This is a genomic window from Clostridium sp. AM28-20LB, from assembly GCF_003480665.1.
In the GTDB taxonomy this organism is placed as follows: domain Bacteria; phylum Bacillota; class Clostridia; order Lachnospirales; family Lachnospiraceae; genus Otoolea; species Otoolea fessa.
Genome location: NZ_QUJN01000006.1, coordinates 115,343 through 168,535, shown reverse-complemented (window position 1 = coordinate 168,535; position 53,193 = coordinate 115,343). Strand labels below are relative to the sequence as shown.

The 53,193-nt window shown below is 49.5% G+C and carries 41 protein-coding genes, 2 tRNA genes, 1 rRNA gene and 1 other RNA gene (2 of these 45 only partly in view); 6 read left to right on the top strand and 39 right to left on the bottom strand.

The annotated features are described in order from the left end of the window. The 9 genes from DW739_RS12265 to ffs all read right to left on the bottom strand — a co-directional run. Positions 1-140: ribosomal RNA gene (locus DW739_RS12265) — 16S ribosomal RNA — on the bottom strand; it reaches 1,438 nt to the left of the window's first position. Between the two features lie 666 nt (positions 141-806). Continuing rightward, positions 807-1,541 (bottom strand): CvpA family protein, encoded by a 735-nt coding sequence (locus DW739_RS12260; protein ID WP_107001682.1) that lies wholly within the window; start codon positions 1,539-1,541, stop codon positions 807-809. Beyond that, entirely contained in the window at positions 1,526-2,350 is an 825-nt protein-coding gene (locus DW739_RS12255; RefSeq protein WP_118473065.1) for a Cof-type HAD-IIB family hydrolase, read from the bottom strand. Before DW739_RS12255 ends, DW739_RS12260 begins: the two co-directional genes overlap by 16 nt. A gap of 120 nt (positions 2,351-2,470) precedes the next feature. After that, positions 2,471-4,717: a hypothetical protein gene (locus DW739_RS12250; protein ID WP_118743127.1), complete on the bottom strand. Its 2,247-nt coding sequence runs from the start codon at positions 4,715-4,717 to the stop codon at positions 2,471-2,473. A 90-nt stretch (positions 4,718-4,807) separates the two neighbouring features. Next, on the bottom strand, positions 4,808-5,407 hold the full coding sequence (gene recR / locus DW739_RS12245; protein ID WP_022359051.1) for a recombination mediator RecR: 600 nt from the start codon (positions 5,405-5,407) through the stop codon (positions 4,808-4,810). Positions 5,408-5,410: 3 nt separating this feature from the next. Then, on the bottom strand, positions 5,411-5,764 hold the full coding sequence (locus DW739_RS12240) for a YbaB/EbfC family nucleoid-associated protein (RefSeq protein ID WP_022359050.1): 354 nt from the start codon (positions 5,762-5,764) through the stop codon (positions 5,411-5,413). Positions 5,765-5,921: 157 nt separating this feature from the next. Beyond that, on the bottom strand, positions 5,922-7,541 hold the full coding sequence (gene dnaX / locus DW739_RS12235; protein WP_118743126.1) for a DNA polymerase III subunit gamma/tau: 1,620 nt from the start codon (positions 7,539-7,541) through the stop codon (positions 5,922-5,924). A gap of 17 nt (positions 7,542-7,558) precedes the next feature. Then, complete coding sequence (locus DW739_RS12230) at positions 7,559-8,638, bottom strand: ATP-dependent 6-phosphofructokinase (protein WP_118473071.1); 1,080 nt, start codon at positions 8,636-8,638, stop codon at positions 7,559-7,561. Between the two features lie 335 nt (positions 8,639-8,973). Beyond that, positions 8,974-9,236, bottom strand: an RNA gene (gene ffs / locus DW739_RS12225) — signal recognition particle sRNA large type. 272 nt (positions 9,237-9,508) lie between these two features. Here ffs and DW739_RS12220 point away from each other — a divergent pair. Further along, the gene (locus tag DW739_RS12220; RefSeq protein ID WP_118293773.1) at positions 9,509-10,534 is read left to right on the top strand and encodes a branched-chain amino acid aminotransferase; all 1,026 of its coding nucleotides are present in this window, start codon (positions 9,509-9,511) and stop codon (positions 10,532-10,534) included. 55 nt (positions 10,535-10,589) lie between these two features. Here the strand turns inward: DW739_RS12220 and tadA are convergent, their stop codons facing one another. The 17 genes from tadA to DW739_RS12135 all read right to left on the bottom strand — a co-directional run bounded on the left by tadA (position 10,590) and on the right by DW739_RS12135 (position 31,838). Next, positions 10,590-11,090 carry a tRNA adenosine(34) deaminase TadA gene (gene tadA, locus DW739_RS12215; RefSeq protein WP_347474755.1) on the bottom strand — a complete coding sequence of 167 codons (501 nt, stop codon included), beginning with the start codon at positions 11,088-11,090 and terminating at the stop codon, positions 10,590-10,592. A gap of 204 nt (positions 11,091-11,294) precedes the next feature. Beyond that, the gene (locus tag DW739_RS12210) at positions 11,295-12,656 is read right to left on the bottom strand and encodes a DUF6128 domain-containing protein (RefSeq protein WP_118743125.1); all 1,362 of its coding nucleotides are present in this window, start codon (positions 12,654-12,656) and stop codon (positions 11,295-11,297) included. 139 nt (positions 12,657-12,795) lie between these two features. Then, a tRNA-Leu gene (locus DW739_RS12205) sits at positions 12,796-12,881 on the bottom strand. Positions 12,882-12,914: 33 nt separating this feature from the next. Beyond that, positions 12,915-12,996: transfer RNA gene (locus DW739_RS12200), tRNA-Tyr, on the bottom strand. A 156-nt stretch (positions 12,997-13,152) separates the two neighbouring features. Next, complete coding sequence (locus tag DW739_RS12195) at positions 13,153-15,318, bottom strand: glycoside hydrolase family 13 protein (RefSeq protein WP_118743124.1); 2,166 nt, start codon at positions 15,316-15,318, stop codon at positions 13,153-13,155. A 589-nt stretch (positions 15,319-15,907) separates the two neighbouring features. Next, entirely contained in the window at positions 15,908-17,716 is a 1,809-nt protein-coding gene (gene ftsH / locus DW739_RS12190) for an ATP-dependent zinc metalloprotease FtsH (RefSeq protein WP_333490970.1), read from the bottom strand. Positions 17,717-17,773: 57 nt separating this feature from the next. Beyond that, positions 17,774-18,298 (bottom strand): hypoxanthine phosphoribosyltransferase, encoded by a 525-nt coding sequence (hpt, locus tag DW739_RS12185; protein WP_022360393.1) that lies wholly within the window; start codon positions 18,296-18,298, stop codon positions 17,774-17,776. Continuing rightward, on the bottom strand, positions 18,291-19,682 hold the full coding sequence (tilS, locus tag DW739_RS12180; RefSeq protein ID WP_243023775.1) for a tRNA lysidine(34) synthetase TilS: 1,392 nt from the start codon (positions 19,680-19,682) through the stop codon (positions 18,291-18,293). The genes hpt and tilS overlap by 8 nt, the downstream gene beginning before the upstream one ends. A 264-nt stretch (positions 19,683-19,946) precedes the next feature. Beyond that, entirely contained in the window at positions 19,947-21,365 is a 1,419-nt protein-coding gene (locus tag DW739_RS12175) for a SpoIIE family protein phosphatase (protein WP_107001691.1), read from the bottom strand. 165 nt (positions 21,366-21,530) lie between these two features. Further along, positions 21,531-21,881 carry a septum formation initiator gene (locus DW739_RS12170; protein ID WP_233430281.1) on the bottom strand — a complete coding sequence of 117 codons (351 nt, stop codon included), beginning with the start codon at positions 21,879-21,881 and terminating at the stop codon, positions 21,531-21,533. A gap of 1 nt (position 21,882) precedes the next feature. Then, positions 21,883-22,281 carry a spore cortex biosynthesis protein YabQ gene (gene yabQ / locus DW739_RS12165; protein ID WP_107001692.1) on the bottom strand — a complete coding sequence of 133 codons (399 nt, stop codon included), beginning with the start codon at positions 22,279-22,281 and terminating at the stop codon, positions 21,883-21,885. A 10-nt stretch (positions 22,282-22,291) separates the two neighbouring features. Continuing rightward, complete coding sequence (yabP, locus tag DW739_RS12160) at positions 22,292-22,576, bottom strand: sporulation protein YabP (protein WP_022360387.1); 285 nt, start codon at positions 22,574-22,576, stop codon at positions 22,292-22,294. 85 nt (positions 22,577-22,661) lie between these two features. Continuing rightward, positions 22,662-30,017 (bottom strand): carboxypeptidase regulatory-like domain-containing protein, encoded by a 7,356-nt coding sequence (locus tag DW739_RS12155; RefSeq protein ID WP_118743122.1) that lies wholly within the window; start codon positions 30,015-30,017, stop codon positions 22,662-22,664. Then, positions 29,987-30,253 (bottom strand): hypothetical protein, encoded by a 267-nt coding sequence (locus DW739_RS12150; RefSeq protein ID WP_118556377.1) that lies wholly within the window; start codon positions 30,251-30,253, stop codon positions 29,987-29,989. The genes DW739_RS12155 and DW739_RS12150 overlap by 31 nt, the downstream gene beginning before the upstream one ends. 231 nt (positions 30,254-30,484) lie before the next feature. Continuing rightward, positions 30,485-31,153 carry a TetR/AcrR family transcriptional regulator gene (locus DW739_RS12145; RefSeq protein ID WP_117796661.1) on the bottom strand — a complete coding sequence of 223 codons (669 nt, stop codon included), beginning with the start codon at positions 31,151-31,153 and terminating at the stop codon, positions 30,485-30,487. 38 nt (positions 31,154-31,191) lie between these two features. Next, on the bottom strand, positions 31,192-31,431 hold the full coding sequence (locus DW739_RS12140) for an RNA-binding S4 domain-containing protein (RefSeq protein WP_022360641.1): 240 nt from the start codon (positions 31,429-31,431) through the stop codon (positions 31,192-31,194). A gap of 131 nt (positions 31,432-31,562) precedes the next feature. Continuing rightward, positions 31,563-31,838 carry an HU family DNA-binding protein gene (locus DW739_RS12135; protein ID WP_022360642.1) on the bottom strand — a complete coding sequence of 92 codons (276 nt, stop codon included), beginning with the start codon at positions 31,836-31,838 and terminating at the stop codon, positions 31,563-31,565. Positions 31,839-32,409: 571 nt separating this feature from the next. On the opposite strand from DW739_RS12135, the gene DW739_RS12130 reads away from it, so the two are divergent. Further along, positions 32,410-33,738, top strand: coding sequence for a Na+/H+ antiporter NhaC family protein (locus DW739_RS12130; RefSeq protein ID WP_117796660.1), 1,329 nt, complete (start codon positions 32,410-32,412; stop codon positions 33,736-33,738). 421 nt (positions 33,739-34,159) lie between these two features. On the opposite strand, the gene spoVT is transcribed toward DW739_RS12130, so the two are convergent. The 4 genes from spoVT to DW739_RS12110 all read right to left on the bottom strand — a co-directional run bounded on the left by spoVT (position 34,160) and on the right by DW739_RS12110 (position 38,292). Beyond that, the gene (spoVT, locus tag DW739_RS12125) at positions 34,160-34,708 is read right to left on the bottom strand and encodes a stage V sporulation protein T (RefSeq protein WP_107001695.1); all 549 of its coding nucleotides are present in this window, start codon (positions 34,706-34,708) and stop codon (positions 34,160-34,162) included. A gap of 125 nt (positions 34,709-34,833) precedes the next feature. Further along, the gene (locus DW739_RS12120) at positions 34,834-36,222 is read right to left on the bottom strand and encodes a uracil-xanthine permease family protein (RefSeq protein ID WP_118523026.1); all 1,389 of its coding nucleotides are present in this window, start codon (positions 36,220-36,222) and stop codon (positions 34,834-34,836) included. A gap of 955 nt (positions 36,223-37,177) precedes the next feature. Continuing rightward, on the bottom strand, positions 37,178-37,753 hold the full coding sequence (locus tag DW739_RS12115; RefSeq protein ID WP_347559615.1) for a chromate transporter: 576 nt from the start codon (positions 37,751-37,753) through the stop codon (positions 37,178-37,180). Beyond that, positions 37,750-38,292, bottom strand: a complete 543-nt coding sequence (locus tag DW739_RS12110) for a chromate transporter (RefSeq protein ID WP_118673249.1) — start codon at positions 38,290-38,292, stop codon at positions 37,750-37,752. The genes DW739_RS12115 and DW739_RS12110 overlap by 4 nt, the downstream gene beginning before the upstream one ends. A gap of 228 nt (positions 38,293-38,520) precedes the next feature. Between DW739_RS12110 and DW739_RS12105 the strand changes: the two genes are divergently transcribed. Beyond that, a complete protein-coding gene (locus DW739_RS12105) occupies positions 38,521-39,513 on the top strand; it encodes a LysR family transcriptional regulator (protein ID WP_107001698.1) in 993 nt (330 codons plus the stop codon). Positions 39,514-39,654: 141 nt separating this feature from the next. Here the strand turns inward: DW739_RS12105 and DW739_RS12100 are convergent, their stop codons facing one another. From DW739_RS12100 to DW739_RS12060, 9 genes are all read right to left on the bottom strand, one after another. Further along, positions 39,655-41,151, bottom strand: a complete 1,497-nt coding sequence (locus DW739_RS12100; protein ID WP_118466986.1) for a Na+/H+ antiporter NhaC family protein — start codon at positions 41,149-41,151, stop codon at positions 39,655-39,657. Between the two features lie 155 nt (positions 41,152-41,306). Beyond that, positions 41,307-41,591, bottom strand: a complete 285-nt coding sequence (gene spoVG / locus DW739_RS12095; RefSeq protein WP_107001781.1) for a septation regulator SpoVG — start codon at positions 41,589-41,591, stop codon at positions 41,307-41,309. A gap of 36 nt (positions 41,592-41,627) precedes the next feature. Further along, positions 41,628-42,749, bottom strand: coding sequence for a glucose-1-phosphate adenylyltransferase subunit GlgD (gene glgD, locus DW739_RS12090; protein ID WP_022359575.1), 1,122 nt, complete (start codon positions 42,747-42,749; stop codon positions 41,628-41,630). Further along, entirely contained in the window at positions 42,746-44,020 is a 1,275-nt protein-coding gene (locus tag DW739_RS12085; RefSeq protein WP_118473001.1) for a glucose-1-phosphate adenylyltransferase, read from the bottom strand. Before DW739_RS12085 ends, glgD begins: the two co-directional genes overlap by 4 nt. A 257-nt stretch (positions 44,021-44,277) precedes the next feature. Beyond that, positions 44,278-45,252: a LysR family transcriptional regulator gene (locus DW739_RS12080; protein WP_118524749.1), complete on the bottom strand. Its 975-nt coding sequence runs from the start codon at positions 45,250-45,252 to the stop codon at positions 44,278-44,280. A gap of 138 nt (positions 45,253-45,390) precedes the next feature. Then, positions 45,391-46,680, bottom strand: a complete 1,290-nt coding sequence (locus DW739_RS12075; protein ID WP_207722853.1) for a TRAP transporter large permease — start codon at positions 46,678-46,680, stop codon at positions 45,391-45,393. Further along, entirely contained in the window at positions 46,677-47,177 is a 501-nt protein-coding gene (locus tag DW739_RS12070) for a TRAP transporter small permease (protein ID WP_118482238.1), read from the bottom strand. Before DW739_RS12070 ends, DW739_RS12075 begins: the two co-directional genes overlap by 4 nt. 23 nt (positions 47,178-47,200) lie before the next feature. After that, positions 47,201-48,280, bottom strand: a complete 1,080-nt coding sequence (locus DW739_RS12065) for a TRAP transporter substrate-binding protein (protein WP_118482237.1) — start codon at positions 48,278-48,280, stop codon at positions 47,201-47,203. Between the two features lie 42 nt (positions 48,281-48,322). Continuing rightward, positions 48,323-49,186 (bottom strand): DUF6282 family protein, encoded by an 864-nt coding sequence (locus DW739_RS12060; RefSeq protein ID WP_107001705.1) that lies wholly within the window; start codon positions 49,184-49,186, stop codon positions 48,323-48,325. Between the two features lie 351 nt (positions 49,187-49,537). Between DW739_RS12060 and asnS the strand changes: the two genes are divergently transcribed. From asnS to DW739_RS12045, 3 genes are all read left to right on the top strand, one after another. Further along, positions 49,538-50,929 carry an asparagine--tRNA ligase gene (asnS, locus tag DW739_RS12055; RefSeq protein WP_107001706.1) on the top strand — a complete coding sequence of 464 codons (1,392 nt, stop codon included), beginning with the start codon at positions 49,538-49,540 and terminating at the stop codon, positions 50,927-50,929. 127 nt (positions 50,930-51,056) lie between these two features. Beyond that, complete coding sequence (locus DW739_RS12050) at positions 51,057-52,127, top strand: DNA repair exonuclease (RefSeq protein WP_118473002.1); 1,071 nt, start codon at positions 51,057-51,059, stop codon at positions 52,125-52,127. Positions 52,128-52,132: 5 nt separating this feature from the next. Next, a protein-coding gene (locus DW739_RS12045) for an AAA family ATPase (RefSeq protein ID WP_118743121.1) crosses the window boundary here: on the top strand, positions 52,133-53,193 show its 5' portion. The gene runs 799 nt beyond the window's last position; only the first 1,061 of its 1,860 coding nucleotides appear in the window; the start codon lies at positions 52,133-52,135; its stop codon lies beyond the right edge, outside the window.

Genomic DNA, 53,193 nt, shown 5'->3' with positions numbered 1-53,193 from the left:
ACCCACGCGTTACTCACCCGTCCGCCACTCAGTCAATCTAGCTTCCATCCGAAAACTTCCGTTAAATTGCTTCGTTCGACTTGCATGTGTTAAGCACGCCGCCAGCGTTCATCCTGAGCCAGGATCAAACTCTCATGTTAAAGTTTTGATTCCAGTCAAAATTCGCTTGGCTAATTTTAACCGTTATTACTGTTGTTTTGGTTTTGTTCTGAATGTTCTCTTGAACTTCAAGGCTTAACCAAAAGCCTTTGTTCTTAGAATTTTCAGGGTTTTACATACTGTTCAGTTTTCAAGGTTCTTTGTTGTTGTCTCATTGACAGCTCATTTATATTACCACAAGCGGTTATCTTTGTCAACAACTTTTTTATTTTATTTTTCGCAACTGAGCTTTCGCTCAACAGCTTGAATATCATATCATAGGCAGTTGTCGTTGTCAACTATTTTTTCTTAATTTTCAAAACATTTTCGCAAATAAGAAAACCTGTGATATTTGATTTTCCCTGCATATGCAGACCAACGTCAAAACACGTTAGAGTTAGAGTTTACCATTTCAGCATTAACTTGTCAAGGGATTTTCACTTGTTTTTTCGCTGACATATTCCATGCAGAATCATTGCGCATCCTCGCGAAGCGTTTATCTCAGCCGAAGACCCAACTCCCACTGAGACAAATTTGCTATTACTCGCCACCTAAAGAGGTGGGTGTCTTCTCGACTGAAATAAAAAATTTGGCACACCTAACTCATCACTAAGTAGCGAGAATGCGGTGTGCCGTTTTTCAATATCACAGTTTTTCTCTATACGCTTTTAAATAATCCGTTTCACAACACCCATCAGGATGCTTCCAAGCATATTGTGGTCATACAGCCAGGTCAGCCAGATATTGCTTTCTATCTGGTTCAGGAAAAGTTCACCAATCGCCGTTGCCGAGAACAGTGTAATAAGCAGTGCTGCAATCCAGACGAAAAAGATCCCTTCCGCGCCCCCCAGCACGGCACCTGCCAGACGGTTCAGCCCCGATATGATCGGCAGCCGGGAGACCACATTGAGCGATACGGACAGAACACGCAGTCCGCCGAACACGGCTGCAAACAGCAGAAAAAAACTTATAATATTGATCAGGCTGTTTGCCAGATAACGGCTGACGTAGTGGGTAAAGCTGCTTACACCCAGCGCCTCGTAAACTTCGCTGTTATTATTCTCCAGAAGCGCATCCTTTAACTGTTCCGGAAGCTCCATTTCTTCAATAATACTGCGCTGTACGGATGGCGGCGCCGCGTCAGCTGCCTCATTTTCCGCCTCATCGTCCTTTTGGATAAATTTCGTCACGCTGTCCTCCACCGCCTGATAGACCACCTCATTGCTGCGAAGCAGATTCGCGACAGACGGCGCACCAAAATGAACCACCCCCAACGACAGCACCAGGGAAACGGCCGAGACTGCCAGGCGGACAAATCCGCGGTAATGCCCGTACAGTACCATGGAAACCAGATAGACTGCCACCACCACGAACAGCCAGTTTTCTTTTATATAAGCACCCATTGTCTGATCGCCTCCGCTACGCCCTCTTCCCGGTTCGAAGCGGCAATCCGGTCTGCGCGTTCCTTTAAAAATGGGGCGCCATTTTCCATCGCCACGCCGATTCCTGCTGCCTCCAGCATGGGCCAGTCGTTTTCGCCGTCTCCAAATGCCATCGTCTCCTCCGCTTCAATTCCCAGATACTGACAGAGATTCCGCAGCCCGCTCCCCTTTGTGATGCCCGCCGCGTTGAGTTCCAGATTCCACGGAAGCGAGGAGGTCACCAGAACCTCCGGCATCGCTTCCAGCTTTGCCCGGACTGCCTGCTTGCTCTCCCGGTCCTTAAAATTTAAATTCATCTTCTGCACCGGGCATTTTTTCTCCCGCAGATACTCCACCATGTCAGTAACTGCCCGGCGCGTCGCCCGGATATAGGCGCATTCACGTTCCGGTATCCCGTATTCTTCCAGCTGTGCCAGCAATCGCGTCTCGCTGACGCCGCCCTCCGATACATACATATCGTAAATAACCGGATGCCGGCGCAGCACCTCAATCACCCGGATCGTCTCTTCCCAGCTCAGGCAGCTTTCCGACACCCAGGTATTTTTCCCGAAATCCCGGACGACCGCCCCATTTGTAAATATGCCATAGTGGACGCCCGGCAGGCTCAAAACCTCCTCTGGCACTGCCGGGAGCGCGCGCCCGGTCGCCGGGACAATCTCAATTCCCCGCTGCGCGCACAGTTCCATCACCTGTCTTGTTTTTTCCGACACGTGCATTTTTTCATTTAACAGTGTCCCATCTAAATCGAGGGCTATTAACCGTGTTCCCATCTTTCTCTCCCGTATCTCTTTTTACTGTCCACTACCAGAAAACGCTGCCGGGAAGCATTCCCCCGCAGCGCTCTCTTTTACTAATTAGTTTTAATTTTAAAATTTCTCGAATTGTTTTAATTAATCAAAGAAATGTTTCTCTTTCAGAATCAGAAGTCCATCCTTATCATATTTCGATGAGAACAGTCCGCTGAAGGATTTCTTCTCCGCCTTATCTGCAGCTTCCTCGATCAAATCTTCGGCACTTGTCTTGGTAAGCGGTTCTCCATCCTCCTCCATCATCTCAGCGCGCTCGTACAGAGCCAGCATGCTCTTTCCCGAAATACTGCAGTCGATCTCCGATGCATATTTGCAGGCATACTGAACAAACTCCTCAACATCCATATCGCCGGACTTTTTGGACGGTTTCTCTTCCGGCTCATCCTCTGGATAATTGGAATACTCGTCGTCTTCGCGTTCGTCTTTATAGCTGTCTTTGTAATCGTCCTTATAATCATCACGATAGCCGCCACGCGCATAATCATCCTCCGGCTCATACTCGTCCTTCTCGTAGTGATCTTCTTCGTCTTCATACTCCGGCTCGTCATCGCGTCTTGCCTCTTCCTGACGGCGCAGTTCTTCTCTCTGCTGCTCTGCCAGACGGCGATCTTCCTCCGCTTTACGCGCTTCTTCTGCCTCTTTGGCTGCCAGTGCCTGTGCTTCTTCCTTGGCGCGCTCTTCTTCCTCACGGCGGGCTGCTGCTTCCTGCTGTCTGCGTTTTTCCTCTGCCTCTTTTTCTGCCTGACGGCGGATCTCCGCTTCACGCTCTGCCTGACGTTTTCTGGCTGCTTCTGCTTCCTGCTGCGCCTGCTGGCGTTTCAGCTCTTCCTCGCGCGCCTGTGCCAGCTTCGCTGCATCGTCTTTCTGGTTTTCACAGCCGATATACTGGAAACGCTCTGCTAATGCCGGATATGCGCGGTGCATCTGCTCCAAACGTGCCTGCGTATCAATCAGAACAACGACCATGCCGGTTTCATCCTGTGTCATCAGTTCTTCCAGCTCTTCCACCGTCAAATCGTCCAGATCAGCTGCATGCTCGACCACCAGATCCTTGCCTGCCAGGCGCTCCGCCACCGATGCGATGCCGCGATGGGAAAGGTTTGCACCGCTGATCTTGGCAACCGGATGCTTGGTTCCCAGCTCGCGGTGAATCTTTTTCAGGGAATCAAGTGCCATCGCAAGACCGGCTGCCGGATCTTCCGCCTCGATCATCAGATGATTTGATTCCTTGATCTCCTCTTCTTCCTCTTCCGGTTCGAAATCCCAGTCTTCCACTATGGTTTCCTCTTCCTCTTCAAATTCATGAATCGGAGCTTCCTCGCCCTTTTCCTCTGCCTCTGCCGGTTCCAGGTCGCGGAGATTCCTGAAAACACGTGTCTCCCCTTCGGATGCGCCCTCTTCCTCATCGTAAGGCTTGATCTTGGACACTTCTTTTGCCAGCGCTTCTTCCGCCTGTGCTTCATGAAGGCTTGCTACTACATCCTCGTCCAGCGCAGTCTTTTCTACTTTCTCGTCCGCCGGTTTTGTCTCGGCTTTCGGTTTTCCAGCCTTCTCTTCTGGCTCTGCCTGCTCTGACTGTCCCTCCGGCTCATTCTCCGGTTCGTCGTCCAGCTCTGCCTCCGGCTCATCCGTATCCAGATACTCTCCTTCCGGCTCCGGCTTGCGGTATGTACCGTTCTTGTACTCTTCTTCCACCGCACGCAGCTTCTCTTCGTACTTCTCGCGGTTTTCCACCAGATCCATCTGATATTTCGTCAGCGGCGCATACTGAAGTTTCAGTTCCATTGCCTTGTCCACATATTTGCCAAGACCGAACATCAGCATGATCTTGTCGCAGATCCGCACACAGTCGTCCGCCTGGTTCGCCTGATGATAAAGCTCTGCCAGGTGGTACAGCCATTTCTCATCCAGCTCTTCCTGACAATATCTCTCCAGAGAATTGATCTGCTGCTCTAACGGCGCATCCTTCGCCTCCAGAATCAGGAAACGAAGCAGGTACTGGCGCGGGTCATCGCCGGACAGCTCACAGAACTCCCGGTAATATGCCTCTGCCTCCTGAATATTATTTTCACGCAGTGCAAGGTCGGTCAGCTTATATAAAAGCCCCTTTCCAAGCGGCGCTCTCTCATATGCCAGCAATAAAATATCCTTGGCATCCTGATACTCTGCATTTTTCTCATAAATCTGGGAAATCATCGTAAGCAGGCTGGTGCTGCGTACACGACGCCAGTCGATGGTATCGGCGATCTTCATCGCCGTCTCGAAATCTCCCTTGTTAACCAGTTTCTTAATCTGCTCTACCTTGATGTTAAACTCGTATTTATCCATCTTATGCATCTCCTAACTTCCTGCCGCGGCAGAAGTTTTATTGTTACTGTTCACGCATACGTGCCCAGTAACGTTTTATTTGCTCACCGGCTACAGCTCTGTACGCCCATCCAGCGCGCGCAGAAGCGTTACCTCATCAATATATTCCAAGTCGCCCCCGACCGGAACGCCGCTGGCGATTCGCGTCACCCGGATCCCTGTCGGCTTAATCAGCTTGCTCAAATACATCGCGGTCGTCTCGCCCTCCAGGCTTGAGTTGGTTGCGATAATGACCTCACGAACCTCCTCTTTCTGCAGGCGAGTCATCAGCTCCTTGAGCCGGATGTCGCCCGGCCCGATCCCCAGCATCGGGGAGATCGCCCCATGCAGCACATGATAGACCCCGTTGTATTTTCCTGTCTTTTCATATGCCGCCAGATCGCGCGTATTTTCCACCACCATGATCGTCTCATGATCTCGCCGGTCGCTGCTGCAGATCGGGCACAGTTCCTTATCAGTCAATGTGCAGCACTCCTTGCAGTAACGCACATTCTGCTTGGCTTCCAGAATCGCGCCGGACAAGTGCCTGACCTGTTCTTCCGGCATATTGATGATATGAAATGCAAGACGCTGCGCCGATTTACTTCCGATTCCGGGAAGTTTTGACAATTCTTCGATTAGCTTGCTAATCTGGCTGCTGTAATAATCCATCACTTAAAACGGGAATCCGCCTCCCAGACCGCCAAGGCCACCGGTCAACTGGGACATCATCTGGCTGCTGTCCTCTTCCGCCTGACGGAATGCCTCGTTGGTCGCCGCCACAATCAGATCCTCTAACATCTCGATATCATCCGGATCCACTACTTCCTCAGACAGTTTCACCGAAAGAACCTCTTTTTTACCAGATACGGTCACGGTTACAGCGCCGCCGCCTGCGGATGCGCTGTACTGCTTCTCCTCCAGCTCTTTCTGCTTCTCTTCCATCTGGCGCTGCATTCTCTGCGCCTGCTTCATTAAATTGTTCATATTGCCCGGCATACCGCCTGGGAAACCGCCACGTTTTGCCATGGTGTCATTCCTCTCTTTCACTTCTTTTTATTTATATTCAGACTGGCTGCCGATTGCAGCCGGTTCTATATATCATATAAACCCACTAATATCATTTATCTGCATTTAATCACAGCTTCTTGCATTACAAAACAAGGCTCATCTTTGGCAAGCTCCACTACACGGAATCATCCTCTTCGACAATCACATCGGTATGGATTGCGTTCTTTAAATCCTCATCACTGACATAAACCGTTCTTTGCGGCACAGCAGATGATTCTAAACGGACTTTAAATTGCAGAGTCTTTTTGTATTTTTCTTGCACTACTTCCTGCAAATTTTTAAGCTCAGGCTCCCGATTGATAATTCCAAACGTATTTTCATCTGTACACACAATGCAAAGGCAGCCTTCGCCCGCCGGTTCTACACTTGTCTTGGGAAGACTGAGTCTAATCGAACCCACAAGCTGGCTCAGGGACGCAATCCGTCCCCATTCTTTCCGCATCAGCATCAGATCTTCGTACTGTGCCGGTGGAAGGGATACCTTCTTCGGCTCAGGCGGCGTTTCCACCACAGCCGTTTTGGAGGATACCGCCTGCCCTGCTGCCGATGCAAGGGACGCCAGTTTCTGTAGATTGTCCGGCATTTCCTGCATTTTCTGCTCTAATAGCGTAATCCGCTGTAAAATGGAATCAAGATTCTGTTCCATCGACGGCGTCGTCAGCTTGATAAAGGCAATCTCCACCAGAATCCGCTTCTGTGACGCGTAGCGCAGCTGCCCGGAAAGTTCCGAGAAAATACGGATGTAACGCATCAGCGTTTCCGTATCAACGCCTGCCGCCTCTTCCTTTAAAACTGCCAGATTTTCCTCCGACATATCGAGCATATCGCCCGGTTCGTCGGTCGTCTTGGCAATCAGGAGATTTCGCATATACCAGACGAAATCGTTGACAAGCTGCGAAAGATCGCGCCCCTGGATGATCATTTCCTCAATCTCACGGATGCACGCCTTCGTATCACTTGCAAGCACCGCCTGAAACAGCTTGCTGAACACGCGGTTATCGACCGCGCCCAACACCTCGAGCACATTGTCATACGTCAGCTTTTCCCCGAAATGGAATGCCACGCACTGATCGAGAAGACTTAACGCATCTCGCATCGAGCCATCCGCCGCACGTGCCACATACCTAAGTGCCCGATCGTCTACATCGATCTGCTCCGCCTGCGTCAGCTCCGCCAGCCGTCCCGCGATGGTATCGATCGAGATCCGCTTAAAATCATATCTCTGGCACCGGGACAGGATCGTGATCGGGATCTTGTGGACCTCCGTCGTCGCCAGGATAAATATAACGTAGGACGGCGGTTCTTCCAGCGTCTTTAAGAGCGCATTGAACGCGCCAATCGAAAGCATATGAACCTCGTCAATGATGTAGACGCGGTAGCGCCCGTCCGTCGGCGGGTACTGCACCTGCTCCCGGATATCGCGGATATTTTCCACACCATTGTTGGATGCCGCATCGATCTCCACCACATTGAGGGAAGCTCCTTCCGCAATCTGGCGGCACATACTGCACTCGCCGCAGGGGCTGCCGTCCACCGGATGTTCACAGTTGACTGCCCGTGCAAAGATCTTGGCAATACTCGTCTTACCGGTTCCGCGCGTCCCGCAGAAGAGGTACGCGTGCCCGATCCGCCCGGAGTTGATCTGATTTTTCAGGGTCTTTACGATATGGTCCTGACCCCGAACCTCTTCAAAGGACGTCGGACGCCATTTTCTGTACAGTGCTGTATATGACATAAACTACTACTTCCTTACTATTCGTCGCCGAAGCTGATGCCTACATCCTTAGCTTCCCGGATAATATCGCTCTTCGGATCGACCATCTTTAATTTACCGGCAATGTCCGCGAGCGGAATTTTTTCAATCTTATTGTTGTTTAAAGCGACCATATAGCCGTATTCTTTGCGGCGGATCATCTCTGCTGCCTCCGCGCCGAGGCGCGTCGCAATCACGCGGTCATACGGACATGGCTCGCCTCCGCGCTGCATATGCCCCGGAACCGTCACACGGATCTCCTGCCCCGTCCGCTCGGAAATCTGGGCGCCCAGCTCGTAAGCGACCGACGGATAAACCGGTCCATTTTTCTTCTTTTCTTTTAATTCTTTCTTGGTCAGGGCTGCATTTTCCTTGGAAATCGCGCCCTCTGCGACCGCCAGAATCGTGAAATTCTTGCCATTTTTAGTACGGCTGCGGATCGCATTTACCACCACATCAATATCATACGGGATCTCCGGCAGGAGAATGATGTCAGCTCCGCCCGCGATGCCTGCATAGAGCGCCAGCCATCCCACCTTGTGGCCCATGATCTCCACGATGAAGACTCTGCCATGAGACGCCGCCGTCGTATGAATACAGTCGATGGCATTGGTCGCTACATCAACCGCACTATGGAATCCAAACGTAAGATCGCTGCCCCAGAGATCGTTGTCTATGGTCTTCGGAAGAGAAACGATATTGAGTCCTTCCTCCCGCAGCAGATTTGCCGTCTTCTGGCTGCCGTTGCCGCCTAAAATGACGAGGCATTCCAGTTTCAGCTTGTAATAGGTGTGTTTCATCGCTTCCACTTTATCCAGACCGTTCTCGTCCGGCATCCGCATCAGCTTGAAAGGCTGTCTGGAAGTTCCCAGAATCGTACCTCCGCGTGTCAGAATCCCGGAAAAATCCGACTGTTTCATAATCCGGTAGTCTGCATACATAAGACCTTTATAGCCGTCTTCAAATCCAACTATCTCTATGTCATCAAACATTTTGTACAGCGATTTTGCCACGCCTCGCATCGTCGCATTTAAGCTCTGGCAGTCGCCGCCGCTGGTTAACATACCGATTCTTCTCATGAGCGCTTTCCCTTTCTTCATAACCGTCCAGTACCTTCACAGTTACCCTTATTCTAAGTTTCCAACAACCCCCATATCAGGATAAACTACACCCATTTTGTAATTATAATACAATCATATCCCGCGGGCAAGAAAAAATTCCTTACAAATATCATAGACATAAAAATACCGGGATACGCGCTTTTAATCTGCCCCGGCACGGTATTCCTACCCCCTGGCAAATCAAATTCCACATATCCCGGCTATATTCACACACCTGCAAAAATGCTTGTTTCTGTATCTATTATTTTCTATTTTTTATTCATAGGAAGCAATTTCCTATGAAATAAAAAAATCCGCACGCCCGGCTTCGAACGTATGCCATGGACGTTACCCTGACAGTTAACTCGGTCCAGGCTGCCTTGCGGCACACAGAAGCTTCTGCTTAGTGCTGCTGCATTCCTGCCCTGACACGGTTCACAGATTTCTGTTGCGCAAGACCCAGACTTCAACGCCACTTTTCAGGGGCAGCCCCACAGTAAAAACGCCCTCGGTCGGACAACACCCCTGCTATAGCGGATTGCAGGTACAGGGCACCGCTAACTCCCCGGCTGTGCGGAAACTTTATGACTTGATCTTATATGACGGAATGACCTGCAGACCGTCAGCCTGTTTAGTATACATGGCAGCCGCCGTTTTGTCAAGCCGGAGCTTGACTAACAAGCATTGTATAAAAATACACAAGAATACATTTTATTGTTTTTTTATCATTTTTTATCCCAGAATCTTGCAACAGAAGAAAGAAATCATTATAATAGGTATAAATCTAGCGACTGCAAAAAGTCAAACAGTTACTAAATCATAAAATTCTGTAAGATTGGAGCAACGATTATGGAGAAGAAAAATATCGACTGGAGCAACATCGGTTTCGGCTATATGCCAACGGATTACCGCTATGTTTCCATGTACCAGAATGGTTCCTGGGACGAAGGCGTCCTTACCTCCGACCCGAATATTACCTTGAATGAATGCGCCTGTGTTCTGCAGTATGCACAGACTTGCTTCGAAGGTCTGAAAGCGTATACGACCGAGGACGGCCATATCGTTACGTTCCGTCCTGACTTAAACGGCGAGCGTATGGAGAATTCCGCAAAAGGTCTTGAAATGCCGCCATTCCCAAAGGAGCGCTTCGTAGACGCCATCACAAAAGTAGTAGAAGCCAACGCAGCATTCGTACCGCCGTATGGTTCCGGTGCAACCCTGTACATCCGCCCGTATATGTTCGGTTATGATTCCATCATCGGCGTTAAACCGGCAAACATCTATCAGTTCCGCGTATTCTGTACACCGGTTGGCCCGTACTTCAAGGGCGGCGCTAAACCGATCACCATCCGCGTCAGCGATTTCGACCGTGCAGCACCTCACGGAACCGGTCACATCAAAGCCGGATTAAACTACGCGATGAGCCTGCATGCGATCGTCGATGCTCATAAGAACGGTTTCGATGAGAACATCTACCTGGATCCGCAGACACGTACCAAGATCGAGGAGACCGGCGGCGCAAACGTTATCTTTATCACCAAAGACGGCAAGCTGGTAACTCCGAAGTCCAACAGCATCCTTCCGTCTATCACACGCCGTTCCATCCTGCAGGTTGCAAGAGATTACCTTGGCATGGAGACCGAAGAGCGTGAAGTATACTTAGACGAAGTAAAAGATTTCGCAGAGTGCGGCCTGTGCGGTACCGCAGCTGTTATCTCTCCGGTTGGCAAGATCGTTGACCACGGCAAGGAAATCTGCTTCCCGGCAGGTATGGAGAAGATGGGTCCGGTTACCCAGAAACTCTACGAGACACTGACCGGCATCCAGATGGGTCACATCAAAGCTCCGGAGGGCTGGATCCACGTAATCAAATAAGGACTGTATTTTTCGGTTTGAATGGGAAATATGGAATGCAAAAAGCTGGTGGAAATCATTCACCAGCTTTTTCTTCTTTCTTCTTTTTTCTCTTTTCACGCAATTCTTTGAAAAATTCTTTCAACATCATCGAACATTCCTCGCCCAAAAGTCCTTCTTCTGTCTCCACCTGATGATTGAATCCTTTTTCATCCAGAAGATTCAGTACCGAACCGGCGCAGCCGGCTTTCGGGTTCATGGAACCGATGTAAACTTTTGGAATCCGCGCCTGCACGATCGCCCCTGCGCACATCGGGCACGGTTCCAGCGTCACGTACAGCTCGCATTCTTCCAGGCGCCAGTCGCCCATGCGCTTGCACGCTTTTTTGATTGCCGCGATCTCCGCATGTGCCAGCGCGCTATGATCGACCATCCGACGGTTGTAACCCCTGCCGATGATTTTGTCCTCATACACGATCACGCAGCCGATCGGCACTTCTCCGAGCGCCCAGGCTTTCTTCGCCTCGCGGATCGCCGCTTTCATATATTTCTCTTCCCGTGTCAATTTTGCTGCCACTGTTTTTTCCTCTTTCTTGTTTTATATATTTCTATCTTTTCCTCCATTCAAATTTATCCGCTTCCAACAACAGACATCCTTATCTCAGTTTCCCGGCAAGTTTGCTCCGCTGCCAACCAAACACCTGAAAGCATTTGACCTATATCCATCCTACTCAGAAAAGCTATCCTCTGTCAAGAGTTCTGTAAAAGGAGCGACCGGCTTTTATGTAAAATTCAAATCCGTATACCAATACCCGAACCGGCTGTCGCGCGGCGGCTGGCGGGTGGAACGGACAAAGCGGTCAAAGCCGAACATCGCCGCCATATATTTTTCATTGTTTCCATAATGTCCCGGCACGCCCAGAATGTAGCGCCCCCGTTCGCCGGGTTTCCCCAGTCTCGCCAGAATCAGATATCGGTAGTTGTAGTAACCGTGCAGAAGAAAGCTGTTATTTCCATACACCCAGTTTTCCCGCGGCAGAAGCCCGATATCCTGCGGTTTGATTACCAGAATCTCGCAGCCGTCGGCGCATTCGAAGGCGGTTACTTTGGGATAGGCAGCACGCAGACGGTTCCAGAGGGACTCGGCGGGATCTTCTTTCGAAAATTCCTTGGATGAATCTGGTTGCGGTTGTTTTTGATTTTGAGAGTCCGACCGAAATGCCTCTTGATGGTCTGGTGGAGAATCTGGAGGCATTTCTTTCCGGACTTCCCAGGTGGATTCTTGAGAATCTTTCCGTCGCGCCTCTGTCTGCGCTTCCTGAAAGGATTCCTGAGAACTTTCCTGCGGTGTCTCCGTTTGCACTTCTTGAGTGGATTCCTGAAAACTTTCTTGCGGTGTTTCCGTTTGCGTTTCCTGAACAACTTCTGCCTCTTGATGATCGGATGTTTCTGAGATATCTGGAACCGCTTCCATGGTTTCCGTGTCCTCGAAAATCTCCAGGTTTGAATCCTCCAGCTTTTCTGGCTGGGGCTGGCTGATTCCGAAGTCCGTTTCGTTTATATTCACAGCTTCTTTCTTCTCTGTCTCCGTGGATGTGTCCTGACTCTCCATTTCTCCCGACCGGGTAAGTTCTGACGCCTCATCCAATTTTTCTTTCCCTACAGACGCGCTGTTCACTTCCCCAGATACATTCTCTGCCAGTTTCCGCGTTGCCTCTTCCTTCTCCGCTTCCTGCTCCCGCACTTTCTCAGCAGTCACATCCGCCAGCTCAACCTCTGCCGCATGCGCGACGGCATCTTCCCAGATCGTCGTATAGGCACGCCATGCGCTGTCCGTCTCATGAAGAGTCAGACCACAGCACTCTTCCATATTGCAGCCGCTTCCTTCAATATTTTCACAATTGACGACGGCACGGAACTCCCCATTTCCGCCACGGACAAACAGGGTGCCGATACGGATCTCCTCCTGCCCTGCCAGAAGGTATACGCCGATCGGGCTGCCGCCCGCAAAGACACGGCGGACGCTGACCTGAATCCGGCAGGAAGTTCCCCGCGTCTCCAATTTCGCAAATCCCGTATTTTTCCCTTTGATTCCGCCCTCGTATGCATAGATATATGATATTAACCGATGATATGCAGACATGTTTTCACTCCTTTGCTTTGTATTATATGCAAAAGAAGCGCCGGTTTATGACAGGATTTCTATATCCCGATATAAACCAACGCTGCAAATACGTCCGTATAACGCAAAATCGGGAACAGTTAAAAACTGTTCCCGATACTGCCGGCGACCGGAATCGAACCGGTACGAAGTTTAACCCTCGCAGGATTTTAAGTCCTGTGCGTCTGCCAGTTCCGCCACGCCGGCATCATGATTACTCATGACTGGCACAAAGCCAAATGGATGGAGGTGGATTCGAACCACCGAAGCGAGACGCAACAGATTTACAGTCTGCCCCCTTTGGCCACTCGGGAACCCATCCAAAATTGCTCTGACAGTTGAAGATTATAACATGGCTGTCTCAAAAAAGCAAGTGTTTTTATATATTTTATTTAATATTTTTATTTCCATTTTTTCCTGCTTTTGATTCTTCTCGCTCAACTGCCAGAAATCATATATCTTGTCGAAGCCACATTTCCTACAATGCCGTATCATTTCCCGTCAAAACGATACTTCCGACCGGTGGGATTTTCACCTCGATATAGCCGTCCTTTATCTCATGTTCAACCTGTCCGGCGTTGTAACCGTCCTCATAGGTCATCATTTCCCGGCGCAGGACCGCCCCGTCGCGCACCCCGATCTGCCAGACCGGAATCTTGAGCGTCAGCCAGTCATCACCTGTATTGACCGCCGTCACGCCGCAGCACGCGCCGCCAGCTCTCTGAGCACTCTGAAAACGTCCATAGGCAATATAGCCATCTCCCGCCGCCAGCGCTTTCAGAGAACCATTTCTAAATGCCGGACAGCGTTTCCGGATGCCGCTCATGTAGCGGTGGAACTCGATCAGCTCCAGGTTTTCCCCGCCCCACGGGTACGTCCGTCGGCTGTCCGGATCGGTCCATCCACAGACGCCCGCTTCGTCACCGTAATAGATCGTCGGCGCGCCCGGCCAGGTCATCTGTATGACAACACCCTGGCGGAAAATGCCATAGCTGATGCCTTCCTCCGCTGCTTTTGCACCTGCCGACGCAAGACGGCCCACCCGGCGGTTTGTCCGCGTCATAAAGCGGGAGTGATCGTGGTTGGACAGCTCGTTCATCGCACACTGCACGGAAGCCGTCGGCATTTCACTCATATGGTAGCGCATCGCCTCAAAAAAGGCACATCCATCCCCAAACAGCGCCGGATTTTCTTCGTCACTGTGCTTCTCCATCCCGGTCAGAAACCATGACAGCGGCTCCATAAACGCATCATAATTCATGACCGTATCCCACTGATCGCCCTTCAGCCAGTCATACGGGCTGCCGTAATGTTCCGCGATCATGACCGCCTCCGGATTTGCCTCCTTGACTGCCGCGCGGAAATCACGCCAGAACTGATGGTTCATCCCGGCACTCCGCCCCAGATCTGCCGCCACATCCAGCCGCCAGCCATCTGCTCCAAACGGCGCCGACACCCATTTTTTCGCAATCCCCAGAATGTACTGGTACAATTCCAGCGATTCCTCGTAATTGAGCTTCGGAAGCGTCGCGTGTCCCCACCAGCCGTCGTAGCTGTCATTAAACGGCCAGGCATTTTCATTGTGGAACTGAAAAAAATAGCGATACGGGCTGTCCTCCGAGACATATGCCCCCTGCGGATAGCCGCCCGCGTGCTGGTACAGAAGTTCCGCATCCAGCCATTTATTGAAAGAACCACAATGGTTGAACACACCGTCCACCAGCACCCGGATTCCCCGCTTGTGTGCTTCCTCAATCAGGCGGGCAAAAAAGGCATCGCTCGCCTCCAGGTTCTGCTCATCCGCCGTCCGCGTCATATATTTATGTGCGCGGTCATTGTCCGTATCTTCCGGGCACACCAGCCCGTCTGCGTCCTCCAGAATCACTCCATAATGCGGATCGATATGGTCGTAGTCCTGACAGTCATACTTATGGTTCGACGGTGATACAAATACCGGATTTAAGTAGATTGCTTCTATCTTGAGACTCTTTAAATAATCAAGTTTATCTAAAACACCCTGCAGATCACCGCCGTAAAACCGTCCCACATCGAGTGTACTGATCGGTTCCTTCCAGTCCGTCACCCGGGTGACCGGCTTTTTCAGATAAATATATTCATTGGTTTCCGTATCGTTTGTAGGATCGCCGTTGCAGAACCGATCCACATAGATCTGATACATCAGCGCGCCCTTGCTCCACTCCGGCACATGAAATCCCGGAATCAGGCGGAACGGGTGCGCCGCCGCATCCTCTGTCAACCCGATCCGGTTGTAAAGACAGACGTTCTCGCCCCAGGTCACCTGAAATACATACGAAAATGTTTTCGTTCCCAGAGTCAGCGCACAGCTGTAATAATCAAAACGGGGGTCTGACTTGTCAGCCATACCGCTACCATCTATGCCTCGATTTGTATCTGCACCGTTCCCAACGCTGCCAGCACAGCACTCCCACGAAAGCCGTTTCATCTGCCACTCCTGCAAAAGCGCCCCGGTCTCCGGGTCATATTCCAGCAGTACAACCGCATCTGCTCCATTTTTCTCTGTTCTGAAATAAAATGTAACGACTTCACCCGCATCTGCCTCCGAAGGACAACGGTAATCCTCTGTCTCGTCGCAAAATAGCGCGTCGCGATTGATCTGCTCCATCTGTTTCCCTTTCCAGCGGTTTCACCGCTTTCACAATCATGTTATTTTCTGCCCATATTTTACAGGATTTCCCCAAATTACACAAGTTATTTTCACACCCCTAATTTTAGGTAATAAAAAAGAATGTGCCTTGGCACATTCGGGCGTCTCGCGCGGTCGCTTGCGACATGTTTCTGCTTCGCGCGAGTGTGCATCCTCGCGGAGCGTTTTTTGTTTCATAGGACGTAATTTCCTATGAAATAAAAAAGGTCAGCGGGGTAGCTGACCTTTTTAGGAGAAGGTATTTCGTTTTATGGGGTGTAGCAAAAACTATATAATGTATTGGGGGGGGGTTACGTCTATTATAATAGCATAGGAGCGGAAATAAGTGTGCACAAACATCGTTTTATTTCGATTTCTTTTTTGTGCAAATCAACACTCTCTCCCGAAATGTCCAGCAAAATCCGCCTGAAATTTGCATAAAAGAAGGTGCCACCACTGCCATTTCCATCTATCCGATGGCTGTCCGGGATGTCTCCCGCACATTCTGGCAGCTGACTGGCACCTTTTTTCAGGCTTATTTGCAGACCTGTCTCATGCTTTCAACTTTTTATGCTTCTGTCACCGGAGTTTCAGCTTCCCCTGACGGCTTTTCTCCATCCTGGAACAGCGCTTCAAACTCAGCCTGACCGATCTTCTCTTTCTCCATCAGCAGGGCACAGCAGGAATGAAGGACATCCTCGTGATCGAGAATGATCTGTTTTGCCTTGGCATAGCATTCGTCGATGATGCGTTTTACCTCGCTGTCGATCTCGCTCGCCACTTCCTCGCTGTAGGTTCTCGTATGCGCCAGGTCGCGGCCAATAAAGACCTCGTTGTTGTCTCCACCGTAGTTGATCATGCCCAGTTTTTCTGACATACCGTACTCGGTTACCATCGCGCGCGCCATCGAGGTCGCCTGCTTGATATCCTGGGAGGCGCCGGTCGTGATGTCGTCAAAGATAATCTCCTCGGCGATTCGTCCGCCCAGCGAAACCATGATATTTTGAAGCATTCTGCCCTTCGTCATATGAAGCTCATCCTGCTCCGGAAGCGGCATCGTATAGCCTGCCGCACCGACACCGGTCGGAATGATCGAAACGGTGTGAACCGGTCCCACATCCGGGAGGACATGGAACAGAATCGCATGACCCGCCTCATGGTATGCGGTAATCTTCTTATCTTTCTCGGAAATCACCTTGCTGCGCTTCTCAGCACCGATTCCCACTTTAATAAAGGCTTTCTCAATATCCGTCTGGGTCAGGAACTTACGTCCCTCTTTTGCGGTATTGATCGCCGCCTCATTCATCAGATTTTCCAGATCGGCTCCGGTAAATCCAGCGGTTGTCTGCGCGATGCGGTGTAAATCCACATCCTCGCCCAGTGGTTTTTCCTTCGTATGAACGCCGAGAATCTCCTCGCGTCCCTTGACGTCCGGTCGTCCGACTGCCACCTTTCGGTCAAATCTGCCCGGCCGCAGAATCGCCGGGTCGAGAATATCCACGCGGTTCGTCGCCGCCATGACGATGATGCCCTCATTGACTCCGAAACCATCCATCTCAACCAGGAGCTGGTTGAGCGTCTGCTCTCGCTCGTCGTGACCGCCGCCCATGCCGGTACCACGCTGTCTGGCAACCGCATCGATCTCATCGATAAAGACAATACACGGGGCATTTTTCTTGGCTTCCTCAAACAAGTCGCGGACACGGGATGCGCCGACACCGACGAACATTTCAACAAAATCCGAACCGGAAATCGAGAAGAACGGAACGCCTGCCTCACCCGCCACTGCTTTGGCAAGCAGGGTTTTACCAGTTCCTGGAGGTCCGACTAAGATCACGCCCTTCGGGATGCGCGCCCCGACGCCGGTGTATTTCTGCGGATTTTTCAGGAAATCTACGATCTCCTCCAGTTCCTCTTTCTCCTCTTCCAGACCGGCAACTTTGGTAAAGTTGACCTTGCTGGTCGATACCATCCGGGCACGGCTGCGTCCAAAATTCATCATCTTGGCATTTGCCCCGCCGCCGGAACGGGAATTGATAAACATAAACAGGAAGATCAGGACGCCTGCGGACAAAGCGATCGGCAAGATCACCGTCATAAAATAGCTATCCTGGCGGACGCTGGTGGTCGTGTACGGAACCCCCGCCTTGCGCAGCGCCATCTCTACTTCCTTCACATCCAGCACATTGAATTCCTCCCGGTCGCCGGAGGTTGTCTCAAAAACAACCTCACCGGTCGGCACCTCGCGGTTCGGGCGGATCTGTGCGCTCTCTACGGTCTTATTTTCCAGATATACCATGAACTCCGGATAGCTTAATTCCCGCTCCGTCGCCATTCCAGGGACTTTCAACGAGAAAAACATGATAACGAGCAGCATGAGGATCAGAAGCCCCACGCCTCCCATCGACTGACGTTGTTTCAACTGGCTTCCTCCTTATACTTCCACAACACCGATGTACGGCAGGTTGCGGTATTTCTGATCGTAATCCAGGCCGTAACCTACGACAAACTCATCCGGGATTGTAAAGCAGGTATATTTAACCTGAACCTGTTTTTTCACGCGGCGCTCCGGCTTGTCAAGCAGGGTGCACAGCTCGATATTTTTCGGATTTCTCTGTTTTAATACCTCAATCAGATATGCCAGGGTGCGTCCGGAATCGATGATGTCCTCCACGATGATGACATTCTTGCCCTCCAGCGGCTCGTCCAGATCCTTGATAATCTTTACCACACCGCTTGACTTGGTGTCGGAACCGTAGCTGGATACAGACATGAAATCCAGGGAAACCGGAATAGTCAGGCGTTTTGCCAGTTCGCAGGTAAAGAATACGCCGCCCTTTAAGATACAGATCAGGTGGACTTCCTTTCCCTCATAATCTTTGTTGATCTGTGCTGCCACTTCACTGATCTTCTTGTTTACTTCTTCTTCCGTTAATAATACACGAATCTTATCAGCCACTGCTTTTTCCTCCGTTAAATTCCACCTCAAGGATGGTTTTTGTCTGTTCTGTTATCTTATAATATGCGCTGATCCGGTGCCCCACTATCCACAGGATATGTTTTTCTTCCGCCAGAAGCCAGATTTCCTCCCGCTCCTGTCTCGGAATTTTCTCATCGATCATCCAGGATTTCAGCGTCTTCCGACCGCCGGACGGCAGTGTCAGGTAGTCCCCCGGCTGCCGGTGTCTCAGCGATAAGGTACCTTTTATTCTATCATAGTCAAACCATTTCGTATACTGGTTTTTCGGAAATTCATCCCCATTTTCACAGGGGAAAGTATGCATCTGCAAAAGATTCCCATTCTGGATACCCGGAAGCAAACCCCCTTTTCTTTCCCCTGGATGACTAAGCGGGCGCACTTCAAGAAATCCATATATATTTACCGCCCGGAACCCATGCGGCAGCGAAATACTCTTTCCGGTTCCCTGATGCAGAAGTTCCCGCACCGCCTGCACATGCGTCTCCGTCACGTCCCGGAGCGGCATTTTGCTCTTTAAAAACAACCGCCGCACAATATAGCCCTGCACAATCTCCGCCTGTTCTGCCAGCGCTCCTGCGTCCGCTTTTCCGTCCGGTGCATGCTCTTGAAGCCATTCCTCTGCCACCTCTTCCAGATAGGCATCTGCCTGCCGGATGCGTCTGCCCGCCTGGTCGATATGACGAACTGCCTGTGCATTCAGGCGCTCTTCTACCGCCGGAAGCAGTTCATTCCGAAGCCAGTTGCGGCTGTATTCACTCTCCTGGTTCGTCGAGTCCTCGACCCAGTCCTGTCCCTGCTGCAAAAGCCATGCCTGAATCTCACTCCGCTGCGCCCAGAGAAGAGGACGGATGATGCGCCCCCGCACCGGAGCAATGCCGGAAAGCCCGGTCAGACCGCTTCCGCGGAACAGGTTAAAAAGAACCGTTTCCGCATTATCATCCGCATGGTGGGCGGTGGCGATGTGAACCCGGGCGGCTGCCGCCTCTTTTTCCCCCGCATTCTCCGATGTCAAATCCGGACACATCTCTTCCTCCCACGCAAGCGCCGTCTCCTCATACAGGCGGTACCGTGCCAGTCGTCCCGCCTCCTCGACGGAACATTTCCGGTCAAGCGCCTCTTTTGCCGCATCGATACGGAACTCATAAAAAGGAATTTCCAGCCGTTCACACAGCATCCGTGAAAATGCCGCGTCCCGATCCGCCTCCGCGCCGCGCAGCCCGTGATGGACATGGAGCGCCCGCAGGGAAATCTGAAACGTCTCCCGCAGCTTCCAGAGTACCAGCAAAAGACCGACGGAATCCGCTCCCCCGGATAAACCGACCAGAACGCCATCCCCCGGCCTGGTCATATGATTTTGTTTCATATAAATTTCTGTTTGTTTCTGCATTCTTTTATATTTCTTTTTATCCCTCTTAAAAATAAATTCACTCGTAACTGTTCAGTACCTTCACAGTATAACGGATCTCCTCTTATTTCTCAACCTGCCAGATTCTACGTTACTGTTCACGCATACGTGCCCAGTAACGGAATTTGCCGTGGCTTCGCATTTAAATACGGCAAATTCCTGCTGCCACCACGTTTTCTTACGGCACTTTCGGTTCCAAAAGTGCCTACCCGTAAACAGTAACTACCCACGTTCCAGCACCGTCCCGACCAACACTGTGCAGTCATCCACCACACCCCCGTCCGAAAGCCCGGACGCAAACGCCAGGATCTGTTCTGCCAGTTCCTGCGGGTTGCCGCCGGAAAGGTTTGATACAAATTCCATGAACGTCTCTTCCTTGTGTTCCCCCGGCATCGCTTCGAGAATACCGTCGCTTATCATAATGATTTTTTCGCCGTCCCACATTTTCCGCGACATCAGAACCGGCTCCGCGTTCTGTACGATTCCCATCGGCAGCCCGCCTGCTTCCAGAAACTCAACACCCTCACGCCCCAGAATAAAGGTCGGCACCGCGCCCAGCTTCATCGCTTCCAGCACACCTGTCCCCAGATCGATACAACATAGATCAATTGTTGCCGGATTCTGCTCCGTACCCGCCAGCAGAAGCACCGTATTTACCAATTTGAGCGCCGATCGCGCCGAAAATCCCGTCTCCAGCAGGCGCTGGGTCAGCTCAATGACCTTCTCGCTGTCCTCGCTGGCGCTTCTGCCGCTTCCCATACCGTCCGACAGGCTCATAATCACCTGCCCCGGAAGCCCGGTCTGCACCGTACACGTATCGCCTGAAATCGGTTCACCCTCCCTGGGGCTGCACGCCATGCCGTACACCATCCGGTATTTACCTTCTTCCACAAAACGGAAGGTCGCCGCATTGCGGGTGATCAGGCTTTTGCTGTCTTTCGCCACACTCCAGTGGCTTCCGGCGATCGCGCGTCCCAGAAGTTCCGCCACATCCCGCGCCGTCATGCATCGCCCGTTGACGCTGCGGAGTGTGAGAAACGCCTCCTTCTGCTGATTTTCATATTGAAGCACCAGCATGTTGTCCACGCGCAGATGGCTTCTGCGGAGTATCCCTGAAAGCACCTCCTCCCAGGATGCCGTCACATCCGCCGCCTGTTCCATCTGGTTGGAAAATTCCTCCAGAATCGCCGCCAGCTCCCGGAACTGGACGATCACCGCGTCCCGGCTTTCCAGAAAACGGTTTTTCCATCCCAGATTCATCGTCGCCCGCCCGAGACTCCGGTTCAATTCCCGCAAATATGCCTCTCTCTGGGAACAGATCTCATGAAACAGGCGAGGCATGTCCTCCAGGTCGATTTTCCCTTTCTGCTCGAACGTCCGAAGCAGATAATAGAGATAATAACTGTCGTCCCGGCGGCTGCCATAATACAGGTTGCACCGTGTACAATCGCCGCATACCGCCGACGCCGCCGTCTGCATTGCCGCCAGTCCGTCCTCCTTCGTCAGATGCCCCTGCCCGCCGATCTCATCCGCAAACGCCTGCGCCAGACCACCCAGTGACAGCGCCATGCTCTTTAAACGTCTTGCCGTGTAGACGTTGACATCCGCCATATCTCTATGTAAAGTTCTCCGTTTAAGCACAAAAATCCCTCCTAACCTGTATAACGCCATTATATACAGGCTGGAGGGAAATATTTGTCAAACGGAGGGAGCAAAACCAGGGAAAACTTCGACATTTTCCGACCTATCTATGAACACTGCTCCCCCGTGTGCCATACTCCAGGCATTCTAGGATGTGCTGCAAGCCTAATTCGGATTCGACGGCTTAAGCAGGATCTCATTGCGGTTTACAAGTCCCAGCTTCTCCTTCGCTACCTTCTCGATATACTGCTTGGTCTGCACGTATACGCGGTATTCCTCAAGCTGTTTGGCACGTTCTTCTTCTTTCGCAACCTGTGCCTCCAGATTTTCCTCACGAATTGAATAACTCCTATCCTTTTCCTTGAGATCGATGCCCTTGATGTGCACGGCAACCGCCAGACTCAGCACTACCATCGTAACGCCCACAAGCGCCATCCGGTTGTTTAAATTGTCCTTTTTCTTTTTCCGTGCATTCCCACCCGGTCTGCCTTCTGACATCTGTCTACGCACCTTCATCTCACTTCCTTTCCAGATTCTCTGCCTGTCCCCTTGTTGTATGTTCCTTTCCGGTCTTCTGGCTTTTTTTGCCTCTTCTTTTCATTTTAATCCATCTGCTGCATTTTTTCAATACCGTAAACAAAAGACGGCTGCCCGTCCGGTCATAAAACACCATGCCGCCCAGCACGCCCGCCACCGCATAGCCCCGCAGGACTCCGTCATTGTGCCAGAACAAAAGCCGGAACGTCGCAAAGCTGGCAAAGAGCCAATACGCCGCATCCTCCATGCCTGTCCAAAATGAGTCGTGCCGTACCAGCCACCGGAAGATCCTAAGCCCGTCATACATCATCATCAGCGCGATTCCCGTACACACACTGCCGCCAAGCAGCCATATTTCCCCTCTCACCATCCCGCTCATCCGCCACCGCCTAACGGAACAGCCGTCCAAAGAACGACTCCTGCGATTTCCGGTGGGACTCGTTGCAGGAATACGAAAAGCTTTCAAACTCGCCCTCAATATCCACTTCGCCCTTTTCCAACGTCAGACGGCTCACATGCAGCGCCTTCCCACGCACCGTCAGAAGCCCCATGTTTGTATCGAGAATCATCTGGTTCTCATCAAATGACACCACATCCTGGATCCCCGTCACACTCCCCTTTTCCCGGTTCAGAAGCTCCAGCTTGTGAGGTCTGGCATCCAATTTTTCTTCCATGCAAAAAACCTCCCAATTTATCTAACTTATAGCCTATAGCTGCCTATTGTTAAATATATTGGGAGGTTTTCAGGTTTATGAATGATTATCTGGCCGGTTCCCAGACACCGTCTGCATTTACATAATAGCCGTCCGGTGTCCACTCAGCCATATAAAGGGAGCCGTATGGACGCCCTGCGCCCTCCATGTAAACCCAGGTTTTTAATGCTTCATCATACGCCCAGGTCGGCTGCGGTGCATACGGATTTAAGTATACATAGCCCAAATCCGGAATCAGCTGCCACTCCGTCAGCATCTCTCCCGTTGCCGGATCCAGATAATACCATCTGCCGTCCTGCGGATCCAGATACCAGCCCGTCCGCATGCCTGTGTTTTCGTCCACATAGTACCATTTGCCTGCGCTGTAATCATAGACCCAGCCCGTCCGGATATATCCATCGGCTCCAAACGCCCACCATGCGCCCCGGAGCTGTTTCCACACAACCTGTTCAACCTGTCTGCCAGTCATCGGATCCAGAACCAGGCTTCCGGACAGATACGTGCCATTTGACAGGCGGTAGCGCCATCCGGCACTCTCTTTTACCCATGTGCTGGTACTTCTGTCGCGGCTGGAAGTGGCCGTTCCCTGCGGATTGCCTGGAGTCGATGGATTCGGGTTTACCGAGTCTGGATTGCCTGGATTCGGATTTACCGGATCCGTTTTACCTGCCTCCAGCGTCCGCAGAACCAGTACCTCGCTCGTCTCAGATGCGAAAGCCGTGTCCGTCGCTGCCAGGCGTCTGTAAATCCGATACTCTGTATCTGCAGACAGTCCACCAAAATACGGCGCACTCTGCCAGCTTCCCTGCTCGCCCAGGCGGTATTCATACGCACTTCCCTCATCTTTCAGGGCAATGGAATCCGATGTAATCTGCTCCGCTTCGGCAGATACCGGTGCCTGCGGGCGTACCGGAACGGTAACCGCTACCACCGGTCCCGCCGGATCCTCTGCTGTCGCTTTCACACGGATGTAAACTGTCTTTCCAATCCACGCCGTAATGCTGCCGCCCGCTGAAAGAGACGTCGATGCCCCAAACGCAGGATCGGTATTCATCTCATATGCCGTCTCTGCAAACTGGATCGTTTCCGCCTTATAATCATAGCTGACACTCGCCTCTGACGCTACCGCCGTCTTCGTCCGAATCGTAACCGCCTCGCTCGCTGCAGATGCCTCTGTATTTTCATCTGCCTTGATTCTCACATAGAAATGATATGGCGTTCCCGGTGTCAATCCGTCAAATAGCGGCGAATCCTGCCATTCTCCCTGTTCGACACTATACTCCAGATGATAGCCTGCCGGAATCGTTGTCTCATCCGCAAATACAGACGGCGCTTCCAGTGTAACACTGTCTTCGTTCCGCGCAGCAGCCAACGGCGCTTTCGGTGTCTTCGGCGTTGATTTTTTGATTGTCAGGCGCACCGCAACCGGATCGGCGGTGTAGCTCACGTTACTCTCCGGAATCTTGACTATGCAAGAATACGTTCCCGCATTCGTCGGCGGTGTTGTGCTTGAATAGATAGTCTCTCCCACACCTTCATACTGCACTTCATATTCATCCTGAAGTACCTCTGAAATATTTGTGCCGCCTGCTTCTGCCCGAATCCATTCATTGACAGACTTCGACGTACCATCATAATCAGTCTCCCGATCATCACCGCTCAGCACAACCTTCTGTTTTTCTCCAAAAATCACATCCGTCTCAATATCTGTCTTCGGCATCTCAAATGAAGCCGTCCACACCCCATCTGACTCGGTAAATTTCGGTGCGAATAAAAGAATATGCAAACCACCGCTATAGGTAAAGATCGCGTTCTGGTTCGGCGTCTTCTTCATCTGATCCACACCTGCCTGGGTCAGCGTCGCTGTTATTGTCTCCCCAGCTTCTGCTGTATTCATGTTCAAGGTATAATAGGACTTATTTCCCGATTTCTGCGTAAGCGTATACTCCGCATTTTCATCGTCCTCAACCTCGATATCCACAGCTACCATGCCCGGACCATCTAAGTATATATAAAGAGTTGGAAGACCGGTTTCATCATCTTTAATACAATAATCACCATTTGCGTTTAGAGCCGAGCTGCTCTCTACCTGGTGCGGTTCAATTACTCCCTGCTGATACCGTGACATTGATTTTATATTAAACCCTTTAAATTTCTTTCCGTTGATAATGTCGGTTACTTTTAAAGAGCCAATATGATTTGCACGCCACTCCGTAGTCTTATAGGTTACCGTATCTTTTCCCGTAGAGCTCCATTCCTGTCCTACAAACCAGGTGTACTGGTATGCATTCAGGTTTTCCGCATAGGCAACTTTTACCGAAGTATCTGAACACGGCATTGTGAAACAATATACGGTTGGATTTAGATGACACAGTTTCGCATTTACCCCCGTACCATTTTCATCTGTAAATAACACCGTGCTTACCTTATCGCTCTGCGCCAGGTTTTTAAATGCAAGATAAATCTCATTTCCAGCTTTCCATGAGAATGTAAAGGTTCCCTTTGGATCTCCCTGTATTTCAATCGGATTGGCTCCGCTGACTGCATCTTCAAGAGAGCCATATGCGGTTGCTTCTGCGTCCGGAGAGTTTCCACTGTTTCGTTCCACCTCAACCTTGTGCATTTCCGTATCAACTGTAACCTCGCAATTATCGCACACCGCCGGATTATCCTCACTGGCAGCTGTAATCGTATAGATTCCTTCTGCATCCTCAGAAGCCACTACCAGTCCATCCTTTACAGCGACCTCTTGCGGATTACTGCTTGTCCACGTTACTGCCCTGGATGCACCATTTACCGCATTAACTGTCGCTGTCAGCTGTACGCTTCCTTTCGGATAAATCGTCGTTCTCTCTTTATCCAGCTTAACACTCTGAACCGACGGGGTCAAATCCAAATGTAAGCTCGGAAGTAACGTCTGATTTTTCAGAACCGGGAACGCATAGCCATTACTTGTCCCCATCGTCCAGACGGAGTCGAAATTCCAGCCCAATTCTTCATAAAATGTCTTGCTTTCCAGCTGTGCTGCACTTGCGTCCGCTCCATATGGCTTGTCTGCCCCGATCATATCTGGATCCGGGGTCAAAATCGTTCCATCTGATTTTCTCGCAACTGTTCCGGCAAAGCCGTAGTTACCCTGGTAGGTTCCCGTTTTTCCGCCAATCCGGTTGAGCGATCGCATCTCCGGGAAAATGCTGACACAGGAGGAAATCGAACCGTTGTTGGAAATGCCCGCCACAGCTGCTCCAGTAGAACTTTTTGTCAGCGCTTCGCCTGCCGCGTAGCTGTGGGAGATCGTTACTTTGCTGTCACTTCCGCATCCTACCAGTCCGCCAATATCATATCCCCTATCAACGTCCATATCCACGACTGCATAGCTGTTTTCAATGGTTGTAGTTCCACCGGTCCAACCGACCAAACCGCCTGCAAAACCGTTGCTTGTGATCCCTATAATCTGAGGATTCGCATAGCAGGAACGAATGGATACACTTCCAGAGCTATGTACATCCCCAATCAATCCACCCGCATATCTTACGGCATTTTTACCCACTATCTCTCCACTAACATAACAGTTTTCTACGGTTATGGAATCACCTGCATATCCCATCAAAATACCCGCTTCACAGTCTGAGCTAGTGGAAGTATTCTCAATTACTGCATCTTCTATCGTCAGATTCTTGATCGTACAATTTGTGGAAGTTTTTTTAAATAATCCCGTATATGCACCACTGCTGACCGCATGTAAGCCTCGAATTGTATGTCCGCATCCGTCAAATTCAGCTCCGGCATTATTAATTGACATAAAATCATGATTATCCAAGTCAATATCACACATCAATTTGGCTTTCCAATTCGAAAGAAATGTATCGCGGAAATACGCAAGCTCTGCACCTGTGCTAATAAGATAATAACCATCCTGCCATTCTGGTTTTGTGGCTGTAACTCCATCCCACTTATCCAGATTCCATACCGCCTTAAATGTCACATTTTTTCCCGGCATGGTATAGCTTACACCGCTGGCATATGTAGTGGTTCCGTCATTCCAGCCTTCGAAATTCATGCCATATACCTTAAATTTATTATCTGGAAGTGTAATTACAGATCCGGCTGCGGCATTTTCCAGTGTCGGTGCATTTCCCTGGAAATCCTTGCGTCCAGACGTAAAGGTAATTTTATACTTCGCTGCAATCGAAAGATCCACCTCGATTCTTTCTACCGTATCATTCCTGGATTTATAACTCAAACAAATCGTTCCTGTGATACTTCCGTTTACTCCCGGTTCTGTTCCGTCTGTTGCCTGCTTTTTCTGGAAATCAGACGGTTTCGACCATGTTGCCTGAATTTCTTTATTTGTGATAACGTTCCGTACAACCTGCAAAATTTCATCCGCTGTCGTCTCATTTGTCACTGTCTTCGCCTGCAGCGCTTCCTGTGCCGCTTTTTTGACATCCACTAAGGTCTGCTCGGAAAATACATATTCTTCACTTGTCGCTTTTTCACTATCCCCATAGACGGAATTACCGGTTGCCCAAACTTTAAACGTATAGGTTCCGCTCTCCGCAATCTGGGAGGTAAAATCGTAGCTGGCTGCGCCTGTCCCAAGCACCACCTCACTGCCTTGTTTTGAGCTATTCTTATAGAGCTGTACTTTATAACCCGACGCATTCGCAACCAGACTCCAGACCGCTTTTCCTTTTACTGTCTCATCCCATTTAACATCCACAGGCGCTGCAAGCTGAACAAGGTTTATCTTTTTTTTCAGCGTGATTGAGCCAATCAAGCTTCCCTTATAATGGACATAAAGCTGTTTTTCATTTTTGTTGCCAAGATCCAACGATTTAGCGAATTGGAGCTTGATACTGCCAGTTCCATTTCCGGTAGTCACTTCAAGAAGTCTCACTCTGTCATATGCCGTTCCATCTTCCTCGGATGAAAGTTTAAAATCCTCCGCCTGTAAATTTTCATTTCCGGTATACATAAGCTCAATTTCTCCTTCTGCTGTGGCACTTTCCGCATCGGTTGTCTGGAAAGTTCCTGTCACCGTTTGTCCCGAAAGCATGGAAACCGGGTTGGCTTCCAAGGTGAAATCAAGGGCTCTTGAATCCACATCTGAAATTGTAACACTATCTGTCCACGTCAGATATCCGGTCTTTTTGATCGTTACCGTATACATTCCATCTGCAAGCTCAATGCTAAAATTTCCAGCTGAATCTGTTGCCACCTTTTTCTCGCTGCTGCCCTTCTTAAAAGTAATCTTCGCGTCCGCGATTCCGTTTTCTCCAGACTTTACACTTCCACTTAACGAATTGGTCGCCTGAAGATAATCCGGTATGTCTGTGCCAGAGAATATCTCTACTTCGTCATTACCTCTCTTCATCTTTAGCGTTGGAAGCTGTTTATCGACAAATTCCCAGTTTTCCGTATCACTTCCCCAGCCAATCTTGTTTTTCCAGAAATCGGTTGTTAAAAGTTCTGTTTTGGAAACACGCTCGCCACGATGCGACTTTGGCCACAGTATATTTTTATCATTTTCTTTATCAAGAAGGATTTCCCCATATTTAACCCTCATACCCTGATAGGCAAAATTTTGTCCACCAGCTACATGAACATTATAATCACTGAAATAGCCAAAAACTCTATCTACACAGTAATTCGATTTTTTTGTGGAAACCTCTTCTTGTAATGCTGCGCTATTCTTAATTGTGACCGTTTGACCTTGTCCACCAACCAATCCACCTGCACCTTTACCATTTCCATTTGAGACAGTTCCCATTGCAATACATTTTTTGATCGTTACCACGTTACTCCCACTAACAGAACCGATCAAACCTCCTGCCAGAGAATCTTTTTTGCCTGTGATATCTGCATTAACAACACAATTTTCTATCGTCAGGGGAGCTCCGTTGGTCGTTTGAACAGCTCCTATTAGCCCACCAGCTCCAATATTATCATTTCCTGTCGCCGTGATACTGCCACTAACATAACATTTCTCAATTGTTGCTTTATCTCCTACCGTCTGAGCAATCGCTCCTTGATTTCCATTTCCATCAATCTCTACATCTGGTAAAACTAAATTTTTCACTGTCCCATTTGCGACACTGAATAATGGTTTTGTGAGATTCTCTATCGGATATCCATTCCCATCAAATATATTGCCATTTAATTTAAGCGATTTCTTCCGGATCGCCTCTTCAATTTGACTAAAATCAATTTTTCCCTCTAATCGGATACATCCCAGCAAATTACCAGAATTACAATATAAACGACTTGTTGTAATGGTTTCCCAATCTTCTTCATCTTTTACCTGCCACGGATTTTCTTCCGTTCCCTGCCCTTCTATCCTACCACTATACAACGCAATCCCCGCGTCTCCCACCTGCACATGGATCTCCGGCAAAGCTGTGTCTTCCGGTATCTCTTCGCTTTCCGGAATCACCGGAATATAGGTATAGATCGCCCCATTGTATTCTTCATTGGCTTTATCGTAGCCCTCCCATGTCTTTTCTTCGGTTTCTTCTGGTTCACCGTCCTCATCGAAGCGGTCAAAATAGTCCTCCGGTGCCAGTCCGCCCCGAAATTCAGAATAGTCGCTGTTTTCTGCATCCAGTTTCCACGTGATACCCGACAAAGTCCGCTCGGTGGTTTCTTCTCCCATCGTCTCACGCACGGTAAGAGTCTCCGGGAACTGGATATCGGATTCTTTGCTTCCAAGCGGGAGAATCTGATCGGTGATCGATTCTTCCAACGGTACAAATTCCAGCGTTGTTTTCACCTGCTCTTCTTCCAGGACCGTGATCTGGATCACCGGAAGTTCGTCCTCATCTACCTCATAATTGCTGCTTTTCAGCTCTGCACGGAACAGGTAGATGCCCGGATTTTCCCCATCATAACGGGATGCCTGGCTCTCTTCTTCATCCAGAACCCAGCGCACCCTTACTTTTCGCCAGAAACCTTCCTTTTCGTCAATCTCTTCCTCGGTTTTCTCATCCGTCTTGACATCTTCCTTCGATTCATCCGTTTTTCCATTCGAAGAATCGGCATCTTCATTCAAATCTGCATTTCCACCCGAAGAACCGGAATCTGTCTTACCGGAATCGTCTTTCTCATCGGATTCACCGTTCCCCGGATTTGCATTTTCATCCTGAGAGTCCCCATTTTCCGCCGAATTTCCATCTTTCCCAGAATCTCCCTGTTCACCTGAACCGGATTCCGCTTTCTCTAAGCCCTCTCCACCTTCGCTTTTGTCTTTGCTATTCTCTCCGGCATCTTTTCCTTCGGTATCTTTTCCTTCGGTATCTTCTTTTTCTCCATTCTCTTCACTGTCCGTTTTTTCCAGCACGGCATCATCATTTGTGCGGTTGGCAAACGCTGCTACATTCTCATCGCTCCCTGCGTCAGGCACATCTTCGGTTTGCCCCCCCCGCTGACAAAAACGTCTATGCTGTCCGGCATCTCCAGATCCTGATACCGGGTGCCATAGGGAACTTTCTGATACAGAACCTGTTCCGATAAACTCTCGATCTCCCGGATCTGATAAAAATTCGTGTTCGCATAAACTCTAGGCACAGAGCCATATGAACTGCACGTTATCACTACCACCATTCCTGCTGCCAGGATTCTTCTTTTTCTCCTTCTCATACGCTTTTTCCTCTCATTCTCGAAATGTTGATTATCCGTCATAAAGTGTGTATACACAAATGAGTCGTCACTATATTTATATTATAATAATCAACTCTCACAAATTCAAGACAGAATCTGTTCTTTTAAGCGCATAAAGAAAAACGAGACGACCGAAGTCGCCTCGTAAAAGTCTAACTTTGAGGGGGCACCTCATTCTCTTGACTTCTTTTTTTATTTCCCTTCTTTATATCATTGTTTTCCCAGGTTCTCCGGGGTTCTGCACCATGTCAGGAGCATTCCTTTTAAAAATTCCAGTTCCTGCGTGTGGTCTTCCTTGTGATCGTCCGCCCACACAATTCCCTGTGCATAGCGCTCAGCCACCGCCAGCATCGCAATCGCAACACTTGTAAATAACTGCTGCTCCGGGATATCGGTCCGGATGCTTTTATCGCTCCTCGCCTGCTCATAGAACTTATGATACAGCGCTCCTGCCGGCTTCAAAACATCCAGATGTTCAGCCAGCGCTTCCCCCTTGACTTTCTCCCGGGAGATAAAGTTTTTATAGTTATTACTGAACCGGAGTATTTCCGGGCGTTCCCGGTAAATCCGGATAATCTGGTCCGTATAAAACTCAATGTACTGATACGCCGTGAATGATTCAAATATCTCCGGTCCCTTTTCTTCCAGAATCTCCTTCCAGAGATCGCCCCAGATTTTTCCGCTGATCGCTATCACAAGCTTGACCTTCGTCTGATAATAGTTATATAGGGTCGCAACGCCCACTTCCGCAGCGTCCGCCACTCTTTGTAAGCTGACATTCTCGATCCCATATTGCGAAAACAGCCTGAATCCAGCTTCCATCAGCTGTTCTTTCCGGCGCATCGCCTCTTTTTCATCCCGCTCTATATTTCTTGGCATTTCGTCCTCCGCGCCTTTTACTGACGTCTCTTGGATTTTTACAGGTATTCAAACATTTCTTTGGCATCTTCCTTGCGGATGGTCTCCTGTACGCTTGTAACGCGGACCTTCACCGATTTATTGCCGAAAGCAATTTCAATCACATCCCCAACCTTGACCTCCGCGCTGGCTCTTGCCACTTTATCATTCAGCATCACTCGTCCGCTGTCACACGCTTCATTGGCTACGGTTCTTCTCTTGATGATGCGGGACACCTTCAAATACTTGTCTAATCTCATATCTTCCCTTTCCATAACCCTTGCAGGGCATTTTCATCATAGCGGATTTCCCTCAATCCCCATAATATCAAAAGCCCTCCATGATGTATCATCACGAAGGGCTGTCTGTCACACATATATGTCTGAGATAATTATGCGTTTACCATATCCTTTAATGCTTTACCAGCTTTGAACTTCGGAGTCTTGGAAGCTGCGATCGGCATGGTCTCGCCGGTCTTCGGGTTTCTTCCCTCTCTAGCTGCTCTCTCAGCTACCTCAAAAGTACCAAAGCCAACCAGCTGAATCTTTCCGCCCTTAACCAGTTCCTCGGATACTGCATCTGTGAAAGCCTTGATTGCCTTCTCTGCGTCTTTCTTGGAAAGCTCTGCTTTCTCAGCTACAACTGCGATTAATTCTGTCTTGTTCATCGTATATTCCTCCTAGCTTATATCTTTGCACATGAATCCTCTTAGTTTTCTTCGTACATGCCCGCAAATCTTACTTTACATTTATATACATTTCTCCTTGCTTTGTCAAGGTTTTTTGCACTTTTCCTCACATTCCGAACCGACAATCGTTACGACTCGCAAATAGGAATTTTCTAAACTGAAAATTCCGTACGATGCCGTTTAGGCAGCAGATTTTTCCGATTTTAAATGCGAAGCATCGCCAAAATCATAGTTTGAAGCACACGCAAGCACTTCACACTGTGATTTTTTGGTGAAAACCCGTGTAGTATCTGTGAAATCCCTTGTGCTTTTATATCATTTCCGATATACCTCCATCTTATTCAGCATACTTCTCTTTTCCGATCATGTTTTCTATCGTTTTTGCATGCTTTTCTCCGTCTTTCAGAATATTGTTTTTACAGGCTTTCGTCAACCTTTTCGTTACAGTTACACTGTCTTCTTTACTTGCCTGAATCCCATTCTTATGGTAAGATCAAATAATGTATATCCGGCCTATTACGGCAAACATATAGAAAGGCTGAAAATTATTATGAAAAAGCAAAAACTATCTTCCCTTCTGCCTATCGCTGTATTTCTGATCTTTTATCTGGGGCTAGGAATCTGGTCAGAATATATCATGAAGATCCCGATGGGCTTTTACAACATTCCGATTGTTGTCGCATTTATGCTTGCGATCCTGACGGCCTGTTTCCAGAACCGTTCTCTTTCCTTTGACCGGAAACTGGAGCTGATGGGGCAAGGCATCGGAGATAAGAACATCATCACCATGCTTCTCATCTTCCTGACAGCCGGAACCTTTGTCGGTGTCGTAGGACGAAGCAGCGCTGAAAGCGTTGCTTATCTGATGCTGTCTCTTATCCCGGCCCGTTTTTCCGTTGCTGTTCTCTTTGTGGTAGCGTGCTTTGTCTCTACTTCCATGGGAACCTCCGTTGGAACCATCACCCTGATTGTTCCGATTGCCACTGCCGTATCTGAGACCTCTGGTTTCTCTCTGGCCCTTTGCGTCGCATCTGTCATCGGCGGTGCCATGTTTGGAGATAATCTCTCTTTCATCTCCGATACAACCATCGCAGCCTGCAACGGTCAGGGATGTGCTATGAAGGATAAATTCCGTGAGAACTTCGGCATCGCACTTCCGGCTGCCATCGCTTCCCTGGCACTTATCCTGGTCGTTTCCTTCCATCAGGATCCGGGAGCTGCCATCATAAAACCATACAACCTGATTCAGCTGATCCCCTATCTTCTGGTATTAGCAGGCGGCATTGCCGGTATTCAGGTATTTGTCGTTCTGTTAGTCGGAATCGTATCCGGTGCCATCATTATGCTGGGCTCCGGCCAGACTACTCCCTGGGAAATGCTTACCAACATGGGGTCCGGCACTTCCGGCATGTTTGAGACCAGTATGGTTGCCATCTTAGTTGCAGCTATGTGCGCACTGATCCGTGAAAACGGTGGCTTCGATGTTCTTCTTAACGTTATTCATCGCATCTTCCGCGGAAAACGCGGCGGTCAGTTTGGTGTCGGCCTTTTAGTTACCCTGCTGGATATCGCAACTGCCAATAACACAGTGGCTATCGTTATGGCTAATCCTATTGCAAAGGAAATTTCTGAAGATTATGGCATCAGTGCCAGAAAGACAGCCTCCCTTCTGGATACCTTTTCCTGTATCTCCCAGGGAATCCTGCCTTACGGTGCTCAGATGCTGGTAGCATTATCGGCGGTTCATGAGCTGGGCTATGAACTGTCTGCCTTTGAGGTCATGCCGCTTCTGTTCTATCCAAGCATGCTGTTTATCAGTTCTTTAATCTGTATCTTTCTGCTTCCAGAGCGCGGAGACCGTGTCAAAGCAAAAAAATAACAGCGGAACCCTTTCCACTGTACATATAAAAAGCTAAACATAAGAAGAGCTGTCCGACTTTCTCGTCATCAGACAGCTCTTTTATGAAATCTCTCGAAGTTTCACTATATAACCTCTCTTTCTTAATTTTAACAAAAAAGGGGCGTGTTCACAATTTATTTACTCATGCGTTTGTCATGCGCCTTGCTGTGCTTTTTCTGTGAAAAATCATTGAGTATCTGTGAACTCTCCTGCGCTTTCGTCTGTTTTTCGATATATCTGTTATATCAAATACCAGTTTTTATCAAATACAGGACTATCAAAAACAAGATCGATGGACAACCGCCCAGGAGTTTTATCTCTCTTTACGTTTTCCATCGATCCCGTCTTCTTTTTTCTCTCACCGCCTGTTTCCAGGCAGATTTATCTCATTTATCTTTTTTTATCCTTCCATCTGACGTCCCAGAAATCCGGCTGCCGTCGCTGCCAGCTTCATCTCCGCCCCTCCAAGCGCCTGCTTTGCCTCCCGGCTGAGGAGAATCACCGCCCCGATCGCATCGCCCTCGCTCAAAATCGGCACAATCACCTCGGCGCTGCTCTCCTCCACCTCATCCGAGGTAATCGGGATAAATGCTTTTTCTCCCCGCGCCGCACAGATATTCTGACGTTCGGAAACTGCCAGCTCCAGCGCCCGGCTGATCGTCTTCTGGTAATATTCCTTCTTTGGTCCCCCGGATACCGCGATGATCTGATCCCGGTCCGCGATGCAGACCATCAGCCCCGTGGACTGCGCCATCGCCTCCGCGTACTGCACGGCAAATGCCGCCAGCTCTACCATCGGTGAATATTTTTTCAATATAATCTCGCCCTCGCGGTCCGTGAATATCTCAAGCGGCGTCCCTTCCCGAAGGCGCAGCGTCCGGCGTATCTCTTTCGGGATGACAACGCGACCCAGATCATCGATTCTTCTCACAATTCCTGTAGCTTTCATGATTCTTCCTCCTGCATACCACGTTTGCCATATCGTGTGTCTTATGGGTAGTATGTGGAAATGCAGGCGGATTATACATCTGAAATGGTTCGTCCCAATTTTAGAACTGAAAATTTTTGCGTTTTTTATTCCTGCCGTTTCTTCGGATTCGGATTGATCGCCACACCGCGGTTGATGTCGCCCTGTAAATTCTTGCCGAACTGGTAATCATTACCCGGAAGAATCACATTGAGCAGAACGCCCGCAATCGCTGCGATCGCAAGACCTGTCAGGGTAACCGAGGTTCCTGCCGCCTCAAAGGTCAGACCGTCGGAGAATCCCAGCCCGCAGACCAGAATTACCGCAGCGATTACCAGGTTCCGGGATTTGGTTAAATCCACCTGGTTTTCGACCACGTTGCGGACACCGATCGCGGAGATCATACCGTATAGCATGAAACTAACGCCGCCGATGATTGCAGACGGCATCGAACCGATGACCTCTGCCATCTTCGGAATAAAGCTCAGAATCACAGCAAAGACAGCTGCAATCCGGATGACACGCGGGTCATGAACACGACTTAATTCCAGAACGCCCGTATTTTCACCGTAAGTCGTATTGGCAGGACCGCCAACGAGTGCCGACAGAGATGTTGCGATACCATCGCCGACCAGCGTCCGGTGCAGTCCCGGATCCGCAAGGAAATTTTCTCCGACCGTCGCGGAGATCGCCGACATATCGCCGATATGTTCCATCATCGTCGCAAGCGCGATCGGCGCCATTACCATGACCGCCGTCGGGTCAAATTTGCACAGCTGGAACGGAGGAAGTCCGACCCAGGAAGCCGTCGCTACCTCTGAGAAATTCAGGATCGCACTTCCGTCCGGGTTTGTCATTCCCATCATCTGGAAGACTGCTGCCGCTGCATAGGAGATCACAACGCCCATCAGAATCGGAATGATCTTGAACATTCCCTTGCCCCAGATATTAAAAACTATGATGGTTCCCAGCGCGATCAACGCAATCAGCCAGTTTGTCGATGCGTTGGCGATCGCGGACGGCGCCAGTGAAAGTCCGATACAGATAATGATCGGACCTGTCACAACCGGCGGCAGATAGTGCATGACGCGCTCCACGCCTGCCAGCTTGATGATCAGCGCCAGAATCAGGTACAGCGCACCCGCTACCACGATACCGCCGCAGGCATATGGCAATTTCTCGCCCATCGTCATATCTGCAAAAATACCGCTGTCCAAGTTTGCCACCGTCGCAAATCCACCGAGGAATGCGAACGAGGAACCGAGGAACGCCGGGACTTTTAACTTAGAGCAGGCATGGAAAAACAGTGTTCCCAGACCCGCACACATCAGCGTTACCTGAATCGAAAGTCCCTCTCCCTCAAAATAGGTATTGACCAGAATCGGCACCAGGATCGTCGCGCCGAACATCGCAAACATATGCTGCAAACCTAAAAGCAGCATCTTCGGCAGACCCAGTGTTCTGGCGTCTTTAATGACCATGTCGTTTTCATTCATTTTAGATAGATACCTCCAACAATTCCCTTCATTTTATAATGTACATCATTTTCATTTTCCAGAATATCCTTTTTGACTTCATTCGTCAACCTTTCTGCCGCGCTTGCTTCGATTTTCTGTAAACAAAACAAAGAATGTGCCTTTTTGTGTAATGGGGAATTCCAAGGAATTTCCTATTGCACAAAAAAAGAGCTGTCCGACTTTCTCGTCATCAGACAGCTCTTTTATGAAATATCCCGAAGTTTCACTATATAACCTCTCTTTCTTTTATATTTTGTTTTAAATGTGCTATGGACCTCTTCCTTTCATATGAATCTCCTCCTTTGATTACATGTATCTATGTAAACTCTTTTAGAGATTGTATGATGATGGATTCCATCGATACCGATTTTTATCTTTTTATTTAATTGGATAAATTCGGTTTTTAAAACCATGATCATGTTTTTTAGTAACTAACTATCCCATTGGACCGTCCTCCTTGTTCCTTATTTCGTCCTAGAAACTATGGTAACCGTTTGTTGGGGTTATCTCTGTTTCTTTTGATGGTTTTATTCTACTAGATAATTTTCATTTTGTCAAGCATTATTTCTAATTATTTTCCATATTTTTCTTTATTTATCTGATTATATTTTTGTAATTGTTGTGTATTTCTGTTTTATTTGTTCTGTTTCTAACTATTATTGCGCTTTACGATCGCGTTTTCTTGTATTTTTTGTTTTATAGGACGCAATTTCCTGTAAAATGAAGAAAGTCCCATGAACAAATCATGTGTCTTGACACATCCGGGCTTCTCGCGCGGCCGCTTGCGGCATGTTTCTTCTTCGCATGAGTACGCATCCCGCAAAGCGTTTTGTCATAGGACGAAGCTTCCTATGACAAAAAAGAACCACCCCAAAAGAATATGCCGATACCGAACTACCTCTTCTGGAAATGGTTCTATTTTCTTCTATCTTCCCTAGTGGAACTGGAACACGATTCCAGTCACAGCCGCTACCACGATGTAGAGGATCGGGTGCTTTTTCCATTTGACTAAGCCGTACCAGATCGCAAGTGCCAGTACGATCGCCTTCCAGTTGATGATGGAAAACAGCTTGGAAAGCACCAGGCTGCCATCCTCGCCGACATGGAGGAACGCTATCTTTGCCACGCCGATACCGGCTGCCGCAATCAGGGCGGTGGATGCCGCGCGAAGTCCATAGAGGGCATTCTGTACGATCGCGGATGTTTTAAACCTATCGAGAATCTTCGAGATGATTATGATGATAATCACGGACGGAAGCACCAGCGAAAGCGGTGCCGCCAGGCCGCCGAGAATCCCCTTGATATGGAAGCCGACGTAGGTCGCCATGTTGACGCCCATTGGTCCCGGCGTGGACTCGGAGACAGCAATCATGTTGGAAATATCACTAAAGGTATACCATCCTGTCTCCTTGGAAATATTGTAAAGGAATGGCAGAGTCGCCAGTCCACCGCCAATCGCAAACAGTCCGCAGCAGAAGAAACGGAAGCATAATTCAAGTATCAGCATCATTTCTTCTCCCCCTTTCCGCCCTTCAGTACAATCCCGATCACACCCGCCACGACAACAAGAAGCGCCGGAGAAACCGATGTAAACAGTGACAGTACAAACACAACCGCCGCAATCGCGATCGCACCTTTATCAACCAGCGATTTCTTCGCCAGCTTGACAACCGCACTGCCGATCAGCACACAGACGCAGGCGCGGATGCCTGCAAAGGCACTGCTCACAAAGCTAAGTTCAATAAAGTTCGAGATAAATGCCGCGATAATCATAATGATGATAAGCGACGGCGCAATGACTCCCAGCGTCGCCGCAATTGCCCCCGGAATCCCCCGATTTTTATAACCGACAAACGTCGCCGTGTTGACCGCGATGATACCCGGTGTACACTGACCAATCGCGTAGTAATCCATCAATTCTTCATCCGTCGCCCAATGGCGTCCATTGACTACCTCTTTCTGCAGCATCGGCAGCATCGCATATCCGCCGCCGAAGGTAAATCCTCCGATTCTGGCAAACGTCAGAAACATATCCAGCAGTTCTTTCATTTCTGCCCACTCCCTTCCGTATTATCCCTACACTTTTATTTCTCTGGAATTTCCAGTATATATCTGCTTATGTATCATACCAGAATTCAAGGAGCCTGAAAAATACCATTCGGATATAGAATATATATCAAAAAAATATAGTTAGCCTGTTATTCTATCGGATTTTGTTATATAATATATCTGCCGTATACACAGTTTTACAACGAATCCGAACAGGAAGGAGCATTTATGGAACTTCGCCAGTTATCCTACTTCACCACCATCGTCAACGAGGGAAATATTTCCCAGGCAGCCAAAAAACTGAATATCTCACAACCACCGCTCAGCCACCAGATGAAGCTTCTGGAGGCAGAACTGGGTGTGACGCTGTTTGAGCGCGGTTCCCGCCGCATCCGACTGACACCTGCTGGAAAGACGTTCTACGACCGGGCGCTTGCGATCCTCGATCTGAGCCAGGCTGCCCGCACGGAGCTGACTGCACAGAAACAGGAGATTCAGGGCGTTGTGCGCCTTGGCATCATCTCCTCCGCCGTCGAATTTGTGACCCGGCATTATCTTGCCCCATTCCGGCGATCCTATCCCAAAGCCCTGTTTGAACTCCATGAGTCCAATTCCTACCACCTGCTCGATCTGCTTCACTCCAACCAGATCGACCTCGCCGTGATCCGGACGCCATTTGCCAAAGCCGGGCTGGAGATGCAGACACTACCGCCGGAGGCATTTCTGGCGATCGGGCGCGAAATGATCTGGAGCCATTACCAGGAATGCCCGAATGCCCTTCTGACCGATATTCCTCCATCCGACACTGGTTCTGTGATTCAAAGTTCCCACCCTATGCCTGCATCCGACGCTTCCGAACCACAAAAAAGCCATACGCCCACATCTCTTCCCCTCTCCGCCCTCACCCGCGCGCCGCTCATTCTTTACCGCCGCTGGCAGCCGCTGATTCTGGGATATTTTGAGGAACAGGCACTGGAACCGAACATCGTCTGCATTGCCGACGATGCCAGAACCGCCCTTTTATGGGCGTCCGAAGGGCTGGGCATCGCGCTCGCGCCTGAATCTGCCCTCTGTTTAAATTCCGATCCCGCCCTGATCCGCCGGATCATCACCCAGCCGCAGATCCACTCAAGTATCTGTCTGGTCAAACGGAAGGAACGAAGTTTATCGCTGGTGGGGAATGCGTTTTTCCAAAGTTTCCATGCCACCGCTATTTCATAAAGAGGGTGCGGACAACCTTCTGCTCCGGCAGAAACAACCGCAGCTGCTACCGATGCCCCAGCGGAAGATACGACCGCTTCCTCCGATGAAACGAAAGAAATCGGCAGTAAACGAACCAATTTTCGTTTACTGCCGATGCTTTTACGCCTCTTTCGTCCCTTTATTCTTTCGATCCAGAATAACCAGAACCACAATCAGCGCTGCGAATCCCACGCCGGTTCCCACCCAGCCATTGGCGGTAATTCCGGCTGCCAGATAACCGAGGAAACAGCACGCTGCTACGCACAGCACATACGGGATCTGGGTCGATACGTGGTTGATGTGGTGGCACTGGGCGCCAGCCGACGCAAGGATGGTCGTATCCGAGATCGGGGAAACATGGTCGCCGCAGACCGCACCTGCCAGAATCGAAGCCGTCACGATCGTAAGGCTGTTCATATTTTCAGCGCCAACCACCGCAAATGCAATCGGAAGCAGAATACCGAAGGTACCCCAGGACGTACCGGTCGAGAACGCCAGCCCCGCCGCGATGACGAACATCAGGGCCGGCATCAGGGAGCCGACCAGCGCATTGCCGCCCACTACCTCTTTGACATAGCCGCCGATGTTTAAGTAATCCGCACTGCAGATACCAGACAGAGTCCAGGCAAGGCACAGAATCATGATCGCCGGGATCATCGCCTTGACGCCGATCGTGAAGGATTCACAGAACTCATTGAACCGGATGACACGGCGGATCATGTAGAATACAAAGATAAACACCAGTGTGAAGAAGGAGCCAAGCACCAGGCTCAGTGCCGAATCACAGTTAGCGAACGCCTCGACCAGACCAACGCCGTCCAGGATGCCGCCTGTATACAGCATACCGCTGACGCAGAACGCGATCAGAACCAGGATCGGAAGAATCAGATCGATAACCTTTCCGTTGCCGGAGATCTCCATCGCCTCCGCCTCGACCGTCGTCTCTTTTCCGGTCTTTTTCACCTGTTCTTCATAGCGTTTCATCGCCGCGAAATCAAAATCGCCTGCTACCAAAAAGAGCATGAAGCAGATCGTGAGAAGCGCATACAGATTAAACGGAATCGTGTGAAGGAACAGACTGAAGCCGTCCACCCCGCTGTCCTCCGGAAGCGAAGAACCGACCGCTGCCGCCCAGCTTGAGATCGGCGCGATGATACAGATCGGCGCCGCCGTCGCATCGATGATGTAGGCTAACTTCGCACGTGTGATCTTGTGCTTGTCCGTCACCGGACGCATAACCGTGCCGACAGTCAGGCAGTTAAAATAGTCATCCACGAAAATCAGCATACCGAGGAACATGGTTGCAAACAGCGCGCCCTTCTTCGTGCGGATCGCGTGGGACGCCCACTCACCATAAGCCTTCGACGCACCAGACTTTGTGATCAGTGCTACCACGATGCCGAGAAATGCCAGGAAAAGCAGAATGTTGACATTGCCCCCGATCTTCTCGCCCATGATCGCGATCATTGTTTCCACCGCATGAAGCGGATTTGGACCCGTAAATAAAAACGCGCCCGACATAATACCTATCAGCAGAGACAGGTACACCTCTTTCGTAATCAATGCAAGCGCAATGGCTACGATAGGCGGTATTAAAGAAAAAATCGTACCGCTCATAATTACCCCCTTATGGATTATCTGTACACATTCGGGCAAATTCTGCCCGTTTTTGAGCACACTATATCTACATAATAAATGTCCCCGGGCACTTTGTCCAGCGTCCGGGGACATTTTTTCATATTTTCTCTCTTTTTACTTTCTTTTCCTGCTTTTTACTCTGCTTTCTCCAGCTCTGCCAGTTCCAGAGCTGTCGCCTCATATTTGGCAAGAATGACATTTTGAATCATGTCTCTGGTTTCCGAATTAATCGGGTGGGCAATATCCCGGTATTCTCCATCCGCAGCCTTACGGCTCGGCATAGCAATAAAAAGTCCTTTCTCTCCCTCAATAACCTTGATATCATGAACCACAAATTCATTGTCAAGTGTGATGGATACGATGGCTTTCATCTTACCTTCCTTCTCTATCCGCCGCACTCTTACGTCTGTAATCTGCATACCCATTTACCCCTTCCGTCTGTTCTTTGATGTACCCTATAATGTAAACCGCTCGTTCTTCTCAATGACAATCTTTACATCTTCCGGCGTACCGATGTGCGTCGTGTTGGCGCGGATCGTATCACGGCTCTCTACAATACAATTCTCAATCACTGTATTGTCCCCGATGTAAACATCATTTAAAATAACAGAATTCCGGATGATACAGTTATTGCCTACATATACCTTCTTAAACAGAACCGAGTTCTCCACCGTACCATTTAAGATACAGCCGCTGGATACCAGGCTGTTCTTGACATTTGCACCCGGATTGTATTTTGCCGGCGGAAGATCATCTACCTTGGAGTAGATCTCCGGGTATTCCTTGAAGAAATAGTGGCGTACATCCGGTTTTAGGAAATCCATGTTCGTCTTGTAGTACGAATCAACCGAAGCGATGTTGCTCCAGTAAGTTCCTAACTTATACGCGTAAATGCGTTTGAGGTTCTTATATCTGACTAAAATATCAGTAACAAAATCATACCGATCCTCTGCTGCACAGCGCTCCAGAAGTTCGATGAGCTGACGGCGGCGGATTACATAGATACCGCAGGAGATCATGCTGGAGGTCGCCAGCATCGGTTTTTCCTCAAAATCTGTGATACGTCCGTCATCATTTAACTTCACCAGACCGAAGCGGGTAACGTCCTCCTCCGGAGGCATCTCCTTGCATACTACGGTAATATCCGCTTTCTTTTCAATATGATACTCCAGTACCTTGCCGTAATCCAATTTATAGACACAGTCGCCGCCTGCAATGACCACATACGGCTCATGACTTTTCTTTAAGAAATCGAGGTTCTGATACAGAGCATCTGCGGTACCGCGGTACCAGTCGCTGCTCTCTGCCGTGATCGTCGGTGTGAATACATACATGCCGCCCTGCTTACGTCCGAAATCCCACCACTTGGAAGAACTCAAGTGCTCATTCAGGGAACGGGAGTTGTACTGCGTCAGTACCGCCACACTCTGGATGTGGGAATTGCTCATATTGCTCAGAGCAAAATCGACACTGCGGTAGCTGCCTGCGATAGGCATCGCTGCGATGGCTCTCTTATTGGATAATTCTCTCATTCTCTTGCTGTTGCCGCCAGCTAAAACAATCCCGATCGCTCTCATTGTATTCCACCTGCCTTTATGATATAATCGCCGCTCTCCAGCTCGCCGCCGTGATAATCGTCTGCCGTCGTCACACCGGAAATCGCTGTGTTCCGTCCTATCTTCACTCCATCCGGTATCACGGAGCGCTCTCCGATCGTTACCAGATCGAACTGATATACCTTCTTGTCGTACTTGCTCTCGGCATATTCTCCGACGCCGACCTCGGCATTCTCACCGATGGTAACGTCCTCCGCCACGATCGCCTTATCCACAACCGTGCCAGCGCCGATCGTCGTGCCCTTCATGATGATCGAATCACGGATCACCGCACCTTCTCCGATCGTAACGCCTGCTCCGATGACCGAGTTAATGACTTCGCCGTATACCTCGGTGCCCTCGCCGATGATACTGCGCTCTATCTTGGACTGCTCCGATATAAATTGTGGGGGAATAATATCGCTCTTCGTGTAAATCTTCCAGTATTCTTCATACAGGTTGAACTCCGGAATGATGTCGATCAGTTCCATGTTTGCCTCCCAGTAGGAGCCAAGGGTTCCGACATCTTTCCAGTAGCCGTTGTACTCGTATGCGAAGATACGTTTTCCAGCTGCATGGCAATACGGGATAATGTGCTTTCCAAAATCACATCCAGGCTCGTCCGAGAGCTTGATGAGCGCTTCTTTGAGCACCTTCCAGCTGAATATGTAAATACCCATGGAAGCTAAATTGCTGCGCGGATTCGCCGGTTTCTCCTCAAACTCCGTAATGCGGTTGTTGTCATCGGTTATAACGATACCGAAACGGCTTGCCTCCTCCATCGGAACCTGCATCGCCGCGATCGTCACATCCGCATTGTTTGCTTTGTGGTATTCCAGCATTACCTCGTAGTCCATCTTGTAGATGTGGTCGCCGGACAAAATCAGCACATACTCTGGATTGTACGTTTCCATGTATTCCAGGTTCTGGTAAATCGCGTTCGCCGTACCGGTGTACCAATCGCTTCCTTTGCTCCGCTCATACGGCGGAAGTACCGTCACACCACCTACGTTGCGGTCCAGATCCCACGGAATACCGATTCCAATATGTGCATTCAGCCGCAGCGGCTGATACTGGGTCAGAACGCCTACCGTGTCCACTCCCGAATTGATACAGTTACTTAACGGAAAATCGATGATTCGATACTTTCCTCCGAAAGAAACCGCAGGTTTTGCTACTTTTTGAGTTAAGACACCCAGACGACTGCCCTGTCCGCCTGCCAACAGCATAGCTATCATTTCCTTTTTAATCACGATATCACCCCTCGATGCTCACATATAATGTGTATTTTAAACCTGTTTTTATTATAACATACTTCACGAAAATAGTGAACAAATTTTTAATAGAATTTGTCCCAATTTTGTACATTTTCCGACATTTTTCGTTCCTTTTACATAATATTTTCGTAATTCCGGGATGTGGAATCTAAGAGCGAACCTCCCGTGAACTGAAAAAAAGCCCTGAATCTGAGACACTTTTGACTCAAAAGCATTTCCGATTCAAGGCTTTTTTACTGTATACTCTTTCTCAATTCTTCCAGACTCATCGAATCTGCAATCCGCGGCAACTCCTCCTGTAAGATATGGACAAAGTCCTGTATATACATCGGATGCATCGCATTCCGGTGGCTGACCAGCTCAATCTTTAACTCCCGTCCCAGGTTCCGGATCGGGAACATATAGAGTTCATCCTCTGGCTTACAGGTCTGATTGTGACGGTAAGCAGCTGCCAGCAGCATTTTCGGGCACAGCGCCGCACAGATGCCGGACGCGCAGAGCAGAATCTGCGTCTCACTATCACTGATGTTATAGATGACATTAAGCTTTACATTATAACTGTCCAGATATTCCTGAATCGCATGGTTGACTTTTCCGGTCTTGAAACTCTGCGTAAACGGAATGTTGGAAAACCGTTTCAGATCAATCCCATCCTCCATCTGCCGGATCTCCTGCTTGCTAAATTCCCGCCTCAAAAGCTTGGCGGAGATAACCAGGATGATCTCATCCGTCGTCAGGGTCTGGATTTTATAATCCGGATGCGGTGACGTATTGACCCCGATAAATAAATCTACCTGTCCGTTCAACAGGCGTTCCTCCAGGATCTGTGTGTCCTCCTCCGTAAAGGATATATTTACCTTCGGGTAACACTGGTAATATCGCGGCAGCACACGGGGCAGTATGATCGGCGCGCGGGATGTACTGATTCCCAAGGTAAAACCGCCCACCGTCCCCTCCGCTATCCCCGCCAGACTCCGGCTCATACTCGTCTCCATAATCTGGATATTTAACAGGTTATGAAGCATGATCTCGCCAGCCTGCGTCAGACGGAATTTGGGACGCCGCTCAAACAACACGACATTATACTCTTTTTCCAGCCTCTTTATATGATCGCTGGCGCACTGCTGTGTAATATGAAGCTCATTTGCAGCTTTTGTAATACTCATTTCTCTGGCTACCACCAAAAAAACTTCGAATCCTATTTTCATTGTTTCCTCCGCCAGTTCTCAGTTCTATCTATTTTCTTATTCTAACCAAAAGGAGCCGTAAAAAAACAGCGCATTGACCTTTCAAGTCTCTTCTGCTGTCTTTTCATAGCCCCTTTTTCTTACGTATTTTTCTAATACTTAGTATCCGTACCCCATTAGTCTCGGAAGCCATGTGATGATTCCCGGTACATATGCAAATACAAACAGAAGCAATATTTCCGTCAAAAGGAACGGAAGCGCTCCCTTTACAATCTGTTTGAAATTCAAGCCTGAAATCGAAACCGCCGTAAACAGATTATATCCAAACGGAGGTGTTACGAATCCAACTACCAGGCAAATACAGAACAGCATACCGATGTGGAGTTCATTACATCCGAGTGCAATTCCAACCGGAATTAAAATTGGTGCCAGAATCAGAGTTGCCGCTACGTTATCCATCAGACAGCCTACAATTAAGAGCACTACAACTAGTACGAAGAGATAAAGTGCCTGGCTGCCACCTACGAAGCTGATAAATGCATTGGAAATCACGATTCCGATCTGGGATTTCGATACAACCCAGGAGAACAGGGACGCCGCCGCGATGATGAAATTGACCATTGTCGATGTTTTCAGGGAATTGATCAGGATCTTCGGTAAATCTTTTACTTTCAGTTCTTTCAATGCAAAACCCAGAATCAGCGCATAAACAATGCCGACCGCTGCGGATTCGGTTGGTGTAAAGATACCGCCATAAATACCGCCTAGAATCAGAACCGGAAGTCCCAGAGCGCCCAGCGCTTTCCAGAACAATTTCATGGATTCTTTAAAATCAAACTTCATCGTCTTCGCATGTTTCAGAACCTCCGGATTCCTGTATGCGAATACGACATTGACTAACGATAACGCCAGTGCGATAACAAGTCCCGGGACAACCCCTGCCATAAACATTGCCGGAATTGAAAGATTCATTGTAACTCCATAAATAATCATGGGAATACTCGGAGGAATGATTGGTCCCAATGCACCTGCCGATGCAACTAACCCCGCGCTCGTTTCTCTGGAATAACCTGCCTTCAGCATGGAAGGAAGCATAATTGAACCAATCGCTGCTACCGTCGCCGGACCAGAGCCCGTCAGCGCTGCAAAGATCGCACAACTGAATACGGTTACAATTCCAAGTCCGCCCGGAAGCCAGCCTAAAATACTCTTCGCCCAATCGGTCAGACGTTTGGAAATACCACCGAAATCCATCAGGTTTCCTACCAAGATAAACAGTGGGACTGCAAGCAGTGTGAAGGAGTTAAGACCGTAAATCAGCCGCTGTGCGACTACCAGCATGCTCCCTCCCGTTGTCGCCAGATATGCCATTCCGGCAGAAAGGATTGCAAATGCAACCGGAATACCCAAAAGCATCAGACCGAATAATACTACTAATACAAGTGTCATAATACCGGTTTATCCTCCTTTCTCTCTGTCGCTGATACGATCATCGCAATCGCTACAAATGCCTGGAACATCAAAAGGATTCCGCCGACTGCCACGGAGGAATTGATACACCACATCGGGACAGAAAGCGCGGTGCTCAAGTTGGTTCTGGAGCTGTACGCAAGCTTTAAGCCTGCGTACAGCATTACGGTTCCATCAAAAAAGATAACTAATTCAATGATAATATCGACAATTTTTCGAAGTGTTCCATGCATCAGATCCAGGATTGCTGTTACTGTAGCATGTCCGCTTCCCTCAATCAACAAGGAAGCCCCCAGCATATGCATCCAGATAAAGCAGTACCGGGCAAGTTCTTCGCTCCAGGACAATGAATTATTCAGAATGAAGCGGAAAAACACCTGTGCCACACAGGCAACAATCAGGATAATAAAAATCACCATTCCTATGTAACTGACGCACTTATTAATTATGTCTGAAACCTGCTGTAATTTTTTCATGCTGTCAAACCCTCTTTCTGCAATCACCTCTCCGTGCCGGTCAGGGATTTAATCTGATCCACCCACTCAGAACCGATGTAGGATTCCATCTCGTCATAGCACGGCTGTACGGCACTCTGGAATGCCTCTGTATCTACATCCTCAGAGGATACAATCGTCATGCCCTGAGACGTCAGATCCGACTCCATCTTTTCAGCGGTTGCATCGTTATTTTCACGTGTTTCTTTGGCTGCTTCCTGTGCTGCTTCTTTTAAAATCGCCTGATCTTCCTCAGATAAGGACTCATATACGCTGGTAGAAATACATACCGGAAGTGGAGAATAGAACAGGTTTACATTATCAATGTATTTGCAGATATCCGGGAAACCGTTGGTATATAATACACTTAACGGTGCGTCACAGCCATCTACGGTACCCTGCTGCAGAGCGGTTAAAAGCTCGCCCCATGCCATCGGGGTTGCATTTACACCCAGCGCCTTGTAAGCAGACAGATAAATCTTTGTCTCCATGCAGCGGATCTTCAGTCCATTCAAATCGGACGGTGCTTTGATTTCTTTGTCCTTTGTACACAACTGACGGAATCCGCCCTCAGAAAATGCAAGACATGTAACGCCTGTTCCGTCCATATTGTCGATCAGGGACTGACCGAAATCGCCGTCTACGATCTCACGTGCCTGTGCCAGATCGCTAAAAATGAACGGAAGATCCAGTGCGCCGTTTGCCGGTACATAAGAAGAAACATATGCATTCGTCATGACTGCCATGTCGCATGTTCCGGTCTGCATGCCTTCCCACATCTCCGGCTCGGAACCAAGCTGACTGCTCGCATACAGGTTGACTGCAATTCTACCCTCGGATTTCTCTTCCACGATCTCTTTGAACTTGGTTGCAGTAAAGTGATACGGATCATCCGCGTTTGCTGCGGTCGTATAACCGATGCTGAGTGTTGTCTCGGCATTCGGGTTAGCGGTGTTCTCGGCTGCCGCCTGTGTTCCTGCCGCCGCTGCCTGTGTGGTACCACCTGCCTGTCCGCCGCCGCACGCTGTCATGCTGAGCGCTGTCACTGCTGCTAATGCCCCTGCCAATACTCTGTCTTTCCTCATAATGTAAAATCCTCCTTCTAAAAAATGTGCATTTATATAAATTTATCTGCATACCACTTCTTCCGGTACCTTCTGGACCATGTCCCGTATCTGTGCTTCCGCAATCCCACAGGTCAGCATCACGGCGATAAACCGTTTCAATTCCGAAACGGGTGTCGGCGCCCCTTTCTGCCCTCGGTCCGTTGCCAGATATACGTGTCCACTTCCAACGGTCCGAATCGTCTCTGCCATCTCTTCCGGCATCACACTTTTCTGTGCCAGATTAAACCAGTTCTTCTCAATCACAACCCCCAGCTTCGCCAGTTCCGCCTGATCGTCTCTTCCTATCCTCGTCCTTGGAAACTCTGGATGTGTCAAAATCATATTGACCCCCCGTTTCCGTCCTTCCCTGCATAAAATCAGGGATTCCTCCGGGCTGATATGTCCTGTTGCCAGAAATGCGTCTTTTTCCTTGATAGCATCCATGATGTCGTAGACGCATTCTTTTAATGTTCCATCCTGTTCCAGAATGGTAATACCCCTGCGGTCGAAGAAATCTCCCTCCATGTTTCCGAATACTAGGCTGTTTTTCGCATCCCGGGTCGGCATCCATACAATTTTTGCCCCCGCCCGCAATGCATTTTTCACCGCGTATACATTCAAGCCGCCCGCCGGGCAGTTGAGGCAGAGCCCGCCATACGCTTTCGCCTTACAGCCGCTGTAGCGGTTGATCAGTTCTGCCCGTAAAGCCGTTGATTCATAATGACTTTTCAGCATCACTCCCGCCATTCCTGCCGCGTCTGCCTCCCGGATCAACTGGAATCCATCCAATTCTCTCGGAAAAACAGAGGGCGATGAATGTACATGTAAATCGTACGCACCTTTCAGAAGCTCTTCCGCTTTTTTATTTGCGTCAAGTTCAGTCATAATTCTTCTGTCTACACCCTTTCCGTTTGATAGACTCTTTGAAAGTATTCCGCGGTTTTCTTTCTTTATCCCCATTCTAACACCGGGCATTTGTCTCTGTAAAACAAGTATTCACAGAGTTGACACAATACCCAGCTTGTTTTCTGCCCTTTCCTTCTGTTTTTGCATTTGTTTCTGTTAATTTTTAAAGCTGTCACTTTTTATACGGGCAGGTTTCTTCCCCCCGCAAATTTCCCTCCGTCCCTTGAATCTACAAGAAAAATACAGTATAATGAAAGTTAAACACGGTCTGCACACTGCAGGGCAGTCCGCATGAGAAAGTTTATTTTGCAAAATAAGGAGTTTACTGAGATGAATTTAACCACTGTAAGAGAAATTTACCGTTCCAGAGAGACGTATCTGGACAAAGAAGTTCAGATCGGCGGCTGGGTACGAAGCGTGCGCGGTTCCAAGAACTTTGGCTTCATCGTTGTGAGCGATGGCAGCTACTTTGAGACGCTTCAGGTTGTTTACCATGATACAATGCCGAACTTTGCGGAGATCTCCAAGTTAAACGTAGGCGCATCCATTATCGTAAAAGGTACCCTGGTTGCGACCCCGGAGGCAAAGCAGCCGTTCGAGATTCAGGCGACCGAGGTAGCCGTTGAGGGACCGTCCGCTTCGGATTATCCGCTTCAGAAAAAACGCCACAGCCTTGAATATCTGCGTACCATCTCCCACCTGCGTCCGAGAACCAACACCTTCCAGGCTGTGTTCCGTGTACGTTCCCTGGCAGCTTACGCGATCCATCAGTATTTCCAGGAGCGCGATTTCGTGTATGTCCACACTCCACTGATTACCGCAAGTGACTGCGAGGGCGCCGGTGAGATGTTCCAGGTTACCACGATGGATCTGAACAATGTTCCGAAAAAGGACGACGGCACGGTTGACTACTCCCAGGATTTCTTCGGAAAACCAACTAACTTAACTGTCAGCGGTCAGTTAAACGGCGAGACCTACGCGATGGCATTCCGCAATATCTACACCTTCGGACCGACCTTCCGCGCAGAGAACTCCAACACGACCCGTCATGCAGCTGAGTTCTGGATGATCGAGCCGGAGATGGCATTTGCGGATCTGAACGACAACATGGAAGTTGCCGAGGATATGTTAAAATATGTCATCCGCTACGTCTTAGAGCACGCACCGGAAGAGATGAATTTCTTCAACCAGTTCATCGACAAGGGACTCCTTGACCGCTTAAACCACGTATTAAATTCCGAGTTCGGTCATGTAACCTACACCGAGGCTGTCCGCATCCTCGAAGAGCACAACGACGAATTCGACTACAAGGTATTCTGGGGCTGTGACTTACAGACCGAGCATGAGCGCTACTTAACCGAGAAGATCTTCCAGAAACCGGTCTTCGTTACCGATTATCCGAAGGAGATCAAGGCATTCTACATGAAGATGAACGAGGACGGCAAGACCGTTGCAGCGATGGACTGTCTCGTACCGGGCATCGGCGAGATCATCGGCGGCAGCCAGCGTGAGGACAGCTTAGAGAAGTTAGAGGCGCGTATGGACGAGCTTGGACTCAAAAAGGAGGACTACGATTTCTATCTGGATCTGCGTAAATACGGTTCCGCAAGACACTCCGGATTTGGTCTTGGATTCGAGCGCTGCGTGATGTACTTAACCGGCGTTTCCAACATCCGTGATGTCATCCCGTTCCCGAGAACCGTAAACAACTGTGAACTGTAAACAATAAGCAACTATGGGGCTGTCGCAAATACTGGAATCCGCTTTCTGCTATTTGCAGCAGTCCCTTTTCTATTATTATTTCAATATGTACATACGGAGTGACAGACTCCTGAAAGGGGGAGAGAATGTGAAATTTATCCATACCGGCGATATCCACTGGGGCATGTCCCCGGACAGCGACAAGCCGTGGAGCCGGGAGCGCAGCCGCGATATCCGCGATACGTTTACCGCCATCATCGCCAAGGCAAAGGAACTGCGCGTGGACTGCCTGTTCATCGCGGGGGATCTGTTCCACCGCCAGCCGCTGCTGCGCGACCTGAAAGAGGTCAATTACCTGTTTTCCACGATCCCGCAGACACAGGTTATCATCATCGCAGGCAATCACGACCGGATCCGCAAAAATTCCGCTGTTTTAAGCTTTTCCTGGGCTTCCAACGTGACGTTTCTGGAAAGTGAGGATGTCTCATCCGTCTATTTTGAGGATATCAACACCGAGGTGACCGGCTTTTCTTACTATACTGCGGAGATCCCGGAGCCGCGCCTCGATACTCTTGAAGCGCCGGAGGATGGAAAAATCCACATTCTGCTGGGGCACGGCGGCGACGCGAACCACGTCCCGATTGACCGGGCGGCGCTGGCTTCCTCCGGATTTTCGTATATCGCACTGGGGCACATCCACAGGCCAGAGATCCTACTGGACAAAAAGATGGCATACTGCGGTTCCCCGGAGCCGCTTGATAAGACCGAGACCGGCAGGCACGGCATCCTTTACGGCGAGATCGACCCGGAAAGCTGTCAGGTAACGACACTGGACTTTATTCCGATGGCGAAGCTCCGCTACATCCCGCTCATCGTCCGCGTCACGCCGGATACGACCAACACGGAGCTGTACTTAAAAATCGCCCATGAGATCGAACAGCGCGGCAATGACAATATTTTCCGCTTCAAGGTGCAGGGCATGCGCGATCCCGATATTTCCTTCGATCTGGACGCCTTAAAGCTGCGTTTCCGCATCGCGGATATCATCGATGAGACGGAACCGCAATACGATTTTTCCGCCCTGTTTGCCGAGCATCCAAGCGATATGATCGGCTTTTACATCCAGGCACTGAAAAAACCGGACATGAGTCCGGTGGAGAAAAAGGCGCTGTTTTACGGCATCCACGCCCTGCTTCTCACTACCGATGAAAGGAGTTAGCTTCCATGCGTTTTCTTGATCTTTATATCAGTGGGTTTGGAAAATTTCATGACACAGCCGTCTCCTTTGAGGACGGGTTAAACGTCATTTACGGTAAAAATGAAGCTGGCAAATCCACGATCCACACCTTTATCCGCGGCATGCTCTTCGGCATCGAGCGTCAGAGGGGGCGCGCCGCCAGAAACGACATCTACAGCAAATATGAGCCGTGGGAAAACAGCGGCACCTACGAGGGGCAGCTCCGGCTTGAATCCGACGACGGCACCATTTACCGGATCGAGCGCTCGTTCCAGAAAAATAAGAAGGAATTTACCGTCATCAACGAGACGACCGGACGCGAGGAACCGGACGGTCGCGCCGTTTTGCAGGAAATCTTGGGCGGCATGAGTGAAACCATGTACAACAACACCATCAGCATCAGCCAGTTAAAGAGTGCGACCGATGAAGGCATGGTTTCAGAACTGAAAAACTATATTGCCAACATGAATACCTCTGGCAATATGGCGCTCAATATCACTAAGGCGACCGCCTATCTGAAAAATCAGCGCAAACAATTTGAATCCCAATTAAGCCCGGAGGCTTCGGTCAACTATACCTCCCTTCTTAGCGAGATCCGCGCGCTGGAACGCGAGCTTTCTTCGCCAAAATATGAGAATCAGTTACAGGAATACTCAAAACTACGTGACTCGGTCCGAAATGAACTGGAACATCAGAAAATAGAAAAAGAAGATTTATCCGACCGGCTGCAGAAGAGCCGTCAGGTACTGAATGAGTTTTCCTTTACGGACGAGGCGTCCATCGAGGCATACCGCAGTCAGGCTGAAACACTCTACCAGGACTATCAGCATGCACAGGCGTCTTCCTCCAGCAAGGGATCCCGGTTTTTCCAGGTGTTTTTCTTTGTCGCAGCAGCAATTTGCGCTATCTGCGCGGCATACTGCGGATATCTGGCATTCTTCCCGCTTCCGTCCCCATGGCTGGGAGCTGGTCCCACCGCCCTCATCTTTGGAGGCGCCGCTCTTGTGCTTCTCATGCTGGGAATCTGCGTCACACGGCACCGGAGCCG

Excerpts from the sequence above, each read along its gene's own strand:
- recR (WP_022359051.1), bottom strand. The coding sequence starts at position 5,407 with ATGGATTATTACAGCAGCCAGATTAGCAAGCTAATCGAAGAATTGTCA.
- glgD (WP_022359575.1), bottom strand. The coding sequence starts at position 42,749 with ATGAGAGCGATCGGGATTGTTTTAGCTGGCGGCAACAGCAAGAGAATG.
- DW739_RS12075 (WP_207722853.1), bottom strand. The coding sequence starts at position 46,680 with ATGACACTTGTATTAGTAGTATTATTCGGTCTGATGCTTTTGGGTATT.
- DW739_RS12130 (WP_117796660.1), top strand. The coding sequence starts at position 32,410 with ATGAAAAAGCAAAAACTATCTTCCCTTCTGCCTATCGCTGTATTTCTG.
- DW739_RS12250 (WP_118743127.1), bottom strand. The coding sequence starts at position 4,717 with ATGGATAAATACGAGTTTAACATCAAGGTAGAGCAGATTAAGAAACTG.
- DW739_RS12230 (WP_118473071.1), bottom strand. The coding sequence starts at position 8,638 with ATGAGAAGAATCGGTATGTTAACCAGCGGCGGCGACTGCCAGAGCTTA.
- ftsH (WP_333490970.1), bottom strand. The coding sequence starts at position 17,716 with ATGCTGCTCGTTATCATGTTTTTCTCGTTGAAAGTCCCTGGAATGGCG.
- DW739_RS12140 (WP_022360641.1), bottom strand. The coding sequence starts at position 31,431 with ATGAGATTAGACAAGTATTTGAAGGTGTCCCGCATCATCAAGAGAAGA.
- DW739_RS12150 (WP_118556377.1), bottom strand. The coding sequence starts at position 30,253 with ATGAGAAGGAGAAAAAGAAGAATCCTGGCAGCAGGAATGGTGGTAGTG.
- DW739_RS12210 (WP_118743125.1), bottom strand. The coding sequence starts at position 12,656 with ATGTCTGCATATCATCGGTTAATATCATATATCTATGCATACGAGGGC.
- DW739_RS12115 (WP_347559615.1), bottom strand. The coding sequence starts at position 37,753 with ATGATGCTGATACTTGAATTATGCTTCCGTTTCTTCTGCTGCGGACTG.
- yabQ (WP_107001692.1), bottom strand. The coding sequence starts at position 22,281 with ATGAGCGGGATGGTGAGAGGGGAAATATGGCTGCTTGGCGGCAGTGTG.
- dnaX (WP_118743126.1), bottom strand. The coding sequence starts at position 7,541 with ATGTCATATACAGCACTGTACAGAAAATGGCGTCCGACGTCCTTTGAA.
- DW739_RS12260 (WP_107001682.1), bottom strand. The coding sequence starts at position 1,541 with ATGGGTGCTTATATAAAAGAAAACTGGCTGTTCGTGGTGGTGGCAGTC.
- DW739_RS12070 (WP_118482238.1), bottom strand. The coding sequence starts at position 47,177 with ATGAAAAAATTACAGCAGGTTTCAGACATAATTAATAAGTGCGTCAGT.
- DW739_RS12120 (WP_118523026.1), bottom strand. The coding sequence starts at position 36,222 with ATGAATGAAAACGACATGGTCATTAAAGACGCCAGAACACTGGGTCTG.
- DW739_RS12220 (WP_118293773.1), top strand. The coding sequence starts at position 9,509 with ATGGAGAAGAAAAATATCGACTGGAGCAACATCGGTTTCGGCTATATG.
- DW739_RS12060 (WP_107001705.1), bottom strand. The coding sequence starts at position 49,186 with ATGACTGAACTTGACGCAAATAAAAAAGCGGAAGAGCTTCTGAAAGGT.
- DW739_RS12100 (WP_118466986.1), bottom strand. The coding sequence starts at position 41,151 with ATGAGCGGTACGATTTTTTCTTTAATACCGCCTATCGTAGCCATTGCG.
- DW739_RS12110 (WP_118673249.1), bottom strand. The coding sequence starts at position 38,292 with ATGAAAGAACTGCTGGATATGTTTCTGACGTTTGCCAGAATCGGAGGA.
- DW739_RS12195 (WP_118743124.1), bottom strand. The coding sequence starts at position 15,318 with ATGGAGCAGATCAATCGCGACGCGCTATTTTGCGACGAGACAGAGGAT.
- yabP (WP_022360387.1), bottom strand. The coding sequence starts at position 22,576 with ATGGAAGAAAAATTGGATGCCAGACCTCACAAGCTGGAGCTTCTGAAC.
- DW739_RS12105 (WP_107001698.1), top strand. The coding sequence starts at position 38,521 with ATGGAACTTCGCCAGTTATCCTACTTCACCACCATCGTCAACGAGGGA.
- DW739_RS12080 (WP_118524749.1), bottom strand. The coding sequence starts at position 45,252 with ATGAAAATAGGATTCGAAGTTTTTTTGGTGGTAGCCAGAGAAATGAGT.
- DW739_RS12065 (WP_118482237.1), bottom strand. The coding sequence starts at position 48,280 with ATGAGGAAAGACAGAGTATTGGCAGGGGCATTAGCAGCAGTGACAGCG.
- DW739_RS12145 (WP_117796661.1), bottom strand. The coding sequence starts at position 31,153 with ATGCCAAGAAATATAGAGCGGGATGAAAAAGAGGCGATGCGCCGGAAA.
- DW739_RS12255 (WP_118473065.1), bottom strand. The coding sequence starts at position 2,350 with ATGGGAACACGGTTAATAGCCCTCGATTTAGATGGGACACTGTTAAAT.
- tilS (WP_243023775.1), bottom strand. The coding sequence starts at position 19,682 with ATGAAACAAAATCATATGACCAGGCCGGGGGATGGCGTTCTGGTCGGT.
- spoVG (WP_107001781.1), bottom strand. The coding sequence starts at position 41,591 with ATGCAGATTACAGACGTAAGAGTGCGGCGGATAGAGAAGGAAGGTAAG.
- DW739_RS12240 (WP_022359050.1), bottom strand. The coding sequence starts at position 5,764 with ATGGCAAAACGTGGCGGTTTCCCAGGCGGTATGCCGGGCAATATGAAC.
- DW739_RS12135 (WP_022360642.1), bottom strand. The coding sequence starts at position 31,838 with ATGAACAAGACAGAATTAATCGCAGTTGTAGCTGAGAAAGCAGAGCTT.
- spoVT (WP_107001695.1), bottom strand. The coding sequence starts at position 34,708 with ATGAAAGCTACAGGAATTGTGAGAAGAATCGATGATCTGGGTCGCGTT.
- asnS (WP_107001706.1), top strand. The coding sequence starts at position 49,538 with ATGAATTTAACCACTGTAAGAGAAATTTACCGTTCCAGAGAGACGTAT.
- DW739_RS12170 (WP_233430281.1), bottom strand. The coding sequence starts at position 21,881 with ATGAAGGTGCGTAGACAGATGTCAGAAGGCAGACCGGGTGGGAATGCA.